Source organism: Arthrobacter sp. N199823 (assembly GCF_002929705.1).
Taxonomy (GTDB): Bacteria; Actinomycetota; Actinomycetes; order Actinomycetales; family Micrococcaceae; genus Specibacter.
Map to the genome: position 1 here is coordinate 401,938 of NZ_PJIN01000002.1, position 57,671 is coordinate 459,608.

General features: G+C 59.9%; 48 protein-coding genes and 2 tRNA genes (2 of these 50 only partly in view). 37 read left to right on the plus strand and 13 right to left on the minus strand.

Annotated features, from left to right (window positions below; all coding sequences use genetic code 11):
- The 5 genes from CXQ93_RS05705 to metG all read left to right on the plus strand — a co-directional run.
- Positions 1–1,118, plus strand: partial view of an acetolactate synthase large subunit gene (locus CXQ93_RS05705; protein ID WP_104109493.1) — the 3' portion only. It extends 772 nt beyond the left edge of the window; only the last 1,118 of its 1,890 coding nucleotides appear in the window; its start codon lies beyond the left edge, outside the window; the stop codon is at positions 1,116–1,118.
- Between the two features lie 2 nt (positions 1,119–1,120).
- A complete protein-coding gene (ilvN, locus tag CXQ93_RS05710; RefSeq protein ID WP_104109494.1) occupies positions 1,121–1,633 on the plus strand; it encodes an acetolactate synthase small subunit in 513 nt (170 codons plus the stop codon).
- A gap of 127 nt (positions 1,634–1,760) precedes the next feature.
- Positions 1,761–2,786: a ketol-acid reductoisomerase gene (gene ilvC / locus CXQ93_RS05715; RefSeq protein WP_104109495.1), complete on the plus strand. Its 1,026-nt coding sequence runs from the start codon at positions 1,761–1,763 to the stop codon at positions 2,784–2,786.
- 291 nt (positions 2,787–3,077) lie between these two features.
- The gene (serA, locus tag CXQ93_RS05720; RefSeq protein WP_104109496.1) at positions 3,078–4,673 is read left to right on the plus strand and encodes a phosphoglycerate dehydrogenase; all 1,596 of its coding nucleotides are present in this window, start codon (positions 3,078–3,080) and stop codon (positions 4,671–4,673) included.
- 186 nt (positions 4,674–4,859) lie between these two features.
- Positions 4,860–6,434, plus strand: coding sequence for a methionine--tRNA ligase (gene metG / locus CXQ93_RS05725; RefSeq protein ID WP_104109497.1), 1,575 nt, complete (start codon positions 4,860–4,862; stop codon positions 6,432–6,434).
- Positions 6,435–6,530: 96 nt separating this feature from the next.
- Here metG and CXQ93_RS05730 read toward each other — a convergent pair whose 3' ends face one another.
- The 3 genes from CXQ93_RS05730 to CXQ93_RS05740 all read right to left on the minus strand — a co-directional run bounded on the left by CXQ93_RS05730 (position 6,531) and on the right by CXQ93_RS05740 (position 10,947).
- Positions 6,531–7,535 (minus strand): type IV toxin-antitoxin system AbiEi family antitoxin domain-containing protein, encoded by a 1,005-nt coding sequence (locus CXQ93_RS05730; protein ID WP_104109498.1) that lies wholly within the window; start codon positions 7,533–7,535, stop codon positions 6,531–6,533.
- A gap of 175 nt (positions 7,536–7,710) precedes the next feature.
- Positions 7,711–10,191 carry an ABC transporter permease gene (locus CXQ93_RS05735; protein ID WP_104109499.1) on the minus strand — a complete coding sequence of 827 codons (2,481 nt, stop codon included), beginning with the start codon at positions 10,189–10,191 and terminating at the stop codon, positions 7,711–7,713.
- A 3-nt stretch (positions 10,192–10,194) separates the two neighbouring features.
- Entirely contained in the window at positions 10,195–10,947 is a 753-nt protein-coding gene (locus CXQ93_RS05740) for an ABC transporter ATP-binding protein (RefSeq protein WP_104109500.1), read from the minus strand.
- 182 nt (positions 10,948–11,129) lie between these two features.
- Here CXQ93_RS05740 and CXQ93_RS05745 point away from each other — a divergent pair, with 182 nt between their 5' ends.
- Positions 11,130–12,242, plus strand: a complete 1,113-nt coding sequence (locus tag CXQ93_RS05745) for a class I SAM-dependent methyltransferase (RefSeq protein WP_104109501.1) — start codon at positions 11,130–11,132, stop codon at positions 12,240–12,242.
- Between the two features lie 77 nt (positions 12,243–12,319).
- Here the strand turns inward: CXQ93_RS05745 and CXQ93_RS05750 are convergent, their stop codons facing one another.
- Positions 12,320–13,030, minus strand: a complete 711-nt coding sequence (locus tag CXQ93_RS05750) for a FadR/GntR family transcriptional regulator (protein WP_104109502.1) — start codon at positions 13,028–13,030, stop codon at positions 12,320–12,322.
- 225 nt (positions 13,031–13,255) lie between these two features.
- On the opposite strand from CXQ93_RS05750, the gene CXQ93_RS05755 reads away from it, so the two are divergent.
- From CXQ93_RS05755 to CXQ93_RS05770, 4 genes are all read left to right on the plus strand, one after another.
- The gene (locus tag CXQ93_RS05755) at positions 13,256–14,479 is read left to right on the plus strand and encodes an aminotransferase class V-fold PLP-dependent enzyme (RefSeq protein WP_258068625.1); all 1,224 of its coding nucleotides are present in this window, start codon (positions 13,256–13,258) and stop codon (positions 14,477–14,479) included.
- Between the two features lie 66 nt (positions 14,480–14,545).
- Positions 14,546–15,847, plus strand: a complete 1,302-nt coding sequence (locus tag CXQ93_RS05760; protein WP_104109503.1) for a sugar ABC transporter substrate-binding protein — start codon at positions 14,546–14,548, stop codon at positions 15,845–15,847.
- A gap of 6 nt (positions 15,848–15,853) precedes the next feature.
- A complete protein-coding gene (locus CXQ93_RS05765; RefSeq protein WP_258068626.1) occupies positions 15,854–16,825 on the plus strand; it encodes a carbohydrate ABC transporter permease in 972 nt (323 codons plus the stop codon).
- Positions 16,822–17,658, plus strand: a complete 837-nt coding sequence (locus tag CXQ93_RS05770; RefSeq protein ID WP_104109505.1) for a carbohydrate ABC transporter permease — start codon at positions 16,822–16,824, stop codon at positions 17,656–17,658. The genes CXQ93_RS05765 and CXQ93_RS05770 overlap by 4 nt, the downstream gene beginning before the upstream one ends.
- Positions 17,659–17,918: 260 nt before the next feature.
- Here the strand turns inward: CXQ93_RS05770 and CXQ93_RS05775 are convergent, their stop codons facing one another.
- The 3 genes from CXQ93_RS05775 to CXQ93_RS05790 form a co-directional block, all read right to left on the minus strand.
- Positions 17,919–18,626, minus strand: coding sequence for a response regulator transcription factor (locus tag CXQ93_RS05775; RefSeq protein WP_181036063.1), 708 nt, complete (start codon positions 18,624–18,626; stop codon positions 17,919–17,921).
- Between the two features lie 2 nt (positions 18,627–18,628).
- The gene (locus tag CXQ93_RS05785; protein WP_374953393.1) at positions 18,629–19,969 is read right to left on the minus strand and encodes a sensor histidine kinase; all 1,341 of its coding nucleotides are present in this window, start codon (positions 19,967–19,969) and stop codon (positions 18,629–18,631) included.
- A 91-nt stretch (positions 19,970–20,060) separates the two neighbouring features.
- Positions 20,061–21,530 carry an SDR family oxidoreductase gene (locus CXQ93_RS05790; protein ID WP_104109506.1) on the minus strand — a complete coding sequence of 490 codons (1,470 nt, stop codon included), beginning with the start codon at positions 21,528–21,530 and terminating at the stop codon, positions 20,061–20,063.
- A gap of 80 nt (positions 21,531–21,610) precedes the next feature.
- Here CXQ93_RS05790 and CXQ93_RS05795 point away from each other — a divergent pair, with 80 nt between their 5' ends.
- The 10 genes from CXQ93_RS05795 to CXQ93_RS05840 all read left to right on the plus strand — a co-directional run bounded on the left by CXQ93_RS05795 (position 21,611) and on the right by CXQ93_RS05840 (position 31,287).
- Positions 21,611–22,135, plus strand: a complete 525-nt coding sequence (locus tag CXQ93_RS05795) for a MarR family winged helix-turn-helix transcriptional regulator (RefSeq protein WP_146073170.1) — start codon at positions 21,611–21,613, stop codon at positions 22,133–22,135.
- Complete coding sequence (locus tag CXQ93_RS05800; RefSeq protein ID WP_104109507.1) at positions 22,135–23,229, plus strand: polyprenyl synthetase family protein; 1,095 nt, start codon at positions 22,135–22,137, stop codon at positions 23,227–23,229. Before CXQ93_RS05795 ends, CXQ93_RS05800 begins: the two co-directional genes overlap by 1 nt.
- 2 nt (positions 23,230–23,231) lie before the next feature.
- Entirely contained in the window at positions 23,232–24,137 is a 906-nt protein-coding gene (locus CXQ93_RS05805) for a phytoene/squalene synthase family protein (protein ID WP_104109508.1), read from the plus strand.
- 107 nt (positions 24,138–24,244) lie between these two features.
- Complete coding sequence (gene crtI, locus CXQ93_RS05810) at positions 24,245–25,858, plus strand: phytoene desaturase family protein (protein ID WP_104109751.1); 1,614 nt, start codon at positions 24,245–24,247, stop codon at positions 25,856–25,858.
- The gene (locus CXQ93_RS05815) at positions 25,855–26,199 is read left to right on the plus strand and encodes a lycopene cyclase domain-containing protein (protein WP_104109509.1); all 345 of its coding nucleotides are present in this window, start codon (positions 25,855–25,857) and stop codon (positions 26,197–26,199) included. The genes crtI and CXQ93_RS05815 overlap by 4 nt, the downstream gene beginning before the upstream one ends.
- Positions 26,196–26,504 carry a lycopene cyclase domain-containing protein gene (locus CXQ93_RS05820; protein WP_104109510.1) on the plus strand — a complete coding sequence of 103 codons (309 nt, stop codon included), beginning with the start codon at positions 26,196–26,198 and terminating at the stop codon, positions 26,502–26,504. Before CXQ93_RS05815 ends, CXQ93_RS05820 begins: the two co-directional genes overlap by 4 nt.
- A complete protein-coding gene (locus tag CXQ93_RS05825) occupies positions 26,501–27,355 on the plus strand; it encodes a prenyltransferase (protein ID WP_104109511.1) in 855 nt (284 codons plus the stop codon). The genes CXQ93_RS05820 and CXQ93_RS05825 overlap by 4 nt, the downstream gene beginning before the upstream one ends.
- Positions 27,356–27,424: 69 nt before the next feature.
- The gene (locus tag CXQ93_RS05830; RefSeq protein WP_104109512.1) at positions 27,425–28,852 is read left to right on the plus strand and encodes a deoxyribodipyrimidine photo-lyase; all 1,428 of its coding nucleotides are present in this window, start codon (positions 27,425–27,427) and stop codon (positions 28,850–28,852) included.
- 56 nt (positions 28,853–28,908) lie between these two features.
- Positions 28,909–29,976 (plus strand): 3-isopropylmalate dehydrogenase, encoded by a 1,068-nt coding sequence (locus tag CXQ93_RS05835; protein ID WP_181036064.1) that lies wholly within the window; start codon positions 28,909–28,911, stop codon positions 29,974–29,976.
- Positions 29,977–30,174: 198 nt separating this feature from the next.
- Positions 30,175–31,287: a branched-chain amino acid aminotransferase gene (locus CXQ93_RS05840; protein ID WP_062287389.1), complete on the plus strand. Its 1,113-nt coding sequence runs from the start codon at positions 30,175–30,177 to the stop codon at positions 31,285–31,287.
- Positions 31,288–31,447: 160 nt separating this feature from the next.
- Here CXQ93_RS05840 and CXQ93_RS05845 read toward each other — a convergent pair whose 3' ends face one another.
- Entirely contained in the window at positions 31,448–32,533 is a 1,086-nt protein-coding gene (locus tag CXQ93_RS05845; RefSeq protein WP_104109513.1) for a mechanosensitive ion channel family protein, read from the minus strand.
- A 101-nt stretch (positions 32,534–32,634) separates the two neighbouring features.
- Between CXQ93_RS05845 and CXQ93_RS05850 the strand changes: the two genes are divergently transcribed.
- From CXQ93_RS05850 to CXQ93_RS05870, 5 genes are all read left to right on the plus strand, one after another.
- On the plus strand, positions 32,635–33,411 hold the full coding sequence (locus CXQ93_RS05850; protein WP_104109753.1) for a fumarylacetoacetate hydrolase family protein: 777 nt from the start codon (positions 32,635–32,637) through the stop codon (positions 33,409–33,411).
- Between the two features lie 126 nt (positions 33,412–33,537).
- Positions 33,538–33,762 carry a hypothetical protein gene (locus CXQ93_RS05855; RefSeq protein WP_146073171.1) on the plus strand — a complete coding sequence of 75 codons (225 nt, stop codon included), beginning with the start codon at positions 33,538–33,540 and terminating at the stop codon, positions 33,760–33,762.
- Positions 33,763–33,874: 112 nt separating this feature from the next.
- Positions 33,875–35,152, plus strand: a complete 1,278-nt coding sequence (locus tag CXQ93_RS05860) for a sensor histidine kinase (RefSeq protein ID WP_104109515.1) — start codon at positions 33,875–33,877, stop codon at positions 35,150–35,152.
- Positions 35,152–35,808 carry a response regulator transcription factor gene (locus tag CXQ93_RS05865; RefSeq protein WP_104109516.1) on the plus strand — a complete coding sequence of 219 codons (657 nt, stop codon included), beginning with the start codon at positions 35,152–35,154 and terminating at the stop codon, positions 35,806–35,808. Before CXQ93_RS05860 ends, CXQ93_RS05865 begins: the two co-directional genes overlap by 1 nt.
- A 233-nt stretch (positions 35,809–36,041) precedes the next feature.
- Positions 36,042–37,487, plus strand: coding sequence for an amino acid permease (locus CXQ93_RS05870; protein WP_062287402.1), 1,446 nt, complete (start codon positions 36,042–36,044; stop codon positions 37,485–37,487).
- A gap of 105 nt (positions 37,488–37,592) precedes the next feature.
- Here the strand turns inward: CXQ93_RS05870 and CXQ93_RS05875 are convergent, their stop codons facing one another.
- The 4 genes from CXQ93_RS05875 to CXQ93_RS05890 form a co-directional block, all read right to left on the minus strand.
- A complete protein-coding gene (locus CXQ93_RS05875) occupies positions 37,593–39,752 on the minus strand; it encodes a hypothetical protein (RefSeq protein ID WP_104109517.1) in 2,160 nt (719 codons plus the stop codon).
- 255 nt (positions 39,753–40,007) lie between these two features.
- The gene (locus CXQ93_RS05880) at positions 40,008–40,493 is read right to left on the minus strand and encodes an SRPBCC domain-containing protein (protein ID WP_104109518.1); all 486 of its coding nucleotides are present in this window, start codon (positions 40,491–40,493) and stop codon (positions 40,008–40,010) included.
- Entirely contained in the window at positions 40,490–40,855 is a 366-nt protein-coding gene (locus tag CXQ93_RS05885; RefSeq protein WP_104109519.1) for a metalloregulator ArsR/SmtB family transcription factor, read from the minus strand. The genes CXQ93_RS05880 and CXQ93_RS05885 overlap by 4 nt, the downstream gene beginning before the upstream one ends.
- Before the next feature lie 168 nt (positions 40,856–41,023).
- Positions 41,024–42,370, minus strand: coding sequence for a helix-turn-helix domain-containing protein (locus CXQ93_RS05890; RefSeq protein WP_104109520.1), 1,347 nt, complete (start codon positions 42,368–42,370; stop codon positions 41,024–41,026).
- 216 nt (positions 42,371–42,586) lie between these two features.
- Here CXQ93_RS05890 and CXQ93_RS05895 point away from each other — a divergent pair, with 216 nt between their 5' ends.
- From CXQ93_RS05895 to CXQ93_RS05915, 5 genes are all read left to right on the plus strand, one after another.
- Positions 42,587–44,404: an NAD(P)/FAD-dependent oxidoreductase gene (locus CXQ93_RS05895; RefSeq protein ID WP_104109521.1), complete on the plus strand. Its 1,818-nt coding sequence runs from the start codon at positions 42,587–42,589 to the stop codon at positions 44,402–44,404.
- A 262-nt stretch (positions 44,405–44,666) separates the two neighbouring features.
- Positions 44,667–46,166: a glutamate--tRNA ligase gene (gene gltX, locus CXQ93_RS05900; RefSeq protein ID WP_104109754.1), complete on the plus strand. Its 1,500-nt coding sequence runs from the start codon at positions 44,667–44,669 to the stop codon at positions 46,164–46,166.
- Positions 46,167–46,171: 5 nt separating this feature from the next.
- Positions 46,172–46,966 carry an HAD family hydrolase gene (locus CXQ93_RS05905; RefSeq protein ID WP_104109522.1) on the plus strand — a complete coding sequence of 265 codons (795 nt, stop codon included), beginning with the start codon at positions 46,172–46,174 and terminating at the stop codon, positions 46,964–46,966.
- Positions 46,967–47,095: 129 nt separating this feature from the next.
- Positions 47,096–47,167: transfer RNA gene (locus CXQ93_RS05910), tRNA-Gln, on the plus strand.
- 92 nt (positions 47,168–47,259) lie between these two features.
- Positions 47,260–47,332: transfer RNA gene (locus tag CXQ93_RS05915), tRNA-Glu, on the plus strand.
- A 50-nt stretch (positions 47,333–47,382) separates the two neighbouring features.
- On the opposite strand, the gene CXQ93_RS05920 is transcribed toward CXQ93_RS05915, so the two are convergent.
- Positions 47,383–48,570 (minus strand): IS481 family transposase, encoded by a 1,188-nt coding sequence (locus tag CXQ93_RS05920; protein WP_104109523.1) that lies wholly within the window; start codon positions 48,568–48,570, stop codon positions 47,383–47,385.
- Positions 48,571–49,130: 560 nt separating this feature from the next.
- Here CXQ93_RS05920 and CXQ93_RS05925 point away from each other — a divergent pair.
- The 7 genes from CXQ93_RS05925 to CXQ93_RS05960 all read left to right on the plus strand — a co-directional run.
- Positions 49,131–49,613, plus strand: coding sequence for a hypothetical protein (locus tag CXQ93_RS05925; protein ID WP_146073172.1), 483 nt, complete (start codon positions 49,131–49,133; stop codon positions 49,611–49,613).
- Between the two features lie 1,450 nt (positions 49,614–51,063).
- A complete protein-coding gene (locus tag CXQ93_RS05940) occupies positions 51,064–51,312 on the plus strand; it encodes a hypothetical protein (RefSeq protein WP_104109527.1) in 249 nt (82 codons plus the stop codon).
- Positions 51,312–52,382, plus strand: coding sequence for a hypothetical protein (locus CXQ93_RS05945; RefSeq protein ID WP_104109528.1), 1,071 nt, complete (start codon positions 51,312–51,314; stop codon positions 52,380–52,382). The genes CXQ93_RS05940 and CXQ93_RS05945 overlap by 1 nt, the downstream gene beginning before the upstream one ends.
- A 205-nt stretch (positions 52,383–52,587) precedes the next feature.
- Positions 52,588–53,502, plus strand: a complete 915-nt coding sequence (locus CXQ93_RS05950) for a hypothetical protein (RefSeq protein WP_104109529.1) — start codon at positions 52,588–52,590, stop codon at positions 53,500–53,502.
- Positions 53,503–54,616: 1,114 nt separating this feature from the next.
- Positions 54,617–54,742 (plus strand): hypothetical protein, encoded by a 126-nt coding sequence (locus tag CXQ93_RS21060; RefSeq protein WP_258068628.1) that lies wholly within the window; start codon positions 54,617–54,619, stop codon positions 54,740–54,742.
- 117 nt (positions 54,743–54,859) lie between these two features.
- The gene (locus tag CXQ93_RS05955; RefSeq protein ID WP_104109530.1) at positions 54,860–55,639 is read left to right on the plus strand and encodes a hypothetical protein; all 780 of its coding nucleotides are present in this window, start codon (positions 54,860–54,862) and stop codon (positions 55,637–55,639) included.
- Positions 55,640–56,327: 688 nt separating this feature from the next.
- Positions 56,328–57,671, plus strand: partial view of a dynamin family protein gene (locus tag CXQ93_RS05960; protein WP_104109531.1) — the 5' portion only. The gene runs 489 nt beyond the window's last position; only the first 1,344 of its 1,833 coding nucleotides appear in the window; its start codon is at positions 56,328–56,330; its stop codon lies beyond the right edge, outside the window.

Genomic DNA, 57,671 nt, shown 5'->3' on the forward strand with positions numbered 1-57,671 from the left:
GTGGCGGAGTCATCAAGGCCAACGCGTCTGAGGAATTGCTGATTCTGGCCGAATTGACTGGTGCCCCCGTGGTCACCACGTTGATGGCCCGCGGAGCTTTCCCTGATTCGCACACGCTGCATGTGGGCATGCCCGGCATGCACGGCACGGTCTCGGCCGTGACAGCCCTGCAGCAATCCGATCTGCTCATCACCTTGGGTGCACGTTTTGACGACCGTGTCACCGGTGTCCTGAGCAGCTTCGCCCCGCACGCCAAGGTCATCCACGCGGACATTGACCCGGCGGAAATTTCCAAGAACCGTACGGCTGATGTGCCGATTGTTGGTTCACTCAAGGAGATCATTCCGGACCTCTCGGCCGCCGTGAAGGTGGAATTTGAGAGCAACGGAACTCCCGACCTGGGCGATTGGTGGGCGTTCCTGGGTAACCTGCGCGACACCTACCCGCTGGGCTGGACTGAACCTGAAGATGGACTCATGTCCCCACAGCGCGTCATCTCACGCATTGGTGAGCTGACAGGTCCTGAAGGCGTCTACGTTGCAGGCGTTGGCCAGCACCAGATGTGGGCTGCACAGTTCATCAAGTATGAGCGTCCCCGTTCCTGGCTCAACTCCGGTGGTGCCGGAACCATGGGCTACTCGGTTCCCGCAGCCATGGGTGCCAAGGTGGGTAGTCCGGACCGCGTGGTCTGGGCGATTGACGGCGACGGCTGTTTCCAGATGACCAACCAGGAATTGGCTACGTGCCGCATTAACAACATTCCCATCAAGGTTGCCATTATCAACAACTCTTCCTTGGGCATGGTGCGCCAGTGGCAGACGCTGTTCTACAACAGCCGCTACTCCAACACCGATCTGAACACCGGCCATGACACCATTCGCGTACCTGACTTTGTGAAGTTGGCAGACGCTTACGGCTGCGCTGGTCTGCGCTGCGAACGCGTTGAGGACATTGACGCAACCATTGAGGCTGCCTTGGCCATCAATGACCGCCCGGTCATCATCGACTTCGTGGTCAGCCCCGATTCCATGGTGTGGCCGATGGTGCCCTCAGGCGTCAGCAATGATCAGATTCAGGTAGCCCGGAACATGACCCCGGTGTGGGACGAGGAGGACTAGAAATGACTCGACATACTCTTTCCGTACTGGTTGAAGATAAGCCCGGCGTATTGACCCGTGTGGCTAGCATGTTTGCCCGCCGCGCCTTCAATATCAACTCACTTGCCGTTGGCCCCACAGAGATTGCCGGGATTTCCCGCATGACTGTGGTGGTTGACGCAGACGGGGACTTGATTGAACAAGTCACCAAACAGCTGAACAAACTGGTCAACGTCATCAAGATTGTTGAACTGGTTGCAGAGAATTCCGTGCAGCGGGACCACATCCTGGTCAAGGTGCGTGCGGATGCCGCTACGAGACTGCAGGTAACCCAAGCCGCAGATCTCTTCCGGGCTTCCGTGGTTGATGTGTCCACAGACTCATTGACCATTGAAGCCACCGGCTACGCTGACAAGCTAGCAGCCTTGCTTAACGTCTTGGAGCCCTTCGGGATCCGGGAAATTGTGCAATCTGGCACCTTGGCCATTGGGCGGGGAACCCGTTCCATGAGCGACAGGGCGCTGCGCGCTTCCTAGCGCACGGCCCACCAGGACTCGGTAGTTCCGCAAGCTTTCCGTATCAGGGGAGTGGGCCGGGTCCACACAAAAAGTCTTTTCAATGAAGCAACACGCCATTTATTCAAGTTATTCAAGGAGTTCCACAGTGACTGACATGTACTACGACGACGACGCCGACCTGTCCATCATCCAGGGTCGCAAGGTTGCCGTTATTGGTTACGGTAGCCAGGGCCACGCACACGCACTGAGCCTGCGCGATTCAGGTGTTGACGTACGCGTTGGCCTGAAGGCGGGCTCCAAGTCCATCGCTAAGGCAGAGGCAGAGGGCCTGCGCGTCCTCAGCGTTGCAGAAGCCACGGCTGAAGCCGACCTGATCATGATCCTTACCCCGGACCAGGTTCAGCGCTTCGTTTACGCCGAGGACATTGCACCGAACCTGAAGGCTGGCGACGCCCTGTTCTTCGGCCACGGCTTCAACATCCGCTTCGGCTACATCACGCCCCCGGCTGATGTTGATGTTGCCTTGGTTGCTCCTAAGGCTCCGGGTCACACCGTACGCCGCGAATTCGAAGCCGGCCGTGGCATCCCTGACCTGATCGCTATTGAGCAGGATTTCACCGGCGGCGCCAAGGCTCTGGCCCTCTCCTACGCAAAGGGCATCGGCGGAACCCGCGCCGGCGTCATCGAGACCACCTTCACCGAAGAGACCGAAACGGATCTGTTCGGCGAGCAGGCAGTTCTCTGTGGCGGTACCTCACAGCTGGTTCAGTACGGTTTTGAAGTTCTCACCGAAGCTGGCTACAAGCCGGAAATCGCCTACTTCGAGGTGCTGCACGAGCTCAAGCTCATCGTTGACCTCATGTGGGAAGGTGGCATTGCCAAGCAGCGTTGGAGCGTCTCCGACACTGCCGAGTACGGCGACTACGTCTCCGGCCCGCGCGTCATCACCCCCGAGGTGAAGGAAAACATGAAGGCTGTTCTGGCCGACATCCAGAGCGGTGCTTTCGCAACTCGCTTCATCGAGGACCAGGACAACGGCGGCGTTGAATTCAAGGCGCTGCGCAAGAAGGGCGAAGAGCACCCGATCGAAGCCACCGGCCGCGAACTGCGCGGACTGTTCTCCTGGGTCAGCAACAGCGACGACTACACCGAAGGCTCCGTAGCCCGCTAGTTTGGACCCTCGGCAGTTAACGACGACGGCGCCTGCCGGACCCACTCGGTCCGGCAGGCGCCGTCGTACTTTCCTAGGTGACAAAAGTTAACGGACAGTGACCACAGAGTGGACAAAAGCCTCCATTCGCATGTGATTTGTATCGCTTGCGTCGTTGTTCCCGCCATTTATTACGGCCGTGACACCGGTCTCCCATAAACTGAAGACCGGCTTTTGTCGTTGGAATGACAACACAAGAACCATCACCAAAATCCCCACAAGAACACTAATTGAGAGCTAAAGAGGTCACCGGTGACAGCCACCAAGCCAGTAGTACTCCTCGCTGAGGAACTTTCGCCCGCCACGATCGAGGCATTGGGTCCCGATTTCGAGATCCGCCACGCTGACGGAGCAGACCGTTCCGCGCTGCTCTCCGCCATTGTTGATGTCGATGCGATCCTGGTTCGCTCCGCAACGCTCGTGGATGCCGAGGCCATCGCCGCGGCTAAGAACCTGAAGGTCATCGCTCGTGCCGGTGTGGGGCTGGACAACGTTGACATCAAGGCCGCAACGCAGGCCGGCGTCATGGTGGTTAACGCCCCGACCTCGAACATTGTCTCCGCAGCCGAGCTGACCATCGGCCACATTCTTTCCCTGGCCCGCCACATCCCGGCCGCCAGCACCGCCCTGAAGAACGGCGAGTGGAAGCGCTCCAAGTACACCGGCACCGAACTGCTGGAAAAGAAGCTGGGCATCATCGGTTTGGGCCGCATTGGCGCCCTGATCACCGAGCGTGCCAAAGCCTTCGGCATGGAGATCGTTGCTTACGATCCCTACGTCACCAGCGCCCGTGCCGCCAGCCTCGGTGTGCAACTGCTCTCGCTCGATGAGCTGTTGGAACAGTCCGACTTCATCACGATTCACATGCCGCGCACACCCGAAACCTTGGGCATGATCAGCACCGAAGCGTTCAAGAAGATGAAGAAGAGCGCCTACGTCATCAATGTGGCCCGCGGCGGTCTCATTGACGAAGCAGCCTTGAACATTGCGCTGCGCGAAGGCGACATTGCCGGAGCCGGCATCGATGTGTTCGTCAAGGAGCCGGCCACCGACGTCGACTTCCTGGAACTGGACAACGTCATCGCCACCCCGCACCTGGGTGCCTCCACCGAGGAAGCTCAGGAAAAGGCCGGTGTCTCGGTCGCCAAGTCCGTGCGCCTGGCCCTTGCTGGCGAGCTGGTTCCGGATGCCGTGAACGTTGCCGGGGGCGTCATTGCCGCCGAGGTTCGCCCGGGCATCCCCCTGATCGAGAAGCTGGGCCGCATCTTCACTGCGCTGTCCCACGCCTCCGTGACACAGATTGACGTCGAAATTGCCGGTGAAATTGCCGCCCTGGACGTCAAGGCACTGGAGCTCTCCGCACTGAAGGGCGTCTTCAAGGACGTCGTCTCCGAGCAGGTCTCCTACGTCAACGCTCCGGTTTTGGCCGAGCAGCGCGGCATCAAGACCAACTTGATCACCACACTGGAATCCGCTGACTACCGCAACGTGCTGACCATCCGCGGAGCCCTGTCCGACGATTCACAGATCTCCGTCTCCGGCACCCTGACAGGCCCGAAGCAGATCCAGAAGATCGTGGGCGTCAACGGTTACGAGCTGGAAATCCCCATGAGCGATCACCTCCTGGTGATCTCCTACGCAGACCGTCCCGGCGTGGTCGGCACCCTGGGCCGCATCCTCGGTGAGAATGACGTCAACATCGCCGGCATGCAGGTTGCCCGCCACAGCGAAGGCGGCCAGGCACTGGCCCTCATCACTGTCGACAGCTCAGTGCCGCAGGCATTGCTGGAATCCATCAAGACCGAGATCGGCGCCACCGTGGCCCGCGAGGTCGACCTGGAGGACTGAACTCCCTAGGCTGCCACGACGGCGGCCGGATTCCCTCGCGGGCAGTAAGATTTCCTCGGTCGCTGAGAGACCTTGAAAATCCATCCCCGCTCCGGGAACCCGGCCGCAGTCGTGCGTTAACGGCCGTTGCGTGGGATGCAAGGGTCACGAATCGGTGTTTCGTCGGGTTCACGGTAAATTTGGGGGGTGACATCTACTGAATCGGCCAAGACGCCTTACTACCTGACCACCGCCATAACGTACCCGAACGGTGTTCCGCACATCGGGCACGCCTACGAGTACATCGCCACTGACGCCATGGCACGCTTCAAGCGGCTGGATGGCTACGATGTGATGTTCTTGACGGGGACCGATGAGCACGGCATGAAAATTGCCCAGGCCGCCGAAGCCGCCGGTGTCACGCCCAAGGAACTCGTGGACCGCAACGCTGCCATTTACAAAGATGCGCACGCCGCCCTTGGCATCAGCTACGACCGCTTCATCCGCACCACGGACGCCGATCATTACGCCGCTTCGCAGGCCATCTGGAAGAAGATGGAAGATGCCGGGGATATTTACCTGGGCAAGTACGAGGGCTGGTACTCCGTTCGTGACGAGGCCTACTACGGCGAAGACGAGACGGAACTGCGCGAAGACGGTAAGCGCTACTCCAAGGTCACTGACACCGAGCTGACTTGGACCGAAGAGGAAAGCTACTTCTTCCGCCTGTCCAACTACCAGGACAAGCTCCTTGCACTCTACGAATCTCAGCCGGAATTCGGTGCCCCGCGCACCCGTTTCAACGAGGTAATTAGCTTCGTCAAGGGGGGACTGGAAGACCTCTCAGTCAGCCGCACCACCTTCGACTGGGGTGTTCCGGTTCCGGGCAATGACAAGCACGTCATGTACGTGTGGGTTGACGCGTTGACCAACTACCTGACAGGTGTTGGCTACCCGGATGAGTCATCCGAGGCGTTCCAGAAGTTCTGGCCGGCCGATGTTCACATCATTGGCAAGGACATCTCCCGCTTCCACGCTGTCTACTGGCCTGCCTTCCTCATGTCCGCCGGGCTGGAACTGCCCAAGCGCGTCATGATTCACGGATTCCTGCACAACAACGGCGTGAAGATGTCCAAGTCCTTGGGTAATGTGGTGGCTCCGGCCGACTGGGTTGCCCAGTACGGTTTGGACCAGGTGCGCTTCTTCTTGCTGCGCGAGGTACCCTTCGGTGCCGACGGCTCTTACAACCACGACGCCGTGGTTGGCCGCATGAACTCGGATCTGGCCAACAACCTGGGCAACCTGGCGCAGCGCTCACTGTCCATGGTGGCAAAGAACTGTGGGGGCGTTGTTCCCACCCCGGGCGCTTTCACCGATGCTGACTTGACGATCATGGCAGCGGCTCGCGAGCTGCTGGAGATCTCCCGCAACGCTTACCAGGTACAGGACTTCCACGGTTCGCTGGAGAAGATCTGGCACGTGCTGGGCGACACCAACGCCTACTTCGCCGACCAGGCTCCGTGGGTTCTGCGCAAGACTGACGTGCCTCGCATGGAAACCGTGCTGTACGTGACCCTCGAAGTGCTGCGGATGGTCTCGATCCTGATCCAGCCGGTCATGCCGGACGCTGCTGCGAAGCTGCTGACGGTTCTGGGCCAGGGCGACTCTGCTGACTCGGCCTTGCGTGAGTTCGCTGCGATTGCCACCCCGCTGGTTGCCGGAACGGCCCTGCCTGCCCCGGCGCCGATCTTCCCGCGGTATGAAGAGCCTGCCGAGGCCTAATTTCGCCCCCGTTTGAATTCGGACGGCGCTTGCGGGAAAAGATGGTTGTATGCCGCCGTCTTTTCCCGCAAGCGCCGTCCTTTTTGGCTGAACGGGCTATTGCTGTCGCAGCCCAGCCTCCCGCAACAGGCTAATGAAGCGTTCCCGGTTCATCATTTCTTTCCATTCCCATCGGACAAAACCGCTGACCTGGGCTCGGATTTGGTTCTCGCGTTGCTTTTCCTTCATAACACGATCCTGAATGGATAGGCCTCCGCCCCAGTCGTCACGCAAGTACTTGCCTTTGCCGTCAAATTCCCCGACAAGCTTGATCTTCTCGAACCAAAAGTCTGTGAAAGCGTCGCTGCCATCACGAAGAGTGAAGTGCTTTTGCAGCACGGGGGCGGGGAAACCAAACAAATGCATCTTGGCCCGACTGATTGATTCTCCAGCGGAGCCGGACAGTGGGTTCGCGAAACTGATGACCGACAGGGCACGTTTCCTAGCGGTAGCGTTTGGCAGATTGTCGGCTGCGACCATGAGATCTTCGCGCCGCAATGCTTGTCCCTGTGGGTAGGTACTTTGCCACAGGGGGTCGAATTGTGCGGAGTCCATAGTGGGCGGAGTGAAGTCATTGAACAAATGCTTCTTTTCGGGTGCGCGCAGGCTGGAATCGCAGATGGCCACGGCGTAGGGAAAATCGAGGGCGAGGATCAGTTGCACAACCGTGGTCAATTTGTCAGTGAGCAGGAACGGGCCGCACCTTTGGAGTCCATCAGTCATGGAGCCGCGATGCCTGATCACACCGTTTTCGTTTCGTCCGCCCAGCATCACGTCTGTCATGACATGCAGACGTTGGGGAGTGCCCACAATCCACAGTCCCCACAGAAGTGCTGCGCTCGCATGGCAGAGCACGGGCTGGCGTGAGGTCAGTGCCTGAAATGCAAGAACATGTAGTCCATAGTTTTGTAAAGGGCTGAGTTCGCGGACGGCAGCAGTCTTTGCGTAAACGCCACGGCGCACACGGGTGAGCTCGCCGCTATTGCATAGTGCCACCAGCTGCCGGCGGTCCCGGCCGGACTTTTCGAAGTCCGATGGAAGAATCAGTCGTGGCATGCTCATAGTCCCAGCGTCTCACTGCAAAGATGCTCGAGAGACGTGCGAATATGATGCCTGTGGATAACTTTATAGTCCGCAGCGGAGCCCCAACATTGAATTTGGACGGCGCTTGCGGGAAAAGATGGCCGTATACAACCGTCTTTTCCCGCAAGCGCCGTCCGAATCCGAGCTTCAGTGGCTAGTCCATGGCCAGGCCTGCAACGGGGGAGAGCTTGGCAGCGCGATGTGCCGGCACCACTGAGGCGAGGAGTCCCGCCACGGCGGCAACGACCACCACTGCCAGGATCTGGCCCCACGGGATCACGGCGGTGACATCTGCAAAGCTGCCAAGAGCCGACTGTGCTCCGGCCCAGCCGTAGACGGCACCAAGAACCGAGCCAATGATGGCCGCGACGCCGGCAATCAGCACAGCTTCCAGTGCCAACATGCCACGCAATTGTCCGCGGGTCAGGCCAAGGGCCCGCAGCAGCGAGTTCTCCCGCGTCCGTTCCAGCACCGAGAGGGACAAGGTGTTGGCAACGCCGATCAGCGCGATGAACACGGCCACGGCCAGCAAGCCGGTGACCACCAGCAGCAGCATGTCGATGACCTGGTTGAACATGACCTTTTCCAGTACGGCGCCGTCAACCCGGTACTCGGAAACATTCAAGGCCCCGGTCAAAGCTGTCCGCAGATCCAAGAGAGCGTTGGCATCCAGTGATTCATCCACGGAGATCCACAGGGGCGCTCCCGTTTCTTTATACAGGGGGTCAGCTGCGGGCAGCGGTGCAAAGGTATCCAGGGAGACCAGCGCGCTATAGCCATCTGTTGTGGCGGGAGTGGCCGTGACGTTCGTGCTGAGCGTTCCGGCAACGACACTGCCGGAATCCACCTTGATGCTCTTGGGAATTACCGCGGAGGTGGGGCCTGGACGGTTAGCCGGGTTGGCCAGCACGGTGAGGGCATCGGCGTCGGATATTCCATAGACGTCAAGGGCTTGTCCACCCGCTTCCATGGTGCCCACCAATTCCAGTCGGGCAATGTGCTTGACCCCGGGGAGAGCAGCAGCCTTTGCCACCGCGCTGTCGGGAATGCGGGTGTCGCCAGGCAAGGTCCGCACCTGCAGATCCACCGGGTAGCTGCCGTCAAGCTCGGTGTCGAAAGCACTCCGAGCCGTCGCCGCACCGGTCATCATCATGGTCACCAGCGTGACACCGATAAGCAGCGCCGAGGCCGTCGCGGTTGTTCGGCGCGGATTGCGTACGGCGTTGGCCGCGGCCATCTTCCCCGGGACGCCGGCCGGGCGGGCCAGGGTTCCGGCGAGTGAGACCAGCTTCGGCACGAACAGCGTGGCGGCCATGAGGAAGCCGACAAAGGATGCCGCACCAGCAGGCAGTGCGATGAGCAAGTTCGCGGAGATCCCGCCGTACACCAGTCCGGCACCGCCAGCCAGGAGCAGAAGCACGCCAATGGACAGACGGAGTCGGCCGCCAGCGTTGTGCACCGAGGCGTCCTCGGCCGGGCGCAGCGCAGCCAGTGGGGCCACGGCTGTTGCCGCCCGGGCCGGAACTAGCGAGGCCAGGACCGTGATCAGCGTGCCCACCACCATGCCCGCAATGATGGCCGACGGCGGCACCGCCAACGTGGCGAAGGCAAAGTCCGGGTTCTGGCTCAGTAGGGTTAACACAAGTGCCATGGTGCCTGTGGCCGCCAAGACGCCCAGCACCGAGGCGACAAAGCCCACGATGAGTGCCTCGACAATGACCGAGTTCCGTACCTGGTTCCGGCTGGCACCAACACAGCGCAGCAGGGCAAGCTCGCGGGTGCGCTGAGCGACCAAGACTGAGAAGGTATTGGAAACAACCAAGGCAGCAACCAGGAGCGCAACGCCTGCGAAAGCGAGCAGCACAATGGTCAGCTGGTCCTGGCCTCCGGTCAGGCTGGACACCATTTGGGTGGTTTTCTCATCAGCGGTCAGGATCTTCTCAACGGGCTGGCCGACTGCAGTAGCCAGGGCCGCCTTCGCGTCGGCAAGGGAGACTCCATCCTTGAGAAGGACCGAGATGGTGCTGAACCCGGCATCCGGTGAACTGAGCTTGCCAACTGCTGCCTCCGTGCCCACAAATTGGGCCATCCCCGAGGAAACTGGGTCAGCTGAAGCGGCGGTGATGCCTGAGACAGTGGCAGTCAGGGTGGGGATGGCAGCGGTGGTTGTGGGTTCGCCGGTGAAGGTGACCTTACTGCCAACGGACAGCTTCTTGCGGTCTGCCGTGATGGCGTCAACAGCCACCTCCTGATCGTTGCCGGGCCACGCACCCGAGATCAAGGCCACTGGCTCCAAGGAAGGGGCGGCCGGCATATTGCGGAGAGTAGCTCCCAATGTGGTGCTTCCCAGCCCGGCTTGCAGGTACGTGGACTGCTGCGCATAAGATTCGGCGACGAGAGGTGAGGCAGCCACGGAGGCCGCGTGCGCCGTCGTGAGTGGATCATCGTAAGAAGAGGAGGCCACCAGATCGGCCTTGGCGTAGGCCTGCCCAATGCTGGCCTTCAGCGAGGCGCCCGTGGAGGCGTTGACCATCAGGGTTGCGGAGAGGAAGGCGACGGCCAATAGCACCGCTAAGGTGATGGCTATGAACCGTCTGGAGTGAGTTTTGAGTTGGCTAAGGGCGACCTGCAGCATGGCTTACGCCCCCAAGGATGCCAGCGAAGCCAGCACAGATTCGGCGGTCGGGTTATCCAAGGTACCCACTAATGCGCCGTCGTTCATGAGCACCACGCGGTCGGCGTAGGAGGCGGCCACGGGGTCGTGGGTGACCATGATGATGCTCTGGCCCATTTCGCGCGAGGAGCGGCGCAGCATGCCTAGCACCTCTGCGCCGGAACGGGAATCGAGGTTGCCGGTGGGCTCGTCGCCGAAGATGACGTCGGGGCGGGTGAGCAGGGCGCGGGCCACGGCGACGCGCTGCTGCTGGCCGCCGGAGAGCTCGTGCGGCTTGTGCGCCAGACGATCAACCAGACCCAATGTTTTGGTGATGAACGTGAACCATTCCTTGTCCACGGTGCCACCGGCCAGAGCCACGGGAAGGGTGATGTTGGCTTCCGCTGTCAGTGTGGGGACCAGATTGAAGGCCTGAAAGACGAAGCCGATCCGGTCACGGCGCAGCTGGGTTAACGCCTTGTCATTGAGCGCTGTCAGCTCGGTGTCGCCCAGGTGGATGGTGCCGCCGGTGACCGAATCAAGGCCTGCCAGACAGTGCATCAGGGTGGACTTGCCTGAGCCGGAAGGGCCCATAATGGCTGTGAATTGGCCGGCCGGGAAATCCAGGTCCACGCCCTTGAGCGCTGTCACCTCGGTTTCTCCCTTGCCGTAGGTCTTGCGCAAACCGCGGGCCTGAACCGCCATGGTGCGTTGAATGTTCTCTGTTGTGATGGTCATGGCTCCAGCCTAATTTCGGATGGCGTGGCGGGGATCGGAGCACGGTTGGAGATCTTTGGAATGTTCGACGCCGGTCCCTCCTACCGTAGTGGGAGGCGGCTGCCGCTGGGGTGCGGGAGGACGATTTCCTGAGGGCAAAGTTCCGCTGTCTCGAATCCGTTGGGAGGAGGAGAATTGTCAGCATGGTCCAGGCGATGGATGACGGCGTGGCAGCATATTCGGACAGGGTGGTCGCTGCCGTGCTGGGCTACGCGGAACTGGCAAGCATTGCGTTGGGTGACGGGCTTGGCTGGTATGCCGCGCTTGCCGAAGCCGGCGGAGCAGGGCTGACGCCATCCGAGTTGGCAGCGGGTACCGGCACGCAGGAACGCTACGCGCGGGAATGGCTGGAACAACAAAGCGTGGCGGGCTTCGTCGGAGTGGTGCAGGACGCCGGGGGCGAGGACGCCGGAACAGCTCAGGATGCCGGGCCCCGTTTCATGCTGCCGCCCGGTGCCGCCGAGGTGCTGCTGCATCCGGACTCCCTCACAACTCTCATTCCTATGGTTCGCATGCTCTGGGCAGGGGTGGCGCAGCTGCCGGAACTGCTGCAGGCATATCGGCATGGCGGCGGCGTTGGCTGGGCGCAGATCGGCAGCGAGGCCCGCGAGTCGCAGGCTGCCTGCAACAAGCCGTGGTTTGACCAGCGGCTGGGTCCGGCACTGGCGTCCGTCCCGGAGATCCACCAGGTGCTGTCCCGGGAAGGAGCGCTGATCACCGACCTGGGTACCGGCTTCGGATGGTCCACATTGGCGCTGGCGAACGCCTACCCGGGCGCCGCCGTCGTCGGCATTGACATTGACGAGCCCTCGATCGAGCAGGCGCGGAAGAACGCGCGCCGCCGCGGCATGGAGGGCCGGGTCACGTTCCGCCTCGCCGACGCGGCGGACGCCGAGTCACCCGGCAGTCAAGACGCAGTCTTCATCTTTGAGGCGCTGCATGACATGCCGTTTCCCGTGCAGGTGCTGGCCGCAGTCCGCGCCATGGTGAAGCCCGACGGCGTGGTGGTGGTCATGGATGAAGCCGTCGCCGATGTGTTTGGCCCGGACGGTGACGAACTGGAGCGGCTCATGTATGCCTACAGCCTGTTCATCTGCCTGCCCGACAGCCTGTCGACCCCGGGATCGGCGGGCACGGGGACGGTGATGCGGCAATCGGTGCTGGAGGGATACGCGGCCGGGGCCGGCTATTCTGCAGTGGAGCGCCTGCCGATCGAGGACTTTTCCGCCTTCCGCTTTTACCGTCTGCACCTATAGGACGCCCGCAAGCCGTGGTTGGGCATGGAGATAGCACCTTTGGCAATTCTGCCCAATGTGGAGCTCACGCTCCAAAGCTATCCATCGAGTGTGCCGGGCGTGGCCAGCTGAGGTTCAGGGCGAAATTTCCGCAGCCAAAACTCGCTTTGGGCGATGTGCGCAGCGGTGGCAGTTGCCGCTGAGGCTGGGTCCCTGTTCCGGATGGCTTCAAGGATATCGCGGTGGCCCCTGTTGCTCACCTCGCGCACAGTTGCTCCTTCAACGCTGTCGAAGATGTTGAAATGCCGTCCGCGGGAACGGAACAAGCTCATGAGACCTGTCAATGTGGAATTTCCGCCGGCAGTACAGATGGCTTCGTGGAAGCGAGCATCCAGATCAGAAATGTCGCCTGAGTCTTCCGTGGCTTCCATTTTGGCCGTAAGGAAATCCAATTCGGCGAGAAGTTCCGGCGTGCACTTTGCTGCGGCTCCGGCAGCGGCGTGCGATTCGAGGGCGCGGCGTATTTCAAAGAGTTCAAGGACGCTGTCAAACGGGAAGAGATCCACCAACAAAGCGAAGCCCTTGAGGATCTCGGCGGGTTCCAGCGAGGAAACGTAGGTACCGGATCCGTGCCTGGCCTCCATGACGCCCAAGGCTGACATGGCTCTGATGGCCTCACGCAATGAGCTTCTTGAGACGCCCAGTTGCGCCGCCAGCTCTCCCTCAGGGGGGCACTTTTGGCCAGGTGCCAGCTCACCGGAGGCAATTTTGGCCCGCAGCCCCTGCATGGCCGTTTCCACTGCGCTCACAGTTGAGCTCCTTAGCTAAGACGGCGGCACTATCGCCGTTGACTGAATTCATCCTATGTGTTTAAAAAGTCATCGGACAGCTTTGGTCTAAAGTCCATGGTCAGCGGGTTCAAATTGCAGAACTTTACAAAGTCATCTGATGAATTTAGTCATTAAGGTCTTGTCTTTGCTGTGAGTGTGAGATAGCTTACGTGTATTCCATCTCGATTCAACAAAAGGTCTGACGTGTCAATCTCTGCCCCGAACGCCCTCAAAGCACCACCGGCCATGCTCACCCCGGAGGGTGCTCCGGCCATGTCCGATTGGTCCATGACCGCCACTAAGATTCACCTCAATCACGGTTCCTATGGGGCAGTTCCTATCGCGGCACAGCAGCATCAGCTGCGCCTCAAAGCAGAGATGGATTTGAATCCGTGCCCCTGGTTCATGGGTCAGGCTGACATGCTGGCGCAAACACGGGTGGGGATTGCCGAATTCCTGCGCGTGCCCGCTGACGACATGGCCTTGGTGATCAATGCCAGCGCCGGTGTCACTGCCGTCTACAACTCGTTGCCCTTTGCTGAAGGCGCCGAAATTGTCACCACAGACCACACCTACGGTGCGGTGCTCGAGGGTGCAAAGCGTATTGCCCGTAAGCACAACGGCAAGGTAGCGGTGGCCTCGGTGCCACTAAACGCTGACGCCGCGTTAGTTGTAGAACTTGTCATGGCGCAGGTCAATGAACGTACTGCTCTTATTGTCATTGACCAGATCACCTCCGCCACGGCGCGCAGCTTTCCTGTGGTGGAGATCGCCGCCGCCGCCGGAAAGCTGGGGGTGCCGGTTCTAGTTGACGGCGCCCATGCGCCGGGGGTGCTGGCAAAACCGGTTCCCGACTTTGACGGGTTCTGGGTTGGCAATCTTCACAAGTTTGGCTGCGCCCCTCGAGGCACAGCCGCATTGGTGGCCCGCGGACCGTTGCGGCATCACCTGACACCCTTGATCGATTCCTGGGGCTTCCCCTATACCTTCCCGGAGAGCTTTGACCATGTAGGCACCCAGGACATCACCTCCTGGATGGCAGCCAAAACGGCGTTTGACTCGTTGGAGGAGCGGTTCGGCTGGGACAACTACCGCACGTACGCGGCATCACTGGGTGACTACGGCCAGCACATTGTGCAGAATGCCTTCTCTGCTTTGACAGGAGTAGATGCATCGGTTGATGTCGGCATGCCAGTTGATCCGCTGCGTTTGATCCGGTTACCCCGCGGTTTGGCCACAACGCACGAAGACTCACACGCTGTGCGCGCACTCATCTCCTCGGAACTGGACTTCGAAACGGCCATCACCACGTTCGGCGGAGCAGGTTATCTGCGGCTCTCCACTCATCTCTACAACACGCCAGCTGACTACGAGGCCTTCGCCGAACGTGCCGTTCCAGCGCTAGTCCGGCTCGCACAACAGCGATAACCGGATGAATACGCCACATTTTCTGCGCATCAAACAATCTCCGTACACCACATTGAAAGGTCAACAATGAAATCGAAACTCACCACCATCGCCGCACTGGGTGTTGCCGCCGTGCTGGCACTCTCCGGCTGCGGGGGAGGCTCCGGCAAGGACTCCGCGGACGGTACTGTCACCTTGAAAATGGTTGAAAGCCTGACCAACCCCACCCGAACCGACACGCTCAAGAAGCTGCTGGCTGGCTTTGAGAAAGACAACCCGAATATCAAAGTCGACCTGATTTCTCCTCCCACTGACTCGGCGGATCAGAAGATCCAGCAGATGCTGCAGTCGGGCAAGGGTATCGATGTGGTGGAGGCTCGCGACATCACGGTGGGCTCTTTCGGTGCCAACAAATGGCTATATGACATGAGCGCGGATCTGGACGGATGGGAGGGTTGGGATGACCTGACCGAGAATGCCGTCAACTACTCAAAGCAGGATGGCAAGACCTATTACATTCCCTACGGTTTCTATGGACTGTCCCTGTTCTACCGGAGCGACCTGGTCAAGGACGCGGGGTTTGACGGACCGCCTGCGAGCTGGAAGGACTTGATCACGCAGTCGGAGAAGCTCAACGATCCCGGCGCCAACAAGTTCGGCTACGCTTTCCGCGGCGGCGCCAACGCCAACTCCAACGCCGTAGCCATCATCGAGGCCTACACCGCGGATCAGGTCGACAAGGAAAATGCCTTCCTGCTCTCCAACGGCAAGACCATCTTCTCCGCTCCTGAGGCGCAGACAGCCATGGATGATTACCTTGAGCTGTTCAAGAAGGGTTCGCCTCCGTCCTCGGTCGCGTGGGGTTACCCGGAAATGGTGCAGGGCTTCAGTAATGGCTCAACCGCGTTCCTGCTGCAGGATCCCGAAGTCATCGCCACCATCAAGGAATCGACCTCGGTCAAGGAAGACCAGTGGAACGTTGCACCGCTTCTGGTGGGCCCCGCAGGCAAGGCTATTCAGCCGGTGGCATCGGCCGGATGGGGTATTGCTCAGAGCAGCGAACATAAGCCGGAAGCCGTCAAGCTCATCAAGTACCTGGCGCAGGGTGAACCGGCAACCACCTTCAGCAAGGAGAACAGCCTTGTTCCGATCCTGAAGTCAGCCGCCACAGATCCGTTCTACAGCACCGGCCCCTGGGCTGCCTATGTGACCATGACCGAGAACCCTGATACCTACATCTCCGCCGTTCAGCCGCGCGGCGTCGCCTGGTGGACCGAGTGGATCAAGAAGTCCGACGGCGAACTGCAGCGAGTACTCACGGGCAAAATGACCACCAAGGAACTGTTGACCAGCTGGGATACCTACTGGTCCGAAAAGTTGGCGGGATAATCCATCGTGGCATTTGATGCACAGCGGACGGTGACGCGCAGCTCGGAAACGGGCAGCGCGTCACCACAGCCGCCCAAGGAATATCGGCATAAGAAACGGTTCAACGCTCGAACGGCGTGGACGTTGGCGGGCTTCATGGCGCCGGCAGCTATCTTCGTGGCGATCTTTACCTACTACCCCATGATTTCTGGTAGCCAGATGGCGTTCCGGAATTGGAACCTCAACGACCTCTCAGATACCTCATGGATTGGTTGGGGCAACTTTGTCACCCTCTTCGAGAACCCGGAATTTGGGACGATCGTGCGCAACACGGTGGTCTGGGTGGTGGGCTCGCTGGTGCCCCAGGTGGTCATTGGCTTTGCCCTGGCGCTGTTCTTGAAGCGTAAGTTCAGGTTCCGTAGCGGCTACCAAGCGTTGATCTTCTTCCCTTGGGCTGTGTCCGGATTCTTGATCGGCATGCTTTTCCGCTGGATGTTCAATGCCGAGTTCGGTGTTGTCAATGACCTGTTGATGAAAGCTGGCTTCATTGATACCCCGATCCCGTGGCTGGCTGAACCAGGCTTCGCCATGACAGCAATCATCATCGCCAATATTTGGTACGGCGTAACGTTCTTCGCCATCATGATCTTGGCCGCACTTCAGTCGGTTTCCGATGAAATGTATGAAGCGGCCGCGATTGACGGTGCCGGTAAGGTCCGGACCCTGTTCAGCATCACGCTGCCGGCTATTGCTGTCACGCTCGGGTTGACCATCCTGCTGCGAATCATCTGGATTTTCAATTTCCCGGACGTCATCTGGGCCATGACTGGCGGAGGCCCAGCCGATCAAACCCACATCATCACCACGTACATGATCAAAATTACGCAGGAAGGCGATTACGGCCAGGCGTCCGCTCTGGGATTGATCGTGGTCTTCACCTTGATGCTGTTCGCAGTGTTCTACCTGATGGCCATGCGCCCCCGAAAGGCAAAACGATGATCGATAAACAAAGCATCTTCGGGCGCGTCAGCAAGATTACCTTCCTGAGCATCTGCCTCATCGTGACCATTTTCCCGCTTTACTGGATCGTCATCACCTCACTCAAGGCTCCCGGCGCCATCTATGAGCTGCCGCTGAAGTACTGGCCCAGTGAGATCTCCTTCGATAACTACATTGGGTTGTTTACGAAGTCCGACTTCGGCCGGTACATGGTCAACAGCCTCATCGTAGCCACCGTCGCATCAACCGTTGCCACCCTGATTTCTCTGCTCTCAGCCTATGTTTTGGCGCGGTTCCAGTTCGCCGGGCGCGGCGCCGTCATGGCCGCGTTTTTGCTCACCCAGATGATTCCGGGCTTCATCGCTCTGGGTCCGTTGTACATGATGATGAGCAACTTCGATCTGGTCGATTCCAAAACCGGCCTGATCCTGGTCTACATCGCCATCTGCATCCCGTTCTGCACCATCATGCTGCGCGGCTTCTTCGAAAACGTCCCCGACGCCCTCGAAGAAGCGGCCATGATCGATGGCTGTTCCCGGCTCAGTGCCCTCTTTCGCGTCCTGGTCCCTGTCATGATGCCAGGCATCGCTGCAAGCTTTATCTTCAACTTCGTCAACTGCTGGAATGAACTCTTCCTCTCAGTAACCCTGATGAACAGCGATGAGAACAAAACCATCCCCACAGCACTCGCCGGCTTCATCTCCAGCTTCAACATCGACTGGGGATCCATGTCCGCCGCCGCCGTGCTCACAGTGGTCCCGACTCTGGCAATCTTCGCTTTCGCCAGCAAATTCATCGTCCAAGGCCTCACCGCAGGCGCCGTCAAGGGCTGATCCGGACAAAGTCTCGGTAGGAGGGCTGCCGAGGGGCCCGCTGCGAGCCTGCGAGCAGGGGGAGGCAGTGAACGCGGGAGGTCACCTTTCAATGAAAGGTGACCTCCCGCCGTCGTACATGAGAGACCCTCCCTCAGCAATTGGGCACTTTTGGCAAACCCTTCCGCAATGCATTTCAAAAGGTGAGGAAGGGTTGGCCAAAACACCCCAAAAGATGATGCCGCGTTGGGAAAAACCCGCCGGAAAGTGATGCCGCGTTCTTAGCGCGGGGAGACGATGCCCGTCTCATAGGCGATGACCACAACCTGCACCCGATCGCGGGCGTTGAGCTTGGCCAGAATGTGCCCCACATGAGTTTTGACGGTGGCCTCGGAAACGAACAGCTGCGCGGCGATCTCCGGGTTGGAGAGCCCGTTGGCAATCAGCACAAATACCTCGTGTTCCCGCGCCGTGAGCCGGGCCACCGCTTCGGCATGGGCGTCATTCGCCGCGCTCGGAGCTGAGAGCATGGGCGCCACATGGTCCAGGAGTCGGCGCGTGGTGGACGGTGCAATCACGGCGTCGCCAGCGAAAACCGTCCGGATTGCGCCCAGCAGTTCCTCCGGCGGCGCGTCCTTCAGCAGGAAGCCACTGGCCCCGGCCTGAATCGCGGCCAGCGCATATTCATCCAGGTCAAACGTTGTCAGCACCACGATCTTCAGCTCCGACAACCACGATCCCGCGGCTGCCGCCTTGGTGCGCTCCATGAGCCGGCGCGTGGTCTCGAGACCGTCCATGCCAGGCATGCGCACGTCCATGAGGACCACATCTGCCGCCGTTGCCGAGAGCCCGGCCAGCGCCTCGATGCCATTGCCGGCCTGCAACACCACGCTCAGATCTGGCTGGGAATTGATGAGCATGCCAAAGCCGGAACGTACCAGTTGCTGGTCGTCGACGAGGGCCACGCGGATGGGGGAAAGGGACGTCATGATTACTGCTCCGTATAGGGGATGAATGCGCTGATGCCGAAACCGCCGCCAGGCAGCGGTCCGGCCGAAAGATGACCGTCGTAAAGCTTCACGCGCTCAGACATGCCACGCAGCCCGTTGCCGCCGGCCGCCGGGGCTCCTGAAACAGTTCGCAGCGGACCGGTTCTGGGGTGCAGCGTTTTGGTGGGCTGCCCACCTGCGTGAGGCACGACGTCGTTCCTTGCCTCGGGGGAGATCGAGGGTGACCTTGTGGGCAGTTGGGGGACGGGGTTGGTAGAGAGTGCGGCGGTGGCGCCGCGGCCGTCGTCGTGCACGGTGATGTCAAGGCCGCGCGCGTTCCAGACGAGGTGGACGGTGGATTGGACGTTGGGGCCGGCGTGTTTGATGACGTTGGTCAGGCCCTCTTGGACCATGCGGTACGCGGAAAGTTCGGCGCCCGGTGGCAGTTGGCGCCGGGCGGTGCCGGTGACAGTGAACTCGACTGGGAGTCCCGTGGCTCGGATGCCCAGCAACAATTCATCCAGATCGGCCAGGCCGGGGAGTGGCCGGGTGGACGCTTCGTCTCCGCCGCGCAGCACGCCGAGCAAGCGCCGCATTTCCTGCAGTGAGGAGCGCCCGGTCGCCGCAATCGTGGCCAGCGTTTCCGGAGCGATTTCGGGATTGGCGGCTGCCGCGTATCGGGCACCGTCGGCCTGGGTGATGATGACGGAGAGTGAGTGTGCCACGATGTCGTGCATTTCTCGGGCGATATGGGCGCGCTCATCGCTGGCGGCCAAATCGCGTTCGTGCTGGGCCTCAATTTCCAGCCGGTGGGCACGGTCTGAGAGGGCCTGTTCCCGGAGTCGTTTAGTACGGGTGAGGTCCCCGGCTGTCCAGCTGAACAAGACCAGCACCCACACCATGAGGATCAAGACGATGGTGTAGGGCAGATCGGCCAGGGAGACCATGGTGAGATCGTAAAAATAGCGGGTGACCAGCATGATGGAGCCCAGCATGGCCAAGCCCAGTCCGCACAGCGAAGCCCAGCGCGGGCCAAAAGCCGCCAGTGCGTAGACAATGAGTGGTACGGCAATATTGGACACCATGGGTGAGATGCCCAGCGCCCACTGCGCGATGGCCACGCCAGCAATGAGGAAGCCAGCCATGACCGTGCGCGTCCGCCGCCACGCCAAGGGAACTAGTAGTGCCGTGGCGAAGATTCCCGCCACCAACATCTGACCAGGGGTTCGCATGTAGCCGCCGTCGCTAATGCTCAACGGCATAGCCATGAGCCACAGCACCGACATCAAGACTACGTCCACGGCGAAGCGGTGCCGACTGAACCAGTCGTAGATGGAATGCATGATCACATATCCACCCTATGGTGTGCTGGTGTTAATAGCCTCCTGCCCTGGGTGGAGATTCTCGGTGCCGCCACCGGCTGCGCGTCGGTATTTAGGGTCTGAGTGCGGCGGCGGCAGTGATGCGACTGGCCATATTCTTGAAGATCACTCCGTGGAAGGGCAATACCGCCAACCAATACAGACGCCCCCAGAGTCCCCTCGGAAAGAAGATGGCTCGTTGGCGGAATTCACTTCCTTCCTCAAGAGCAGTGACTTCAAATTCAAGCCAGGCTTTTCCCGGAACCATCATCTCCGCACGGAGGCGCAACAGGTGCCCCCGCTCCAACGTTTCCACGCGCCACCAGTCAACGGTGTCGTTGAGCTGGAGAGAATTGGGGCTGCGTCTGCCTCGGATCAAGCCGACCCCGCCGGCGAGCTTGTCCATCCAGCCACGCACAGTCCACGCGAACGGAAGTGAGTAATAGCCGTTTTCGCCGCCAATTCCTTCCACCACGGCCCAGACCGCACTGGCGGGGACACTGGTGGTTTTCTTGCGTTCATCGGTGAACACTGTCGATCCGGCCCATTCCGGATCGCTCGGCAGGGGATCGGCCGGGGCGCTGAGGGCGTGGGCCGTTGCCCACGTTGTCTCAACCGCGTCGGCTTCGATCTTGTTGAGCGCCAATTCCACAGCCCGCTTGTAGGGCGTGAGTCCGCCGTCGGGGTCGGGGATGAAAGCCGCGATGTCCTTTTCGCTTGCTATGCAGGAGTGCTGGAGTGATTCAACCAAGGGGAGGGCCAGGCTACGCGGGACGGGGGTGACTAGATTGACCCATTGGCCCGCAAGCCATGGGGTTAGGACGGGCAAGGCGATAATGGTCGGTGGCCGGAAACCCGCGGCCAGTGCATAGCTGCGCATCATGTCTGCGTAGCGCAGTACTTCGGGCCCGCCAATGTCAAAGGTGCGGTTGAGTTCTGGTGGGAGCGAGGTAGCGCCCAAGAGGTAGTGCAGGGCGTCTCGGATGGCTATGGGCTGGATCTTATTCATGACCCACTTGGGAGCTGGCATCACGGGGAGCACATCTGTCAGATGCCGAACCATCTCAAAACTCGCTGACCCCGATCCGATCACTAGGCCGGCTTGGAGCACTACGGTGGGGGTTCCGCTCGACATGAGAATCTGGCCTACTTCAGTGCGGGAGCTCAGGTGCCGGCTGAGTTTTCCTTGAGGATGGAGCCCGGATAGATACACCAGCCGTTGCACGCCTGCTTCACGTGCCGCCTGGCCAAGATTCATGGCACAGAGCCGTTCTATTCGCTCAAAATCCGCTTCCGAGCCAGCCCCACCTGACATTGAGTGCACCAAGTAGTAGACCAAGTCTGTGCCGGCACACAGCTCGCGAGCGGTTTCGGCGTCCTGAATTGACCCTTCAACGGCGGTGACCTGATCTCGCCACGGCACATCTCTAAGTTTTGAAAGGTTCCGGCTCAGCACCCGAACCTCATGTCCGGCGTCGAGGAGTAGCGGAATGAGCCGCCCACCGATGTATCCCGTTGCGCCTGCAACAGCGATTCGTGCCATAGTGCACCTCCAGCTCGACAAAAGAGATTTCATCCACCATTATGTAGTTAGATTTTCTTAATATCAACAGGGGGATATACGTGAGCGGCGAACAAGTTTCCCCACCTCGGGGATCGATGCACCCGGCGTCGATCCTTGTGCGCGACGTTCTCGTCCTGAACGAGACCATGGAGTTCATCATGCGACGCGAGATGGACATCAATGAGACCGATTTTCAGGCCATGCAGCACCTCCTTAAACTGCGGTCCATGTCACCTGGTGAGCTGGCGCAAATGCTGCATTTGACCCCGGCCGCTACCACCACCGTGATTGATCGGTTGGTGACCAAAGGACATGTGCAACGGAGCCCGCACCCCACTGACAGAAGACGATGGCTCGTCAGCCCCAGTGCCGAGTCGGTGCAATCCGCCATGGCGATGCTGATGCCGATGGTGTTGGATGTTGATCAGGCGGTGCGCGGCTACGGTGAACACGAACAGCGCGTCATTGTTGACTTTCTCTCCGGGGTGGTCCAGTCCATGTCCAGCAGGATTGCCGCCTTGGAGCAGCAAAGCGAAGCAAATCACGATCAACCGCACAAAGGAACAGCGAAAGGCGAGCTGTGATGCCATCCACCAAGCATTCTCTGAACAACTTTGGGACTCTTCAGGAGGACGCACTGGACTGGGACGGGTTCAAGACCCAGATTCAGTCCTCTCTTGACAAGTATTTTCTGGACCATGGTGCCCGAGCCCAGAACTACTCGCCAGCGTTCGCCCAGTTGTGGGCAAGCATGTCCACGGCCACCCGCGGCGGAAAATGGATGCGGCCTCGCCTGGTGTTTTTGACGTACTCGGCGTTCGGTGGAGTCGATCATCGGGCGTGCGGTGATTTGGCCGCAGCTTTTGAGATTCTCCATGCCGCGCTGCTGGTGCACGACGACGTCATCGATAGGGATTTTGTTCGACGCGGCGTTGCCACCTTGGGTGCCGAGTACCGCGATAGGGCGGCGGGCCTGGGGCATACCGCGGACGACGCCGATCACGCTGGCTATGCTGCGGCCATCATTGCCGGGGACTTGCTCCTGACAGGATCCCTGCGCATGGCCACCGCCGCGGCCTTGGGGCACCCCCACAGCGGTACCATCCTTGAAACCATGCACGAGGCAATTTTCGCCTCGGCTGCCGGTGAATTGGATGACCTTCTTTTCTCCTTAGGCGGACTGCGGGCAGAAATGCCGGAAGTGTTGAACATGGAACGGCTCAAGACGGCCGTCTACTCCTTTGAAATGCCACTTCGAGCAGGCGCACTCTTGGCCGGGGAAACCCTCGCAACCGCTGATGCCTTAGCCGCTGTAGGGCGTGACATCGGCATTGCCTACCAAATTATCGACGACGTCTTGGGCACCTTTGGTGAATCCGCGGTGACAGGAAAATCAGTTGACTCAGACTTGCGCGAAGGGAAGCGAACCATTCTGACCACCTTTGCCGCCGGTGCCCAAGAGTTCACCACCGTGACGGAATCGTTCAAGCGTGGAGCGGTCGACACGGACGCCATGAGGAAAGTTTTGCAGCAGCTGGGAGCGCCGAACTTTGCTGTTGGACTGGCGGAATCATTGGTGGCAGATGCCTTGGACAAGGCCCAAGAACTTGATCTGCCAGCATCGTTGTACGCCGAACTTTCGGCGCTGTGTGACTACGTCCTGACAAGGAGCAGCTGACCATGAGACTGGATCCATTGGGACATTATTCTGACACCGCCACCCGCAGTGCCAGCGTGGTGATTGGCAGCTATTCGACCTCGTTCGGCTTGGCATGCTTGATTCTGGGCGCCAAGGATCGCCGTCACATTGAGAACATCTATGCCCTGGTGCGGGTTGCTGATGAAGTGGTGGACGGGGCCGCGGCAGCAGCCGGACTGAACACCGATGCAGTCTGTTGGCAGCTGGATAATTTGGAGGCTGAAACGGAGCGAGCCATGGGCTGTGGATACAGCACCAATATGGTGGCGCATGCCTTCGCTCTCACAGCACGCACAACCGGTATCGGCACGGACCTGACACGGCCGTTTTTTGAATCCATGCGCACCGACGTGCTCAAAACTGTGCATTCTGCGGATACCTTGGCCGCCTACATCTATGGTTCTGCCGAAGTGGTGGGCTTGATGTGTCTGAAGGTCTTCCAGTCCATGAAGGGCGCTACCGGTGGCCACGATGCAGAATTGGTCCATGCAGCACGCAGCCTGGGCGCCGCGTTCCAAAAGGTGAATTTTCTACGTGATCTGGGCGCTGATAGTGCCGATCTAGGACGCTTCTATTTCCCAGGTCTTGATCCTGCCGCCTTCAATGACGGTCATAAGCACGAGCTTCTCGATGACATTCGCAGCGATCTGGCCGCGGCCCGCGCAGGCATGGTGTTCCTGGCGCCGCCAGCTCGACGCGCGGTGCGTCTTGCCCATGATCTCTTCCTGACCCTCGTGGACAGGATTGAGAAGGTCCCGGCTGCGGAACTGGCCCAAGGACGGGTTCGGGTTCCCGGGTGGCACAAGGCCTTCATTTGTGTGCGGGTCCTCGCTAACGCAATGCCTTCCAGTATTTCGAAAGAACTACCCCAGGCGGTCTCCTCGTGAGCGCCAAGGTCCCCTTCAGTGGGGGAGGCCGTGGCCGCTCCGCAACCAAGCACGGCCGGCAAGCGCGGCAGAAACGTGGACAGCAGCCTCTCGCAACAGAGGAGGTTGTGGTGATTGGTGGGGGAATCTCCGGCCTCGCCACTGCTGCTCTGCTGGCAAGAGACGGCCACAGCGTGACCCTCTTGGAAAAGCAGCCACAACTAGGTGGCCGTGCTGGCCGTTGGCAGAGTGACGGCTTCAGCTTTGACACCGGCCCAAGCTGGTACCTCATGCCTGAGGTCATTGACCACTGGTTCAAGCTCATGGGCACCAGTGCCGCCGCGGAGCTGGAACTCACCCGCCTGGACCCCGCGTACAAACTGTGGAACTTCGCGCCGGGGAACATGGCGCAGCAGGACTCCGCGCAGGAGAGCTCCGCTGCGTCCTCCACAGAGGTCCGCACCGGACGCCGGGAGGCACAAGCACTCTTCGAGTCTCAGCAACCGGGCTCAGCCGCGGCACTGGGCAAGTATTTGGATTCGGCGGAACTGGCTTACACCTTGGCCAAGAAACACTTCCTGTACGATCCCTTCGGAACGTTGCGGGGCCTGCTGAGTCCTCAGGTGCTGCGCCACGCTCCACGGTTGGCGAAACTCTTGACCCGGAACCTGAACAGTTTTGTTGCAGCCCGATTCACTCATCCGCTGCAACAAAAGATTCTGGGCTACCCGGCCGTTTTCCTGGGCACCAGTCCTTATAAGGCACCGTCGATCTATCACCTCATGAGCCATCTGGATCTGCAAGACGGGGTGCTCTATCCCCAAGGTGGGTTCGCCGCCCTGGTAGATGCCATGGAACGGGTGGCCCGCGGCGCCGGGGTTGAGATCATCACGGGTGCCACGGCGACCAAGATACACCTGGCAGAAGCGAGTCAGGGCCCCGGCTGTGAAGCAGTGGCATGGAGCTCCAGCGATGGGCAGGAGCACGTCACCGACGCCACCCTAGTGGTGGGGGCTGCGGATCTGCACCACATTGAAACCACCTTGCTTCCCGCACCCTTGCGCATGAACAGTGCCAAGAAGTGGCAGAAGGCCGATCCTGGCATCAGCGCCGTCCTGCTCTGTCTGGGCATCGAGGGTACCTTGCCGGATCTGGCCCATCACAACCTCCTGTTCACGGATGACTGGGCGGACAACTTTGCCCGAATCGCGGACGGCCACGCGCTGGCGGACACCACGTCGCTGTACGTCTGCAAGCCCAGTGCCACAGATACTTCCGTTGCCCCCGAGGGGAGTGAAAATCTGTTCTTGTTGATTCCGGCTCCTGCTTTGCCCCAGTGGGGCAAGGGCGGGTACGACGGCGCCGGCTCGCCTCAGGTTGAACAGGTTGCCGACGCTGCCATCGCCCAAGTCGCCGCCTGGACCAATACGCCTGACCTCGCCGATCGGATTGTGGTGCGGCGCAGCTATGGTCCTGCCGATTTTCAAGACAATTTCAATGCCTGGCAGGGCAGCGCCTTAGGGCTTGCTCACACCTTGCCGCAGAGTGCTTTTCTGCGGCCGGGAAACGCCAACCCCAAGGTCAAGGGGCTGTTTTATGCGGGTAGCTCGGTGCGGCCAGGGATCGGCGTGCCCATGTGCCTGATCAGCGCCGAGATTGTGCTCAAACTGGTGCGCGGCGATACCAGTGGCGGGCCTCTCAAGGAGCCGGCTGGCGCGTCATTGCCAGTGATTGCCTCATGATCTACCTGCTAATTCTCTTGCTGCTTCTGGGCTGCATGGCGCTGATCGATGCGCGTTGGAAGCTCTTCGTGTTTGCCCGTCCCGTGGCCGGTTTGCTGGTGCTGCTACTGGGCACAGCCTTCTTCGCACTGTGGGATGTGGCTGCCATTGCGGCGGGCATCTTCTTGCACCGCGAGTCCCCGCTCATGACTGGCATCATGCTTGCCCCGCAGTTCCCCTTGGAGGAGGCATTCTTTCTCCTGTTCCTGTGTTATCAAACCATGATCCTATTTACCGGGGCACAGCGCTTTCTGCAGCTAAGCCGCCGTCGTGGCCGGCCCAATGGCAGGGGGGAACTGTGAACTTTGCCCAACTAAACGCCATCTTTTTGGCGGTGGCTGCTCTGGTCTTCATTGCCGGCCTCTGGCGGAGCAAGCACAGAGGCGCCATGGTGGTAGCCACGGCAGTATCCGTGGTGGTACTGCTAGTTCTGACGCTCATCTTCGATAACGTCATGATCGCCTCAGGTCTCTTTGATTACGCCGGCCACACCCTGAATGGTTTGCATGTGGGGCTGGCACCCATCGAGGACTTCGCTTATCCGTTAGGTGGGGCGCTGTTGCTCAGCGGTTTGTGGATCTTGTTGATCGGTCGGGGGAAACAATGAAGAACTTGTTCGTGACCTCCCGGCCGGTGTCCTGGGTCAATACCGCTTATCCATTTGCCGCGGCGTATTTTTTGGTGACGGGGCGCCTTGATTGGGTTTTTGTAGTGGGAACACTGTTCTTTCTGATCCCCTACAACTTGTTGATGTATGGCATCAACGACGTCTTCGACTACGAATCTGATCTGCTCAATGCCCGCAAGGGCGGGGTGGAAGGGGCCGTTCTTGACCGCAGCCACCATCGTTTTATCCTGTGGGCCTCGGTGCTTGGCACGGTGCCGTTCATCGTAGTGCTCGCTACGCAGGGTGGGATAGCAGCCAACGTCGTTCTGGCGATCTCTCTCTTTGCCGTGATCGCCTACAGTGCCCCCGGACTGCGTTTCAAGGAGCGCCCGTTCCTTGACTCCATTACTTCCAGTACGCACTTTGTCTCTCCTGCCGTCTACGGGCTGGTCCTGGTTCAGGCAGATTTCACTGCCGGGCTCTGGGCCGTGCTGGTGGCGTTCTTCCTCTGGGGAATGGCCAGCCATGCCTTCGGTGCCGTGCAGGACATTGTGCCCGACCGCGACGGTGGCATTGCCTCCATTGGGACAGTGCTGGGGGCACGCTTTACCGTCTGGTTCGCGTTTGTCGCCTACGCCTGTGCTGGTTTGTTGATGCTGCTGACAGCAGCTCCCTTTGCCGCAGTGTTGGCCGTTCCCTACCTGGTCAACGTAGCTCCGTCGCTGCGCCTCACCGATGCCACGTCGGCACGCGCCAACGCCGGGTGGAAACGCTTCTTATGGCTGAACTACCTGAGCGGATTCCTGGTCACCATGATCTTCATCTGGCTTCTCCTGCGGGGCACACCATAGGGTGGCTGAACTAAAAACCGTTCGACAAACTTCCACTCACCTCACCATCTCGTGCCCGAAAGGCCAACTATGAATGTCTCAGTCGTCTGGTTCCGTGATGACTTGCGCGTTGCCGACAACCCGGCATTGCTTGCGGCAGCAGCCGATGGTGGCGCCGTGGCACTGTATGTCCTTGATGAGGTCTCGGACGGAATCCGGCCACTGGGAGGGGCTGCGAAGTGGTGGTTGCATCACGCCCTCAAGGATCTGCGCAGCGAGTTGAACGCCTTGGGCATTCCGTTGCTGCTGCGCCGCGGCCCGGGAATCAAAGTGACGCAGGAGCTGCTCACCTCTCTGGGGGCCACTTCCATCTATTGGAACCGCCGCTATGGAGGTCCCGAGCGTGCCGTGGATGGTGCGCTCAAGGAGTGGGCGCAGGAGACGGGGCTGCACGCCGAGAGTTTTCAGGCCAGCCTGTTGCACGAACCGTGGACGGTGACCACCGGCGCCGGGAACCCCTATCAAGTCTTCACGCCGTTCTGGCGCACCGTTTCGGCCCATGATTTTCGGGCACCGCTGGGGAAGCCCGACGCCGGACGGGGCCTCACCGGGGAATTCTCACCAGAGACTTCCCTCATGACTGAGGAGCTGGAGAGCTGGGCTCTGCTGCCCACCTCGCCAGATTGGGCCGGCGGACTGCGTGACACCTGGCGGCCCACGGCAGCGGCGGCTCAGGAACTGCTGACAGATTTCCTTCAAGGTCCAGTGGGTGACTACTCGGATGCCCGGGACCGCCCGGATCAGCATGGCACCAGCCGTCTTTCTCCGTATCTACGGTGGGGCCAGATCAGCCCCTTCCAGGTTTGGGCAGCGCTCGCAGAAACCCGCAGTGGCGGTACTGCAACAGCTGGGGGAGTAGGTGCGGGATCACCTGGCCCCAGCGTTTTTGCCTCCGAGTTGGGATGGCGAGAATTCTGCTGGCACCAGCTGTTCCACCACCCGGATCTGGCAACAGTGAATCTGCGCTCGCAGTTTGATACGTTCCCGTGGCGATCCGCTGAGGACGATGAGCTGGCGCCGGAGCAGCTCTCGGCGTGGCAGCACGGCAGGACCGGGATTCCGCTCGTGGATGCCGGGCAGCGCGAATTGTGGCATACCGGGACCATGCACAACCGTGTGCGGATGGTCGCAGCCAGTTTCTTGATTAAGAACCTTGGCTTCGATTGGCGGCTGGGGGAGCAGTGGTTCTGGGACACGCTGGTGGATGCCGATGCGGCGTCCAACCCGGCAAATTGGCAGTGGGTGGCCGGTTCGGGTGCCGATGCCGCACCGTATTTCCGGATTTTCAACCCGGTGACTCAGGCCAAGAAATTTGATCCCGTGGGCCGTTACGTCACGGCGTGGGTCCCGGAGCTTGCCACTGAGCAATACCCCGAACCTCTGGTGGACCTGCAGCAGAGCCGTCGGAATGCACTGGCGGACTATGCCTCCATCAAGACAGTGTCCGCCGAGGTCTGATCTCATTATGTAAGATGAGTTGCCCATCATGTGGATGGTTTGGCTAGGCTGAATCTATGAGCGCAACGATTGAAACAGCTGGCATGGACATTGCCGTAATTGCCGGCGACGGCATCGGCCCCGAGGTAACAGCAGAGGCCGTCAAGGTCCTGAAGAAGGTTAGCGCAGCAGAGGGCGTGGAGCTCAAGCTGACGGACTACTCGCTTGGCGCCGAGCACTGGCTGGCTACGGGTGAGACGCTGCCTGAATCCACCATTGAGGCCCTTCGCGGCCACGACGCCATCCTCTTCGGTGCCGTCGGCGGGGCTCCCGGGGACACCTCCATCCCCTCTGGCTTGATTGAACGTGAAATGCTCTTGAAGCTGCGCTTCAGCCTGGATCACTATGTGAACCTGCGCCCTTCCTTCTTGTACGACGGCGTGGCCTCACCTTTGGCTGACCCCGGCACCATTGATTTCATTGTGGTCCGCGAAGGCACCGAAGGTCCTTACGTTGGTAATGGCGGCGTGCTCCGCAAGGGCACACCGCACGAAGTCGCAACAGAAGTTTCTGTCAACACGGCCTTCGGCGTGGAGCGGGTGGTGCGCGACGGTTTCCGCCGCGCCAATGAGCGTCCTCGCAAGAAGCTGACGTACGTCCACAAGCACAACGTGCTGGTCTATGCCGGTCACTTGTGGAAGCGGACGGTTGAAGCCGTAGCCAAGGATTTCCCGGAGGTAGCCGTTGATTACCTGCACGTGGATGCGGCCATGATCTTCCTGGTCACTGATCCCGCTCGCTTTGACGTCATTGTCACTGACAACCTGTTTGGCGATATCGTCACCGACCTGGCCGCGGCTGTCACCGGCGGCATCGGCCTAGCCGCCTCCGGCAACATCAACATGGACCGTACCGCGCCCTCCATGTTTGAGCCGGTCCACGGATCGGCCCCGGACATTGCTGGTCAGCAAAAGGCTGACCCCACGGCAGCCATCCTGTCAGCGGCACTGTTGCTGCACCACTTGGATCACCATGGCGCAGCGGCCAAGATCGAGGCCGCTGTTGCAGCGGATGTGGCTAACCGCGACGCATCTTCACCGCGCACAACCAGCGCGATTGGTGACGCCATCGCGGCGGCTCTCTAACGGCGTCGTACATGGCAGGAGCCTGTAGGGTGCACAATCGCGTCTGGCCCGGGAACGGTGGTAGGCAGGAGTAGGCTTAACTATTAGAGTGAGTGCACACTAACCGAAGGGTTTGCAGCGCTCATGCATGGTGCGCTGAACAGCATCAACACCCCGCGCCGGCATTGGCAGGGGCGGTCACAACTTTGTGGAGGAAGCATGACCCAGAACGCCAGTGAGCTGAGCTTTTCCCAGCAGCTCAACGAGAACCCGAAGAGCAGCGCAGACCGTGAGGCCATTTTGGCTAACCCCGGGTTTGGCGACTACTTTACGGATCACACTGCCGTGGTGGACTTCAAGGTTGATGCGCAGGGCGAGGGTGGCTGGCAAAACGCTCGCATTGAGCCGTACGGCCCCATCATGATGGATCCGGCCGCCGCTGTGCTGCACTACGGCCAGGAAATTTTCGAGGGCATGAAGGCCTACCGGCACGCCGATGGTTCGGTCTGGACGTTCCGCGCTGAAGCGAATGCCGCCCGCCTGAACACCTCGGCCCGCCGTCTGGCTCTGCCGGAACTGCCCCCGGAGACGTTTCTGGAATCACTGCGCCAACTGGTATCGGTGGATCAGCAATGGGTTCCGTCGGGCGATGGAGAGGCGCTGTACCTGCGTCCGTTCATGATCGCCACGGAGGCGTTCTTGGGTGTGCGCCCGGCCCGCGAGGTGTCCTACCGTGTCATTGCCTCACCGGCCGGCAACTACTTTGGTGGGGAACTGAAGCCCGTTTCAATCTGGCTGACCACCACCTACGCCCGCGCCGGCGCCGGTGGCACGGGCGAGGCGAAGTGTGGTGGTAACTACGCCGCATCGCTGATCGCTCAGATGGAAGCAGAGGCCAACGGCTGCAAGCAGGTGTTGTTCCTGGATCCGTTCAATGACAACGCTGTGGAAGAACTTGGCGGGATGAACGTGTTCTTCGTGTTCAAGGATGGCACGCTGGTCACGCCGGAACTCAATGGCCACATTCTCCACGGCATCACCCGTTCCTCCGTACTGCAGCTGGCTGTTGACCGCGGGATGGCCGTACAGGAACGTAAAATCACCATCGACGAGTGGCGTGACGGCGTGGCCTCGGGTGACATCACCGAAGTGTTCGCCTGTGGCACCGCTGCCGTCATCACCCCCATCGGTGAGCTCAAGACCGCTGAGGGCTCCATTGCCTCGCCGGCTCAGGGCATTGGCGAGGTCACTGCCGCCATCCGCGAGCAGCTGCTCGGCATCCAGACAGGCGCTGTCGAGGACCTCCACGGCTGGCTGACTCGCCTGGCGTAGCCTTCCCGGCTACTGCTGCTCGAAATCTGAGCCCGAGTACGCTTTCTGAGACCGGTATCCCGGTGTCAGAAAGCGCACTCGGGCTCATTTTTTTCTCAGCGGACGACGGCGGACCCCTCACCTGGGTGCACAGCCTCGCCTCTGCTGTGCACCCAGGTGCCTACACCAGCTCGATGCTGGGGGTCGGCCGGTTTCGTGTGGCGCTCACGTCATTGATTGGGCCCTGTTCCCACCGCTGACGCGGGATCGATTGGGTGTGCAGGCTCTGGATTTGCTCGAGCATGGACTCTCGGATGAGGCAGCGCAAGTCCCAGAGATCGCCGCTGTCGTTGGCACTGACGACGATCCGGAGCCGGATTTCGCCGTTGGTAGCGTCGGTTACTTCGAGCTTTCCGGTGCGTCCGTCCCACAATGGTGTTTCGGCAAGGAGCTCCGCCAGATGCTGCCGGAGCTGGGCAACGGGAGCCTGCCAATCGACGTCGAACTCCACGCTACCCATGATTTTGGGACTGTTCCGCGTCCAGTTTTCAAACGGCGTAGTAGTGAAGTAGGTGGATGGCAGAATCAGCATCCGCTCGTCCCAAACACGCACCACCACATAGGTCATGGTGATTTCCTCTACTCGACCCCACAGGCCCTCCACCACAACCACATCGTCAATACGGAGAGCGTCCGTAAAGGCCAGTTGAACGCCGGCGAAGACGTTGGAGAGCGAGCTTTGCACGGCTAGACCGGCAACGATTGAGATCAGCCCGGCGGAGGCCAGAATTCCCGTACCCAGCGCCCTGACCTCGGGAATGGTCAGCAGCAATCCGGCAACTGCGAGCGTGATCACCAGTGCGCTGATGACGCGGCGGCCAAGACTGATTTGGGTGGTGAGCCGGCGGCGGCGTTTGCTATCGGTGACACGTCTCGTGAAGTGGCGTAGCACCAGCCGTTCTGCCACCACAAGCGCCGCCAGCATCAGCCAGCACAGGGCAGCAATTAAGCCGACCATGAGGGCAAAGTTCACTGGCTCAAACCAAGGGTAGCCGGTGGCTGTCGCACCCAGCGCGATCCGTAGCCCTATGGACAGCAGGACTACGAAGACGGGAGCCTTGGCCAACTTTGAGCGTTGTTGGAAGTCAGGAATCTTGCGGAAAGCCTGGTTAGCGGCGAACCTCAACAGGAACGTCAGCACGAGTGCGGCTGCGATTGCCACCACAATCGCCAGGATGGGCATGATGTTTGTTTCCAATGAATCCATCGTTTGATCCTGACAGATGACTCTGGGAGTAAGTTCAACGGGGTGTGGGTGCGGGCTGGACTCAGCTACCGCCCACGCACTTTGCCGATACACTAAACCACATGCGTATAGCCCGATTTGTTGTTGATAATGACCCCATGTACGGCATTGTGGAAGGGGAGTCCGGCAGTGAAATTGTCACTGTCATTAAGGGCGATCCCTTCTTTAATGGCGTCGAACGAACCGCCGTTAAGCACCCGCTGATAGATGTGCGCCTGGTGGCCCCGATTATCCCGCGTAGCAAAGTCATCGGCGTTGGTCGCAACTTTGCCGATCACGCCCGCGAGCTCGGCAACGAGGTGCCTGAGAGCCCGTTGCTGTTCCTCAAGCCCAACACCTCCGTGATTGGCCCGAACGAGCCCATCGTCCTGCCCGAATTCTCCGAAGAAGTTTCCTACGAAGCCGAGCTGTGTGTGGTCATTGGCCGCATCTGCAAGGATGTTCCGGAAGAGCGCGTGGACGAGGTCATCTTCGGCTACACCTGCGGCAATGACTTGACCGCCCGCGATGTTCAGGCTGGCGACGGCCAGTGGGCCCGCGCCAAGGGCTTCGACACCGCAGCACCCCTGGGCCCGTGGATCGAAACCGATCTGGACCCCGATGACGTCGACATCAAGGGCTGGCTCAACGGCGAACTCCGCCAGGACGGCAACTCCAACCAAATGGTCCGCAGCGTCCGCGAACTCGTCTCGCTCGTCTCCCACGCCTTCACGCTACTCCCGGGCGACGTCATCATGACCGGCACACCTGCCGGGGTAGACCTGGTCCAGGCCGGCGATCGCTACGACATCGAAATCGAAGGCATTGGCCGCCTCTCCAACCCGGTGGTTCGCCGCTAAGGTGACACACGGTTCGGTACATAGTGGCAGCGTCGTCGTTCGCGACGGCGCTGCTCTTGTTAATGTTCGACGCCGGAACCTGGCGTGAGAGGGCAGCGCGCCTTTGGGCGCGGCATGGCTCAGGCGATGAACGAGTCCGCTCAGCGTCGGATCAAGAATCCGCCGCCTAAGGCCTACGCCGGATGGGTCTTCGCCGCGGCGGCTGTGTTTGGTGTGGTTGCCCGGGTCATTTTCGTGGCCGATGGGCCCCTCCTCCTGGCCCAGATTTTCATCGTAATCGCGGTGGTGCTGGCGGCCGTCAGTTTCTGGTTGCGGCTGCGGCGTTGGTGGAAGTCCCGGGACCGCAAATAGCAGCACCCCGGCACCCCTCTGCGACGGGGTGCTGCGGCCTTCCGCCGAGGTTCGGGGAGATGACAACTTTAGTTAGATGTGCTGGCACCATGGGGAAAATTAGGCTCGAAGTATGAACATAGAAGATACTCACTCAAGAAGCCCGTGGCGCACCGTCTTACTTGTGGTTGTCATTGCTTTTGCAGACATCTTGTTGTCAATCGTGGCCATCGGGTTGGGCATGGAGGATGGAACCGTTCCCGCGCCCGAGACTGCTGGCCTTGAATGGGCGCGTTTTGCTCTCGCGCCGCTGCTTGCCCCACTGGGTGCCGTTGCGCTGATTTGGCGTCACCGCTTCCCCAAATCAGTGGCTGCAGCGGCCGTCGTTTTGGGTGCCATCTCATTCAGCGGATTCGCGTTCTTCATAGCGCTCTTCCTGCTGGCCAAACGCCGCTTGGACTGGTGGGTGGCCGGCGTTATTGTCCTGTGGGTTGGTGCCGAAGCGCTCGTTGGCATGGAGGCCTTGGGGTGGGACGTCGCATTGACGGGCGTGGTAGTCCTCGCGGCAATTGCTGCTTGGGGCGCCTACCGGGGCCAACGGGCCAGGCTGCGTCAGAATCAGATCGTCTCCTTGAAGGAACGTGCGGATCGAGTTGCGGCCGAACATCTGGCTCAGGTCGAGGGTGCTCAGCTCGCCGAACGCCACCGGATTGCCCGCGAGATGCACGATACCCTGGCCCACCGGATGTCGCTCGTCGCAGTCCAGGCCGCGGCGTTGCAGGTGGCCGCCCCGGACGCGGAAACGGCTAGCTCGGCCCGCCTGATCCGCGAAACCGCGCATGCCGCCCTCGGCGAATTACGTGATGTGCTCGGAGTTCTCCATGAAGACGGAACCACACGAACTGCCGAGTGGACGCCGGTGAAAAATGTGGAAACGGGGAGAACGGATGCCGGCAGCCAGAACCGAACTGCTCCCTCGGGGATAGCTCAGATTCCCGGGTTGCTGGCGGAATGGCGTGAAGCCGGGGTTTCGGTGGAGTATGCGCCCAATCCAGAACTGGCCGCAGTCCTGCCGGACACCGTCAGCCGGGCGGCCTTCCGGGTAGTTCAGGAAGGCATTACGAATGTGGCCCGCCATGCACCGGAGACGCAGGCAGCAGTGAGCCTGGTGCTACACAGGGAGGAATCGGAAAATACCGAACTACTCATCTCGGTATCTAATGGGCCCGGCGCTCAGAGTGAACCGGCCCTTGGCGCCGGCCTGGGCTTGATCGGGCTGGCAGAACGTATTCAGTTGCTGGGCGGCAGCCTGGATTACGGGCCAACTACATCAGGCTTCCGCCTCATGGCACGCATCCCCGTCCAACGGCAGCAAATCCACCACGACGACCAGGAAGATGCACCCGCGTGATGGAGAAGATCCGTGTCATTGTGGCCGACGACGAGCAACTGGTCCGTGCCGCATTGGTCAAAATGGTCAATTCCCGCCCCGATATGGAGGTGGTGGGCGAGGCTGCCAACGGCCCGCAAGCGGTGAGGTGCGCGCAAACGCAACTCTCCGACGTCGTCCTTATGGATGTGCAAATGCCCGGCGGGGATGGCATTGGCGCCACAGCGCAACTGCGCGCCCTGCCCCAGCCGCCGCAAGTACTGGTGTTGACCACTTTCGATCTGGACGATTATGTTTTTGCCGCACTGGAGGCCGGTGCCGCTGGGTTCCTCCTCAAAGACACGGACCCGGACCGGCTATTTCATGCCATTCGGGCAGTTGCTGCGGGGGAGGGCATGCTGGCGCCGACCGTGACGAGGCGGCTTATTGAGCGGACTCGGGAGCGGGCTGCGGCGGCGAAATCTAAGGTTGCTGTGGAGCGGCTGGAACTGCTGACGGCGCGTGAGGCGGAGGTGCTGGACGCGGTGGCCCAGGGGATGAGTAATGACGGGATTGCCCAGCACCTCTTTGTGAGTGAGGGGACCGTCAAGACTCACGTTTCGCGGATTCTGGCCAAGCTGGGGCTGGAGAACCGCGTGCAGGCGGCGCTGCTTTTCCGGGACTCCCGGTCCCACTAATACTTTCTTGGCGAATGTCCAAAGAAATATGTGCCGCCAAAACTAGCTGAATCTGACCCGGCCACACCTCATGTTCTGCTATCCCAGACAGAAGGTGCGCCGAAAGCATGTGAGCGGCATCACCCGCATATTTTGTTGTAGTACGCTTGTGAAGCCCTTTAGGACCATATTTGTGACAAATCACGAATATTTGGCTTCTTGAATGCGGGTGAACCTCGACTTAAGGATTTTGCGTGTCACAAGACATTACGGACACAGCTTCCACGGCACCCGTGGCCGGAGACATCACCGCTGAGGGTTACCAAAAGACTCTGTCCCGGCGGCACGTGACAATGATCGCCATGGGTGGGGCCATCGGCGTCGGGCTCTTCATGGGTGCTGGTGGGCGCCTTGCCTCAACTGGGCCGGCACTGATCTTCTCCTACGCCATCGCCGGAGTTATCGCGTACCTGCTCATGCGGGCACTGGGTGAACTCATCATGTATAGGCAAACGTCCGGGTCCTTCGTGTCCTACGCCGGTGAGTTGTTCGGTAAAAAAGGTGCGTACCTTTCCGGTTGGATGTACTTCATCAACTGGGCCATGACAGGTGTGGCTGAACTGATTGCCATTGGCCTGTACTTCCAATATTTCTTCCCCGGTGTGCCGACGGCAATAAGCGCTCTGTGTGCATTGGCGTTGCTCGTGGCCGTGAACTTGCTGAGCGTCAAGGCGTTCGGTGAATTTGAATTCTGGGCGTCCTGCTTGAAGGTCGGGGCCATTGTGATCTTCCTGGTGGTTGGTACCGCCATGGTCATCATGAATACCCAAGTGGGTGCATCGCATGCCACCGTCAGTAACTTGTTCAGCGCCGAGGGAGGCATGTTCCCCAAGGGTGGTCTGGTCATGATCCTGGTGCTAAACGCCGTGATCTTCGCTTACAACGCCATCGAACTGGTCGGCATTACCGCCGGTGAGATGAAGAATCCCGAACGCGAAGTACCCAAGGCGATTCGCGCCGTCGTACTGCGCATTGTGGTGTTTTACGTCGGCTCGGTCACCTTGCTCGCCATGATCATGCCCTCGGATCAGTACAAGTCCGGCGAAAGCCCGTTCGTCACAGTGTTCGCCACGATGGGTCTGGATTGGGTTGGCTCGGTGATGAACTTTGTGGTCATCACCGCCGCGCTGTCCTCGTGTAATTCCGGGCTGTATTCGATTGGGCGCATCTTCCGCACCATGGCCAACAACGGCCACGCCCCGGCCTGGCTGACAAAGATGTCCTCGCACCATGTCCCGTATGCCGCCATTCTGAGCATTGCCGGCGTCTACGTGGTGGGAGTGCTGGCCAACATTTGGCTGGGTGGTTCTCACGCGTTTGACCTTGCCCTGAACACCGCCTCGATTGGTGTGATCTTCACGTGGGCCTCGATCTTTGCGTGCCAGATCATGCTGCGTCGCAAGAAGGGCAACGTCTCTTCGCTGCCCATGCCGGGCTCACCGTGGACCAGCTGGATCGGCCTGATCGCTCTGCTGGCCATCACCGTGCTCATCGGCTTCGACACCATGACGGCAGCCGACGGCAGCGTCTACTTGCTGGGCCTGTGGACGCTGTGCGCCATCCCGGTGTTTGCCATCATCCTTTGGTTCGGTTGGCAGTTCGTGAAGAAGAACGAACCGAAAAACGCCCTATTCAGCTGACGCTTCCCGAATAGGAGCAGGACGCTAAAAAGCCGCTGCTCCTTCCTACTCCGTAGATGCGGAGGTAGGAAGGAGCAGCGGCTTTTTACGCACTAACGTGCCCCATCATTCTTTACGTAGGGCACCCCGCCGGCGGAACATGATGGTCATGGCGATTGCCACGAGGATCACTCCAAGGATTGCCAACAGCGGAATGGGGTTGATGGCAGCTCCTGCAGGGGTGACGGCGGAAACGCCGGTGTACAGCTCCGAGGTGCCGTCGGCTACTTGCGTATTACCCACTGCCAGTTTCCCGGCGCCGTCCGCCATGAGACTGGCTCCGTCGGCTAGCTTCACAGAGCCATCAGCGATCTTGGAGTTTCCATCAGCCAACGCCGCGTTCCCAGCGGCGAGTTTTTCGGCGCCATCGGCCAGCGTCTTACTGCCGGCCAGCAAGCCGGACCCGGGGATGTCAGGGGTCCCGGAGACACCTTCACTGAGCGCCTGCGTTCCGGCAGCGAGTTTCTGCGAACCGGACTCAAGATTGTTAGCCGCGTACAGCAGACCCGGCTTCTCGGGATCTCCGGGAGTACCGTCCATGCCATAGACCAGCTGCTGAGTTCCGGCAGAGAGCTTCTGCGTGCCGGCGAACAACGTTGAACTACCATTGGCCAGCGCAGCAGTGCCCCCGATGAGACCTGGTTTTTCCGTGGTGCCCTTCAGTCCGGCCGCGATTTGCCCGGTGCCATCGGTTAGCTTGCCCGTGCCAGTTGACAACGCGGTGGCGCCGGCGGCAAGGGCTTGCGCACCATTGAGTAGTCCTGGCTGGGAGGGATCGTTCGGTTTCCCATTGACGCCCACCATCAGTTGCTGGGTGCCAGTGTGCAATGCCGAGGTGCCATCCGAGAGTTGCTTGCTTCCCTTGGAAAGTGCCAACGCACCGTCAGCGATCTGCTGGTTGCCTGCGACAAGTCCGGGCTGGGCCGGATCATTGGGGACGCCGTTGAGCCCGGCAGAGATTTGCGCGGTCCCGCTGGCGAGCTGCTGGGCACCAGCTGACATTTGCGCAGCGCCGGCAACCAGACCGGGGCTCGCAGGATCGGTGCTGTTGATCTTTTGATCCAGCACGCCAAAGCCACCCTTAAGCTGTTGGGCTCCGGTAGCCAAAGCGGCACTGCCCTGAGCGGCCTGAATACCGCCGGCCTCCAACTGCTTCAGCTGATCCAGAATCAGACCCAGAGGAATGACAGGTGTGGTTTCGGCGGTTTCGCGAAGCTTGGTCAGGCCCTCCTGAAGTGCGGCGAGACCCTCGGCAGGCGTCCCGTTGGCGGATCCGTGACCAGCCAGTTGGGTTGCTCCGGCTGCCAGTTGGTTCGCACCGTCGGCCAGATTTTGTGGTTCGTTACCGCTGGCCGATGCGGTGAGTGCTGCCGAGAGCTGCGCTGCCCCGGCTTCCAAGCCCTTGGCGCCGGTGCTGAGCTGCTGGGCGCCGGCGTCGACCTTGGTTGCTCCTGCGCCGAGGGCTGCTGCACCGGTGGCGGCGGTGGCCGCACCGTTGCTGAGCTGATTCGCTCCAGTGTTGAGCTTGGCGGCGCCGGCTGAGAGTTCGCCCGCTCCCTTGTCCACGGCCCCAATGCCCGGGGCCAACTGGGTCTTGACTCCGTCGGCCAAGGTTGCCGCGCCTGCCTGCAGTTCCTTGGAGCCGGCAAAGAGCGCCTGAGCGCCAGTATTGGCGGCGAAGACTCCCGGAGCTAGCTGATTCTTGACACCGTCTGCAATGGTTGTTGCACCGGTGCTCAGTTGGGAGCCGCCAGAGGTCAGCTGGTCGGCACCGTCATCCACGGCATAGACGCCGGGGGCCAGCTTGTTGCGTACGTCAGTGGCAGTTTTTGCGGCTCCGGTGGACAATGCCGAGGCGCCGTCGTTGGCGCTGACTAGTCCGGGGGCCAGCTTGTCTGCAATTCCCTGCTTGAGCGTCGTTGCTCCGCCGGAAAGTTTATTGGCCCCTGCGCTGGCATCTGAGGCACCTTTTGCGGCGGTGGCCGCACCCTTGGATAGTGCCGCAGCACCCTCGTCCAAGTCGGTGGCCCCGTCCTGGAGCTTGTTGGCCCCGGCAGCAGTGAGCTTGGTGCCATCGTGCAGCTGTGAGGCTCCACTGGCAATTTTGGTGGTTGTTAGGGCGAAGAACAGGATCAGCCCGATGATCAAGAGGCCAAGAATTGCGTGGGCTACGTAATGTTTTCTGGTGGACCTGTGCAATGGCGGGCCTGTCGTGCTGCGAGACATAAGCAGTTCCTCACTGTTGTTAGCTAAGTGTGACGTAGCTAACAAGTTAAGCTACTGACGAGTAACTTACATGAGGGGGTGGTACTTAAGTCAACCGTTACCTAAATGTGACCAAAATTTCCTTGCGCCCCTTGCTGAGGCAAAAATGATCCCGATTCCGTCTTCGGAGCCCGGGATGCTGGCTTCCGAAAGCGGAATCGGGATCATTTTTGCATCAAGTGGAGACAATGAACTCGGGTGGGCCCTCCTGAACTGTCATTCGGCCAGGATCGCGTCAATTTGGCCCATGGCCTGGCGCATTCCCTCCTCCATGCCCATGGCAATCATCTTCTCCATCTGCTCCTCGGAGGCGAACGACGTTTCCACGCTCATCCGGGTTCGGCCGCCAATATCTTCCAGCGTGACGGTCATGGTTGCGGCGCCCATCTCAGTCACGCGATCCCCGTTGTCGTCGGCAAAGCCGTCCTCCAAAACCAAGTGGTTGGGGGCCGTGATGGTAGTGAACTCCCACCAGCCGCGCCCCTTCGATCCGTCTGGTCCGGTCATGTAGTAGCTAGCCTGGCCGCCTGGTTGAAAATCAAACTGCTCGAATGTTGCCGGCCACGTGGGAGGACCCCACCAGCGTTCCAGCTGGCGCGGATCCTCCCAGATCTGCCAGACGCGTTCGACGGCGGCGGCGAACTCCGAGGTGATGCACAGGGTGAGGTTCTCTGTACTTGTGGTGGCGTCGGTGACTGTCATGGGATTGCCTTTCCTTGTGGTTCATCCGGGGCTTCTTCGTCCAGGATGTCTGCAATCCGATCGACGCGCTGCCGCCAGATTGCCTCATAGTTATCGAGTAGGCGCTGTGCCTTGCGCAAGCCGTCGTGATTGGCGCGCACCACCTGCTCCCTTCCGCGTTTCTCCTTGGTGATGAGGGAAGCCCGTTCCAGTACGGCCACATGCTTTTGGACCGCTGCGAAACTCATGGCGTAGTAGCGGGCTAGCCCGGAAACCGAATACTCGGCAAGAGTCACCTTGTGCACAATGTCTCTACGCGTGGTGTCGGCCAAGGCCTGAAACACGCGGTCCATTTCTGATTCACTGAGCTGATCTACAACCATTTGGTTGTAGATTACTCCCGAGGAAATGCTCCCGTCAAGGGGTTCTTCATGCCGAAAACTGACGGTACTGCTCAGGTGTGGACGGGCGCGGAAATCATGGGCAGGCGTGGGCAGACGCGGTCAAGGAATCCGATGCTAGAGGGATGCAAGAGAAGAGCCAGCGCGCGGCTAGAGCAGGGCGTCATCCAGTCGACGAGCGCGGGCAGCGAAGGCGGCGACCTGTGGAACCGCACCCACCAGCGCCTGGAGAGCGGCGACGGCTTCCGTGTCCGCGGCACCCATGTCGGAAGCCAGCCACTGGGACAGCGCCGCACTAGAGGAATCTGTGAGTAGTGCCGTCCGGACAGCGGCGTTGAGTTCCTCCCGCAGCAGCTCAAGGGCTCTCGCGGTGGAGCGGCTCAAGAGCGGGGCGCGGTACCTTGCTAGTGCCTGGGGTGCGTTTCCGCAGCGGAGTGCCGCCAACACCTGGTTCGCGTCGACGAGGGCCCGCACCGGATCAGCTAGTTGGTACGGGTTGGAGGAGATGGCCGAACCCAGCACAGTCCGGAGCCGGTGCATTTCAATGCGCACAGTAGCTGCCGTCCCGGTCTCCCCATAGAGCTCGTACGCAAGCTCGTCGGCACTGAATCCCTGCTGGCGGGAACACAGCAGCGCCAGAATCTCCGCCCGCCGCAACGTCAGCGGCACCCGCCGGCCATCCGCGTGCACCACCGCTGGCCGCTCGCCGAGCAGTTCAATGCCAGCTATTGCTCCCACTGGTTCATGGCCGACGCCGGACCCGTCACCTTGGGTGCCCAGCCCGCCCCCAGCTGCTGCCGTGGGGCCGCGACCGGCCGCTGTTCTGCCGAGAATTTCCTCTGCGGCCCGGACGGCACACCGGACCATGCGTAAAGAATCCGGCGTCAGCGTTGTCAGGGGTCCGGATACATCCAGCACCCCGAGGAGTTCTCCTGTCAGGGGGTGTCGAATCGGGGCGGCCGTGCACGCCCAGTCGTGATGCGTGCGCACCAAATGCTCGGCTGAAAACAGTTGTCCGGCAGAACCGGTGCGCAAAACCTCGCTAATGGCGTTGGTGCCGATCCCGGACTCGGACCAGTCGGCACCCTCGGTGAATTCCAATGAATCAGCCTGGGTCAGGGCGTTCCGGCCGCCGATACGCCACAACACCTCACCGGCGGCGTCGGTGATGATCAGCAGTTGCCTGCCGCCGTCGGAATCATCTCCCAGTAGTTCCGTAAGGGCTGGGATTGCGGGGGAGAGGATGTGTTCCCGGCGCAGAGCGCGGACTTCTGAGGGTTCGCGTACATGGCGGGGACTGTGCTGGTCGGGGCTGATGCCCAGGGCCAGGGAGCGTCGCCACGATTCCTGGATGTCGGTGGTAATCTCGGCCCTCTCTGCTCCGCCGATGACGTCCTCATGGGCGTGCCGGAGCATGCGCGAATACATGACAGGGTCGCTGAAGCGAAGCGCCGAGGTGGCGCCTGTGCCTGCAGTGCCGGAAGACACCTCGACCATGCATTTTCCCTTCAGGCGGCCATCCCGTGCCGTGAATCTTGTTGTGCCGCGAACGGCGGTGTGCCGTGCAAGCCTCTCATTCAACGTCTCAGGAGACGTTACAGACGCGTGCAACGTCCCTGCAACCCCACGGGAGCTTTACTTGTGAGATCAGTCACGTTACAACAGCTTACGCTCTCCATCGTGGGGAGCAGAGCAGCGGACAAGGGAGTCGGCATGTCACCCAGCACCACAGAAGAAGCAAGCAGCACTACACCCACCGGCATTGTCACGGAGTGGCTCCAGGCGCTTGATGAGGCCTTGACCTCCCGGGACGTGTCCGCGGCAACGGCACTTTTCGCCGACGACTGTTATTGGCGCGACTTTGTTGCCTTCACCTGGAACCTGAAAACCTTTGAAGGCCGGGAGCAGATCGGGACCATGCTCACCGACCGGCTGGATCATGTGGCCCCCACCGGGTGGGCGCTCGCAGAGGATGCCACGGGGGATGCCGAAAATACGGAAGCCTGGATCAACTTTGAAACGGGTGCCGCCAATGGCTACGGGCACCTGCGCCTGAAGGACGGAAAGTGCTGGACGCTGCTGACCACCATGCAGGAGCTAAAGGGGTTTGAGGAGAAGAAGGGCCGGAACCGTGACAGGGGCGTGGATCATGAGATCACTCGCGGCCGCAAATCCTGGCTCGAACGCAAGGAAGAAAGCGAGGACCGGCTGGGCTACGACGAGCAGCCCAACACCCTCATCATCGGCGGCGGGCAGGGCGGGATTGGGCTGGCCGCACGCCTTCGCCGTCAGGGCGTGCCAACCATCGTGGTGGAAAAGAACGCCAGAGCCGGGGATTCCTGGCGTAAGCGTTACAAGTCCCTGCACCTGCACGACCCGGTCTGGTATGACCACCTGCCCTACCTCAAGTTCCCCGATGACTGGCCCGTGTTTGCCTCCAAGGACAAGGTCGGTGACTGGTTGGAGCACTACACCGCCATCATGGAACTCAATTACTGGTCCGGTACGGAGGCCGTCAAGGCCGCTTATGACGAGGCCGCCGGAGAGTGGGTGGTTGAGGTGAAGCGCGACGGCGTTCCCGTCACCTTGCGCCCCAAGCAGCTCGTGTTTGCGCTCGGTGTGTCCGGCTACCCTAACGTTCCCCACTTCGAGGGTGCGGAAACCTTCTTGGGACAGCAGTACCACTCGTCGCAGCACGCCGGGGGTGGTGACTGGACGGGAAAGAAGGCGGTTGTCATTGGTTCAAATAACTCTGCCCATGACATTTGCGCGGATTTGTGGGAGCACGGGGCAGAAGTCACCATGGTCCAGCGTTCCTCCACGCACATTTCCCGCAGCGAATCGCTCATGGATCTGGGATTGGGCGGACTCTATTCGGAGGAGGCGCTCGCCAACGGGGTCACCACGGAAAAAGCCGATCTGCTCTTCGCCTCGTTGCCGTACCGCATTCTGCCGGAGGCTCAGAAACCCATCTATGCCGAAATGGCCATCCGGGATAAGGGCTTCTACGATGATCTGGCGGCCGCCGGCTTCGACCTGGACTTTGGTGAGGACGGCTCTGGCCTGTTCGTGAAGTACCTACGGCGCGGCTCCGGCTACTACATTGACGTTGGTGCCTCTCAACTCGTCATTGATGGGCGGGTCAAGCTTGCTACGGGGCAGGTGGAGAAGCTGACGGGCAACGCCGTTGTCATGGATGACGGGACCGAGCTGGAGGCGGATCTGATCGTCTACGCCACCGGCTACGGTTCCATGAATGGCTGGCTGTCGGACCTGGTCTCGCCTGAGGTGGCAAATGCGGTGGGCAAATGCTGGGGCTACGGCTCGGACACCAAGCGTGACCCCGGTCCCTGGGAAGGGGAGCTGCGCAACATGTGGAAGCCCACCAATGTGGACAACCTCTGGATCCACGGCGGCAACTTGCACCAGAGCCGGCACTACTCCAACTACCTGGCCCTCCAATTGAAAGCCCGGATGGAGGGACTGGACACCCCGGTCTACCAGCGGCAGGCCTCACACCACACCCACTGACCGCTCGGCGCGCCTGAAAAACCGCCAGGCCCGCCGGCAAAACTTCCCGGACCGCCGGGCAAAAACGACCCGCAGCAGTGGTTCGAAAAATCCTGACTCCCGGTGATTTTTGAACCCCTGCTGCGGGTACTTTTGTGCCCAGATTTCTGTCCAGATTTGTACTCAGAAGCGGACTGCGGCCGGGCACGGCACCTAGGTGAGGGGATCCGGCGTCGTCCGCGATTCAGGCGAGGTGGCCATGGCAGCTAAACTGGATTCCATCATGACTAATGTTGCCTCGATCCCCACTGTCACCGCTGAAACCCCCGTCCGGGTAAGGTTTTGCCCGTCGCCCACTGGAACGCCCCACGTTGGGTTGATCCGCACGGCCCTGTTCAACTGGGCCTACGCCCGCCACACCGGCGGCAAGTTGATTTTCCGCATCGAGGACACCGATGCCAAGCGCGACAGCGAGGAAAGTTACCTGCAGCTGCTCGACGCCCTGAAGTGGCTCGGCATCACCTGGGACGAAGGTGTTGAGGTTGGTGGCCCGCACGAGCCGTACCGCCAGTCGCAGCGTGGGGACATCTACAAGGACGTCATCGCCAAGCTGGTTGCCGGCGGGCACGCTTATGAGTCCTATTCCACACCCGAAGAGGTCGAAGATCGTCACAAGGCTGCCGGCCGGGACGTTAAGCTTGGATACGACAACTTTGACCGTGACCTCACCGAAGAGCAGATTGCTGCTTTCAAGGCCGAGGGCCGTGCACCGGCGCTGCGCTTGCGTATGCCGGACCGCGATATCACGTTCAACGATTTGGTCCGGGGCGAGATCACCTTTAAGGCAGGATCAGTCCCGGACTACGCAATTGTCCGCCCCAACGGTGCGCCGTTGTACACGCTGGTGAACCCTGTCGATGATGCCCTCATGGGCGTCACTCACGTGTTGCGCGGCGAGGATCTGCTCTCTTCCACTCCCCGTCAGGTTGCCTTGTATGAGGCCCTGTATGCGGTGGGTGTTGCCGAGTACATGCCGTTGTTCGGCCACCTGCCCTACGTTATGGGTGCCGGCAACAAGAAGCTCTCCAAGCGCGATCCCGAATCCAGTCTGTTCCTGCACCGTGACCGCGGTTTCATCCCCGAGGGCCTGCTGAACTACCTGTCTCTGCTGGGCTGGTCGCTCTCCGCCGATGAGGACATTTTCACCGTGGCGCAGCTCGTGGAGAAGTTTGATATCCACGACGTTCTGGGTAACCCGGCGCGCTTCGACATCAAGAAGGCTGAAGCCATCAACGGCACCCACGTGCGCATGCTCGAGGCCACCGACTTCCGCAACCGCCTGATCCCGTACCTGCAGGCTGCCGGCCTGGTGGGGGACGTGTTGACGCCGCGCGAGGAGGAAATCCTCACCGAGGCTGCCCCTCTGGTCCAGGAACGCATCATCTTGCTGGGCGAGGCTCCTGAGATGATTGCTTTCCTTTTCAAGAAGGACGACGCCGTCGATGTCGCCGAGGATTCCCTCAAGGGCATGCCGGAGAACCTGACCGAGGTCCTGGATGCTGCCTTGGCAGCCCTTTCGCCCCTTGAAGACTGGAGTGCCGAGTCCATTCAGGCCGCGCTAAAGTCTGCACTGGTGGAGGGCCTTGGCATCAAGCCGCGCTTCGCGTTCGGCCCTGTCCGCACGGCGCTGACCGGGCGCAAGGTTTCCCCGCCGCTGTTCGAGTCCATGGTGATCCTGGGCAAGGAATCCTCGCTGACCCGCCTGCGCGCTTTCAAAGGCTAAACGCTTTGCCGCTTAGTGCACCAAACAACACCGTTGACTTCGCCCCTTTTGCTGGGCGGGTCAGCGGTGTTTTGTTTGATATCGATGAAACCCTTGTGGACCTTGTGGCGGCCATGAAGGACGCCATGGTGTTTGCCTCCTCGGCCCTGCTGCCCGGTTTCACTGCTGCTGGGTGGGATGACTTTTCGGCGTTGTATATGGCTGATCCGCAGCGCTACTACGATCGCTACGTGGCCGGCGAGTTCACGTTCCATGAGCAGCGTGGTCTGCGGGCGCAGGTGGTCTTCGGCAAGTTGGGCGTGGCCTTTTCTGCGCAAGCGCAGGCGCAGTGGATTACGGACTTTGAAGCGGCCCAGCCACGCTCCATCCGAGCTTTCGCGGATGTGGTGCCGCTACTGGATGCTCTGGACGCCGCTGGCATCCCCTATGGCGCCGTCAGTAACAACGTGCACGCCTATCAGCGCGCCAAGCTGAATCAGGCGGGCCTGGCACGCGTTGCTGTCCTGGTGGGCATCGACACAGTAGGCGTGGCTAAGCCGGACCCCGCGATTTTCCTGGAAGGGTGCCGTCAGCTTGGCACTGTTCCGGGTCAGACGCTGTATGTGGGGGATAACTACCTGCTCGACGGCGTTGCTTCCATCCGTGCGGGCCTGTCCGGCGTGTGGCTGAACAGGGAGTCTATGCCGGAGCCCCAAGCGCCGGGCGCCGAATCGGCTGAGCTGGAGCGCATTCAGGTGGTGGTGACACTGGATGAAATAGGTGACCTTTTGGGACTGTCAGCAGCCGCAGATAGCCTGTGACGCACGACTCAGCCAAAAACAGCGTTCTCGTTTTGGTGTTCAGCAAAACCTCAGGTATAGTTTTATCCCGGCGCGAGGGCCGCTGAAAGGCCGGGGAAACCCGGGCGATTCACGGCAGAACGTAGCCATTGGGATATGGTGTAATTGGCAACACATCGGTTTCTGGTACCGACATTCTAGGTTCGAGTCCTGGTATCCCAGCGCTTATTATATAAGCTGCTTTTCGGTTGGCATGCGAGTAGTTCTTCAAGTATTATTCTTGAGGTTCGGAAGCAAAAAATCGGATGTATTAGGGCCCCATCGTATAGCGGCCTAGTACGCTGCCCTCTCACGGCGGTAACGCGGGTTCGAATCCCGCTGGGGTCACAATGTGATGTCGCGGGACATAGTTCATCTATGTCTCGCGACATCGTTCGTTAAGAATGGTCTTCAGCCTGTGCTGGGGACTTTTTCTTTTTGGCTTGGTAGTCCCTCGTGGCGTCGAGGTCGTATTCGCCAAGAATTTCTCCGGTGTTTGTCAGAATGACGGTGACCGCGGTGTCGGCAACGAGGACCGTGACGTGTTCGTACATGTGGTGACGCCCGACGCCTAGGTGAAGAAGTTTGCCTTGGTAGCGTAGGGAAACTTTTCCTCCTGCATCGATCTTGTCGGTGCGTACACGATGGTGTGTGCCGGAGGCGGGGCAGTTGGGGATGGCCTTCGGGACTGCTTCGTAGGCTTGGGCGGGGGTGCGCCTGTTCAAGGCCCTATGGGGGCGCTCGGTGTTGTAGACCTGAGCAAAGCGGATCAGGTTCTGGTTGAGCCGTTCAAGGGTTTCTGCCGGATCGTCAATGGTGAGCCAGCGCTTGAGTGTCTGATGAAACCGTTCTATCTTGCCTTGTGTTTGTGGGTGGTTCGGTGAGCCGTTCTTTTGCTGGATGCCTAGATCGCGCAGGGTCTTTTCAAAGGCATTCAGTTCACCCTTACCGCCGGATAGACGGGTCGTGAAAACCATTCCGTTGTCGGTTAACGTCGAAGCCGGGAATCCATACCGATCCGCGGCCTCCAGGAAGGACTCAGGCACCAAGGCGCCGGTCACAGTCCCGTGGGCGGTGCAGGAGATCAGGTATCGGGAGTGGTCATCAAGGAAGTTCAAGATCTCCACATCGGCGCCACTTGCCAGGGACCAGCGGGTGAAATCTGACTGCCACATCTCGTTAGGTTGTCCGGCCTCGAAGCGGTGCCATGAGGACCGTGGGCGTTTGTGGGGCTGATTGGTGACCAGCCCCGTAGAGCACAGGATGCGATGGATTGTTGAGGCAGCAGGAACGGGCAGGTCCTCGACTAACAGGTGCCAGGCAATGGTCTCCGCCCCGGCGTCAAGGCCCTTGTCTGTGAGTTCATGACGCAGCGATAGGATGCGTGTGCGCACGGTTTCCTCGGTCTGTTGCGGGCTGGAATGGGGGCGTTTGGAGAGTGGAAGTACCCCGTCCTCGCCCAGGGCCCTGTGTCTGCGCATCAATTCGTACACCCAGCGCCGACGCACACCGAAGTGCTCGGCGTCCTGCGCGGGGGTGAGTTTGCCTTGGGCGATGGACGCAATAATGAGCTTGTTCTTTTCCATAACTCATCGGGGTCCTGTATGAACTCTGTCGTGAGAGATACTAAGTGGCAATCTTCGGAATGATGTCCCGCCACAGGGACTGGCGGTCAGGATGAGCATCATGTCTCGCTACATCGATGGACTGTCTCCGTGCATCATGTCCCGCTACAGCTATGAACGATGCCCCGATTTCAAACACCGCTGGGGTCACAATCAAGGCCGGAAACCTACGGGTTTCCGGCCTTTTTGCTTTGTACCCCTTTTGTGCTGTTGGTACTTAATTGGTCTTTTATTCCGGGAACGAGCGGTAACAATCGGGCCTGGCTAGCCGTCGAATCCTCCTAGGCTGCGTCCCTTGCTAGGCTGTCCGAAACTATCGGAACCATCTTGGGGGAACCTTGAAACACTCACTTGCTGCCTTGGCGCTCACCGGCTCCCTGTCTCTTGCTGGGTGCGCTTCCGCTCCGCAAGAAGCTGCGCCCGCACCTACTTTGACTCCCGCGACTTCAGCGGCCGTTATTAAGCAATCAGTGACCCCGCCTGCCGAGAGTTCGGGGTACGTGCCAGGCGAGTTCATTTTTGTGAGCACGTACAACACCGTTGGCAAGATCCAACTCGAACCGGCTGATCCAGTAGCTGAGCTGGAAGAGCTGCGTGATATCGCGGCGGCGGACCCGGTTACCTACGTTATGGCCAAGGTGGACAACCGCAAGGGGGAGGTGCTGGCGAATATGTACAGTATCCTCGTTTATGATGCGGCAGGGAAAGAGTATGAGCTAAAAAATGCTCATGAGATCGTGGACGAGTGGCGCAGTTCTACTGGTGAAGACTTGCCAGCCGAAACCTATAATCAGTTCATCGAGGTCGGCAACGAACACATGAAAGAGGCCATGCCTGGTGCCGTCAAGGAATTCGTGATGGTCGGCGAGTTTGTCGATTTCCCCAAGGAATTCGTGAAGGTCATGGTGAACGCGAATGGTGGTATGGATCCCGTGCCCGCTGTTCCAATGTCTCACAAGGAACTCATGCTGAGCAGCCGGCCAGACATCACGTTTGATTTCTGAGGAGTAGGGCCGACTCCATTCACTGAGCCCCGTTGATCAGATGCGGACGGTGATCAGCCCGCAAAGTTGGGATCAGATGCCCCGCTTTGGAATTTGGACTGACAGTGTTCATAGTCGGAAGTACCGCATGCGTTGTGGGATTGCACAAGAAAATAGCAGGCGGAGCCTCCTGAGGATTGCCAGAGAACCTGCCAACTAATTGGGCTATCCGTCTGAGCAGAATAATTCTGGAATATTCAGGTCGAGGTCAACTGCAGACCAATAGATGCCTCGGAACTACTGGCAAGTACCCCACAGCGGAACACGCGTCGAAGTTGCCTGAGACGAAGGGGGTGCCTGTCTGGCTTTGAGCGCACATCCCAGATGCAATCTTGGGCCGACTGCATCGGTTATATATGCATGAGTGGGTTAAGGTCGATAGTCTAGCGGGCTCTAATGCTATTGATGACTACAAGCAGCCAGGAGTTGTCTTGGGCTAGGTCACCAGAGGTAGTGCACTATGCGTCGCCGAGGAGCTCGACATGGTCGATGAGCCCGAATTGATCTAGCTCAATGGTAACGGCGCTCGTCCCGAAGACCTGATATTTACAGTGCTTGCCAATTATTTCGAAAGATGGCGCTGTTGGGAAACGAGTACGTTCGATGACCTGCGGCATGTGGACCTGCTGCGTCAGCGATCGCTCGTGGACTTCCGATATTTTTGCGCCGGACGGCCAAAGCCGTGGTCAGGCCGAGGATGCCCGGGCGCTGCGAGTCTTAGGTACTCATGACACCTTGTGACGCCAGAGTGACTGTACTTCTCTATTGGGTAATTACGACATCCGGCATTCTGTTTCGACCTGTGAAGGCGCCCAGCGAACCTTTCCGCGCCGGTTCTGCAAAGATGGGTTAGTTGTTTGTCATGAAAATATTTTCGGCACTTACTGAAGTGCCAGAGCAAAGGGAAGAATCGGCGTCGTGAATGAAACTCAAAGTCTTCGACATCTGGTTGACCTGACCATGGTCAGGCATCAGACTTCCGCGAGGCAACCGGGCTTCAAAGCTCAACACCACGGCTTCGAGATGCACGGCACGGCACTCGAGCAGATTCTAAACGGTACATACAAATCGGTTCCGAAAGATGAAACCACCCGGGCGATTGCATGGCTCGCGGGTGTCAGTGATGAGGTCGCATTCATGGCCGCTGGACAGCCCATCCTTGGCCCACCCTTTGCAGAGGAACTTCCCCGAGCTGGAAGTCGGCTCAGGACTGGGTGCCCACTGGGTCAGGCGGCATGACCCCACACTATGAACTGACCGCATCTCGCATTTTTGACGAAGTAGAACGAACCTACGGGGTGCAATTTCCGTCAGTGGATGAAGCCCCTGCCAGCGAACGGGTGTCAGCAGTCCTCAGGCCTGAACTCGCCCGGGTTTCTTCCACGATCCTCCGCGAGCAATTCCGAAAAGAGTGAGTGATCTGTTCACTGGACTGTTTGATCAAGCAGAAGAAGACGCGGTATTACTCAAGAGCAAGAAGGTCCCGTTCGTGGACCTGCACGCCCACCAAGACGCAGACAGTGCCGGCAACATCCCGTTGCCGGCTAACTACTACGAACTAGCCACAGACTCCTCACGGAACTACGGCGCCGAAGAAGACGCCAGAGGATCAGCCCGCGGCGAAGAGAGCCAGACTCATGAATTTGGGGACGAAACGTAGTGAATGCAAGCGATGAATTAGAAAAGACCCGGGAAAACCTCACAGAGGCCCTAGAGAACTTCAGTCGTGTTCGCACGACGAGTGATTCCAGTATGGGAGGACTGCCGTTACGCGATGAAGGCCTGGGAGAGTTTGAGGTCATCTGGCGAAGATTCCTCAATGACTTCATCGTGCAGCATCATCTGGAGGAAGCCAATCGATTCACTCTGGGAGGCATGGAATATGACTATGACGTAAACGACGTGCTCCTGAGTGACATCGTGCACTTCCAAGAGTTGTCCGAGTACGTCAGGCAGCCAAGTGCGGAAGGTTTCCATTTGGGGCGCGTTGCCTGGGGCGAGTTGGTTCAACACCTGAACATGCTAGCGAGTGTATTGCTAGCTTGGTCAGGCAACAGCGTGCCGATCGACCGCAGTCAAGGCGACAACAGCCACCTCACCGCCAGCCAAATCCAAGCATTGCAGGAAATTCAAGATGAAGTGATTGAGCATCGCAAACGAGTGAGTGTCGGCTGGGCCGAAATTGCAGCATCCCGATCGGCTGAGCGAGCCCATGCTGCCAATGTGTCGGCTCAGGAAGCTAAAGAACATGCGCTATCCGCCGCCGCCGAGACGTCGACAAATCGACTCACTTCAGACTATGAATCATATGGACTTAGTCAGCGACGGGCAGCGACGGGATTTCGTGTGACGACTATTATCACAATCATCGCGGCTATCGTCGGCCCGTTCCTTGTCCATGCCAATGTAACTACTGGTTCTGATGTCGCCAAGGCTGTGACGTCACTCGCCCTAGCTCTCGGTTTGGTCGGGCTTGCCGGCTACTTTGCTCGCCAAGCACACTTGCATCGCACCCTAGCGACGTGGGCCGAATCGATTACGATCCAGTTGCTCACTTTTGAAGCGTTTATCGACCCCATTCAGGATCCGGATAGGCGCGACGAACTGCGATCAAATTTTGCCAATCGCGTGTTCGGGCCACAACCCAAACTCAAGGGAGAGCCACCAGTAACGGCGGCTGGCCCTGTGCTCGATAGTCTCCTCACTAAATTCGCCAAGGCATCATCATGAACGGTCCTGCAGTTTGAATTGGCCATGGGGTGAGGATCCCTAAGAGCCTAAATGCGACCAAGAAGGATTCTCCTCCAAGGATTAAGGCGCCGAAGGAGAAGCTCGAGCCCGCGAGAGCGGCGAAGAGTCCCAAGGCTTGGAACAAGACAACTAAAACAACCACACGCGAGCGTAACTCGCACAATCACCGATTGGGGATCTACCGATGGCTCAGGCCAAAAAACGCACTGTCCGCTTTTTCACTCCCCGGATTGTCGATTCCAAAGGGAATTCGACCTTGGTAAGCGACGATTTCTGGGGCAAGTTCATTGACTTTATTGCGGCTCGCAGCCGGAGTGACCGTGAAGCCCATAGAAACGGACATGCTCTTCTTGGTCTAGGTGGGACTCACAACCGAACAAACTCCAAATATCTTTACATCGGAAAGATGCGCGCCAAAGGTGACTACCCGGATGATTTTGACCCCCAAGGAAGCAGCCCAACATCCTTGGCATTCAACGCTACGATTCGGGAGATCTCCGAACCGGCGTATGTCATCCCAACTGGCATCAAGAAGACGGTAGCAATCCTTCGAACCACCGGAGGGCCCCGACTTGAAGACATCGAGTACTGGATCAGCTCAATTGGACTCTACATAGGCAACGGGCAATCATTTGTGTTAGATCCAGTTCTCAATACGAAGCAGTGGGACCTCCTAAAACAGGCCCAACTAGTGTCAAAGGTGGAAGTCAAGGTCGCTAAGGACCAAGTTCCCTCAGGAAAAGCAAAGGGCAAGGTCAACAAGGCAGTCCGAGAGGTCATGGCGATTGGGGATTTCGACACATCGTTCGATTTCACTCTCAGCTTTGGGCACGGAGTGCCCAACACTGTGGCAGGCAGCCATTTCACCGATGAGATGAAGGACTATATCGAGAACGGTGAGTACTCCAAGGCTGTAGCATCGCTCAAGATCCCAAACCCCGATGGAACCTGGCGAACCGAGAGTGTCAATTTCATTCGCGAGGTAGTAACGTATCAAGCCAGAGTCGGGCAAACTGACAGTGATCCACTGACACCCGATCTCATCCTTCCTGAGGTACTAGGTGCCATTGCCAGCTGTCGCGGTTTCCTCAAGCAGTAGACTTAGATTTGGAACGGAGGATGCGGAATGAGCAAAATTATGAAGTCCGTCCGCAAGTGGGCAAGGTCAGTACTATCCTCCGTGGGTGGGTGGTTGGGAGATCATCCCACTCGAACCAATCTAATTCTCTTTGGAATCGCCGCAGTGCACACTGTGGCACTCCTTATATGGCCGTCTCTGGACGTTTGGACAGGCTTACTTAGTGACAGTCAATCTCCTGAGACGCTAGCGCTAGCGCTCGTAACTGCAGGAGCGTTACTTGCCGGATTCGCCGGTGTCGTAGTTATTTTTGGCCTGCAAAACAACTCCGAACGGTTTCGGAAGTTGCGCCGCCAAGGCGGCGGCGAGCTGAAACAAAATTGGTCATCAATGAGTGCGGCTGGATTCTGGACAATGGGTCTGGCTATAGTCTCAGCACTTGGCTACATGGCTGAAAGCGCAATTGTCGGTGGGCAATTTCTTGAGCTATCGCTGTTAGTTTTGGCACATGGGTCCATACGTCTCATCTGGGTTCTACAGCAACTAATAGGCGTAGTTTCCACTGAAGATGAACTCGCTGATCGTCGCGATCGAACCGTAGCCACAGAATTGATGCCCTGGAATTCTCGGCCAAAACACAAGTCGAATTAGGACGCCCAACTCATAGCGGATGTCCGACCCACCCCCTCGTGTCAAATAAATGTTTGATCCTGGGGGGCTTCGGCGGCTGACACACATACACATGTCTTATATTCGTATGACTGACGCCGCCCCAGGGGCACTGATGGGTTGCGAGTGATCTAGTTGGACAGCAGGCTCCAGCAAGATCAGCGTCGCTGCACTCTGACTTACGAGCACGTCTACATAGAATCTGGACACGAAGGCTGCCATGAGCCGAGGATTGAATATGAGGTCCGCATCGAAACCGCGCCGCGCCTCATTCCTCTAGAAGTGCTCTGTACACACGCTGCCTGGGCCGCTTCCGTCGCTGAGTTGGTCGATGATCTCTGGGTGACCACTGAAGTAGTCACCGATCGTCCTAAGTCATTCTCGCACCAAGAGACGGCACAGGTGTATCTTGTAGAACACCAAACACGCTGACCCCCACGGGTTGATCAGGCAGGAGACACGATGCGTGGAAGGCCCCCAGCTCCGCATTGGCCACTACGGCGACATAGGATACTCCGAACGACTCAACAAGGACGGTGTCAAGGTCATCTACGCCCGGGCCGGTTTCCGTGAATATGACGGCATTTCATGACGCACCACAGCCATTGGAAAGTCCAAAGCAGCTGCATCCCAGGCACTGAAGAAGAAACTGGCCGACTGCAAGCAGCTCGGCACAGGTGAGATCACACCGGAGACCCACTTCAAGGTCTTGGCCGAGGAATGGTACGCCGACAAGGTCACCGAGGGACTGGCCTACCGCACCACTGAACGTCACCGCCAAGCCTGGGACGCCTACATCTTGCCCGCACTGTCTGAACTTCACCTCCGTGAAGCTACCACCGACCGACTGGATACGTTCGTCCGGGCCATCGGCAAGAATATTGGCGACCCCACCGCCAATATCGTTGAAGAGATCCTGAAGGGAATCATGGGCATGGATGCCCGCTACGATGCAGTGCCATCCAACCCCGCCAGAGATGTCCACGTCCATAAAGTGGAAACGGCTGTCATCCAGGCGCTTACCTTAGACGAGTTCAGGGCCACGTGCCACTGTGCCGAGGCGAAGCTGGACCCGCGAACTGCCAGCGAGCGTCTGTCCGAGACTGGAGACGCCCGGCGCATGGGCAGTCGTAACCACTCCGGTGTGCTTCTGGACATTATTGATGCACTTATTGCCACTGGCGTTCGCCCGGGCGAAGTCTTGGCCATCCGTGCCAACAGGGTCGACCTCGGTGCCGCAATCCCGTCCTTTCAGATTGACTCCACCATCATCCGCATCAAGGGGTCAGGGGCTCATCAACCAGGAGAGCACCAAAGCCAACGACATTCGCCGGCTGGCCCTGCCGCAGTTTGCAGTCGACCTATTCGCCCCCGCCCTGCAGAAACGCCAGCCAAACGAATGGGACGTCGTCTTCACTTCGGCCACCGGCACCCTAACGGACTCCCGCAACCGTGGACACGCCTGGACCAAGACCTTCACCGGATCTGAATTCGAGTGGGTTACACCTAAGACGCTGCGGAAGACCGTGGCCACACTCATCGATGCTGAACACGTCAGCGAAAAGGCAGCTCGCCAGCTCGGCCAGGCCCCGACGAGATGGCCAAGAAGCACTACATTGAACCGTCAAAAGCCGCTATTGATCAGCGTCAAACCTTCTCTCAGTTCCGGACTGAATAGCCGCCTCGGTAACCAATAATTCACCACTAATTCCGGTATAAGGGTCGCAAAGCCGGGATGTGCAGGTAAGTTGGGAGGCCTGTGAGCGCTCTCATAATCCGCGTGTTCTTGCTGCGGAACGGCGCATGGGTGGCGGTAAGTTGCGGTATTTGTTGGAGCGCTGTTCGGCGGTAACGCGGGTTCGATTACCGCTGAGATCACCGCTGAGATCACGCACCGCTGGGGTCACAATCAAGGTCGGAATCCTACGGGTTTCCGGCCTCTTTGCGGTGCTCTTTTGGGGTTTAAGAAACGGCCCAGCCCGTTTACTAGGCCCAACGCCTAGCCCCGGACTGAACAATGCCCCCACTCGTTGGAGCCGGGGGTATTGTCGTGGCACGGGTGCCTGCAACGTCCAAGGAACGTGCCAGCAGCGCCGAGCCGCCACTGATACAACCCTCGGCACAACAATTCCGCACCGGAACACCGCCAATGTGCCGAGTTTAGGCGCCGGGCTGGCATGATAAGGCTTGTGAACCCCACCGATTCGAGTTACCCCGGCAGCGACAGTGCCGGCCATGCAGCTGGCAACGGAGCCGGCGCTACGGAGCAAGATGCCGCCGTCGAGCTTCTTGAGCTTGTACGCACGGAGCTTGCCACACTGACGTTGCCCCTAGCGCTGCCCGGCGCGGAGGAAGCCCGCACCACAGCCGCCAACGCCCTCGGCCAGCTGGATGACTACATCCTGCCGCGTTGGCGCAGCTTGGACGCCCCACTGTTGGCAGTGGTGGGCGGCTCCACGGGCGCGGGAAAATCAACGCTCGTCAACGCCTTGGTCGGCCACCCCGTCACACGGTCCGGCGCCATTCGCCCCACCACGCGCCAGCCCATCTTGCTCCACCACCCGCAGGATGCGGACTGGTTCACCTCCAACCGGGTGTTGCCCACCTTGAGCAGGGTGCGCGGTGAGCTGGTCAAGGCGAACACTCCGGCCTCGCGCGCCGGCGCCGCCCCGGACGCGGGCGCCATGACCTCCCTGGTCCTCGTTGCAGATCAGGCCGTGCCGCAAGGCGTGGCGATCCTTGATGCTCCAGATGTGGACTCAATTTCCGATGACAACCGCCAACTGGCAGGGCAACTCCTGGCCGCCGCGGATCTCTGGCTCTTTGTCACCACCGCCAACCGGTACGCCGATGCCGTGCCGTGGAAACTCCTCCTGGACGCCGCCTCGCGCGACATCACTGTGGCCATCATCTTGGACCGTGTCCCGCCCGGCGCCGAGCAGGAAATCGCTGATGATCTCCACGCCATGCTGAACCGCGAGGGGCTTGCCGGCGCGCAACTATTCGTGGTTCCCGAGGCCACTCTCAACCAGCTCGGCATGCTCCCGCCGGAGTCTGTGCAGCCCATCAACGCCTGGCTGGCCAACATCAGTGAGGACGCCACCGGCCGCGCGGAGATTGTCCGGCGCACCCTCAACGGCACCGTGCGTTCCCTTTCGGAGCGGCTCACCGTTCTCGCCCAAGCTGTTCAGGACCAGCACGACGCCGGGAACCAGTTGGGCGAAGACGTCCAGGCTGCCTTCGCGGACGCCGCGACGAGGATCGGCCAGTCCACCAGCGACGGCACCCTCCTGCGCGGAGAAGTACTGGCTCGCTGGCAAGATTTTGTGGGAACCGGTGAATTCTTCCGGGCCTTGGAAAGCAATATTGGCCGCTTCCGCGACAGGATCGGGGCGTTCTTCAAGGGCCAGCCGCCACCCGCAGTCAAGGTTGAATCAGCCATTGAAACCGGGCTGCAGGCGGTCATCGTTGATCAAGCCGCCCGCGCAGCCGAGGACGCAGATCAGCGCTGGCGGGCAGAT

Bases quoted from the DNA above. Each gene is read 5' to 3' on its own strand.
- ilvN (WP_104109494.1), top strand. From the start codon at position 1,121: ATGACTCGACATACTCTTTCCGTACTGGTTGAAGATAAGCCCGGCGTA.
- CXQ93_RS05730 (WP_104109498.1), bottom strand. From the start codon at position 7,535: ATGAGCATGCCACGACTGATTCTTCCATCGGACTTCGAAAAGTCCGGC.
- CXQ93_RS05735 (WP_104109499.1), bottom strand. From the start codon at position 10,191: ATGCTGCAGGTCGCCCTTAGCCAACTCAAAACTCACTCCAGACGGTTC.
- CXQ93_RS05740 (WP_104109500.1), bottom strand. From the start codon at position 10,947: ATGACCATCACAACAGAGAACATTCAACGCACCATGGCGGTTCAGGCC.
- CXQ93_RS05745 (WP_104109501.1), top strand. From the start codon at position 11,130: ATGGTCCAGGCGATGGATGACGGCGTGGCAGCATATTCGGACAGGGTG.
- CXQ93_RS05760 (WP_104109503.1), top strand. From the start codon at position 14,546: ATGAAATCGAAACTCACCACCATCGCCGCACTGGGTGTTGCCGCCGTG.
- CXQ93_RS05770 (WP_104109505.1), top strand. From the start codon at position 16,822: ATGATCGATAAACAAAGCATCTTCGGGCGCGTCAGCAAGATTACCTTC.
- CXQ93_RS05775 (WP_181036063.1), bottom strand. From the start codon at position 18,626: ATGACGTCCCTTTCCCCCATCCGCGTGGCCCTCGTCGACGACCAGCAA.
- CXQ93_RS05785 (WP_374953393.1), bottom strand. From the start codon at position 19,969: ATGCATTCCATCTACGACTGGTTCAGTCGGCACCGCTTCGCCGTGGAC.
- CXQ93_RS05790 (WP_104109506.1), bottom strand. From the start codon at position 21,530: ATGGCACGAATCGCTGTTGCAGGCGCAACGGGATACATCGGTGGGCGG.
- CXQ93_RS05800 (WP_104109507.1), top strand. From the start codon at position 22,135: ATGCCATCCACCAAGCATTCTCTGAACAACTTTGGGACTCTTCAGGAG.
- CXQ93_RS05805 (WP_104109508.1), top strand. From the start codon at position 23,232: ATGAGACTGGATCCATTGGGACATTATTCTGACACCGCCACCCGCAGT.
- CXQ93_RS05815 (WP_104109509.1), top strand. From the start codon at position 25,855: ATGATCTACCTGCTAATTCTCTTGCTGCTTCTGGGCTGCATGGCGCTG.
- CXQ93_RS05825 (WP_104109511.1), top strand. From the start codon at position 26,501: ATGAAGAACTTGTTCGTGACCTCCCGGCCGGTGTCCTGGGTCAATACC.
- CXQ93_RS05830 (WP_104109512.1), top strand. From the start codon at position 27,425: ATGAATGTCTCAGTCGTCTGGTTCCGTGATGACTTGCGCGTTGCCGAC.
- CXQ93_RS05835 (WP_181036064.1), top strand. From the start codon at position 28,909: ATGAGCGCAACGATTGAAACAGCTGGCATGGACATTGCCGTAATTGCC.
- CXQ93_RS05840 (WP_062287389.1), top strand. From the start codon at position 30,175: ATGACCCAGAACGCCAGTGAGCTGAGCTTTTCCCAGCAGCTCAACGAG.
- CXQ93_RS05845 (WP_104109513.1), bottom strand. From the start codon at position 32,533: ATGGATTCATTGGAAACAAACATCATGCCCATCCTGGCGATTGTGGTG.
- CXQ93_RS05850 (WP_104109753.1), top strand. From the start codon at position 32,635: ATGCGTATAGCCCGATTTGTTGTTGATAATGACCCCATGTACGGCATT.
- CXQ93_RS05855 (WP_146073171.1), top strand. From the start codon at position 33,538: ATGAACGAGTCCGCTCAGCGTCGGATCAAGAATCCGCCGCCTAAGGCC.
- CXQ93_RS05860 (WP_104109515.1), top strand. From the start codon at position 33,875: ATGAACATAGAAGATACTCACTCAAGAAGCCCGTGGCGCACCGTCTTA.
- CXQ93_RS05865 (WP_104109516.1), top strand. From the start codon at position 35,152: ATGGAGAAGATCCGTGTCATTGTGGCCGACGACGAGCAACTGGTCCGT.
- CXQ93_RS05875 (WP_104109517.1), bottom strand. From the start codon at position 39,752: ATGTCTCGCAGCACGACAGGCCCGCCATTGCACAGGTCCACCAGAAAA.
- CXQ93_RS05880 (WP_104109518.1), bottom strand. From the start codon at position 40,493: ATGACAGTCACCGACGCCACCACAAGTACAGAGAACCTCACCCTGTGC.
- CXQ93_RS05885 (WP_104109519.1), bottom strand. From the start codon at position 40,855: ATGGTTGTAGATCAGCTCAGTGAATCAGAAATGGACCGCGTGTTTCAG.
- CXQ93_RS05890 (WP_104109520.1), bottom strand. From the start codon at position 42,370: ATGGTCGAGGTGTCTTCCGGCACTGCAGGCACAGGCGCCACCTCGGCG.
- CXQ93_RS05895 (WP_104109521.1), top strand. From the start codon at position 42,587: ATGTCACCCAGCACCACAGAAGAAGCAAGCAGCACTACACCCACCGGC.
- gltX (WP_104109754.1), top strand. From the start codon at position 44,667: ATGACTAATGTTGCCTCGATCCCCACTGTCACCGCTGAAACCCCCGTC.
- CXQ93_RS05920 (WP_104109523.1), bottom strand. From the start codon at position 48,570: ATGGAAAAGAACAAGCTCATTATTGCGTCCATCGCCCAAGGCAAACTC.
- CXQ93_RS05950 (WP_104109529.1), top strand. From the start codon at position 52,588: ATGGCTCAGGCCAAAAAACGCACTGTCCGCTTTTTCACTCCCCGGATT.